This window comes from Priestia sp. 179-F W1.4 NHS, from assembly GCF_045369295.1.
GTDB classification, from domain to species: Bacteria; Bacillota; Bacilli; order Bacillales; family Bacillaceae_H; genus Priestia; species Priestia zanthoxyli.
Window position 1 is genome coordinate 1 of record NZ_JBIQFF010000010.1, and the last position, 50,806, is coordinate 50,806.

A 50,806-nucleotide genomic window follows, 5' to 3' on the forward strand; every position below is an offset into this window, starting at 1 on the left:
GGCTCCACAGGTAGGACTCGAACCTACGACCGATCGGTTAACAGCCGATAGCTCTACCACTGAGCTACTGTGGAATAATATTTATCAGACTTCTTACATTGTAATCGACATTATATGTAATGTCAATAAGTTTTTGTAATTTCTTTGCCGTTTATTTGAGACGGCTTTATTAATTTACCATAATGAATCTATTTTAGTCAAGCATCTTCTACATTTTTTTTAATTTACCTTTACACTTCCCACAAACATATTTAACTGTGTTCACTTTTCTTTTTCGAACATATTTTTGATCACACTGCATACATACATATATGTGCTCTTTTTTCTTTCCATCACTTTCTTTTTTCAATGCCTGACAAAATCGAGGTGCATCTACTTCTTTCATTAACCTTTTAAAGTCTTGATCTCCATGCTTATACCCTTTCCCCTCAATATGCAAATGATAGTGACAGAGCTCATGTTTAATAATTTCTACTATTTCTTGTGTGCCATATTGTTCAAAGTATTTGTAGTTTACTTCTATATTAGATGTACGTAACAAATACCTTCCGCCTGTCGTACGTAACCGAGAATTAAAAGTGGCTTCATGACGAAATGGTTTGTGAAACAGCTTCAATGAAATTTCTTCTACAAGTATTTGTAAATCCTTATCATTCATCTTATATACTCCTCTACTGTATGAAATCACCTGACTAGCTCTTTGAGCATACACTTCATTACATACTCACTATTCACCTTATCATAAATGAAAAGGAGTGATTGTCCTTATGCCAATGTGGCTACAAAAACAAATGAGGCGCGCTTATTCTGAAAAAGACCGTGCACAAATAAAATTGCTCAACCAATGTTGGTTTTTTTATCAAAAAAATAATTCCGCTTCTTAAATCACTTCTTTTTACAAATAAAATTGCCTTTTCAGAAAATCTGAAAAGGCAATTTTATTATTGATGGGGTGGAATCATCGTCAGTGCAACTCTTCCTTTTTTCATATCTACGTCTTCTACCCACACATTCACCAAATCTCCTACTGAAACGACATCGAGGGGATGCTTAACGTACCGATTCGTTAATTTAGAAATATGGACTAGACCGTCTTGCTTAACTCCTATATCGATGAACGCTCCGAAGTCTACGACGTTTCGCACCGTTCCTTCAAGCTGAATACCTTTTGCTAGATCCTCTAGCTTCAAAATATCCTGACGGAGCAAAGGTTTTGGCAGTTCATCACGAGGATCTCTTTCCGGTCTTACGAGCGCTTCTATAATGTCTTTTAAAGTAAGCTCCCCTATACTTAGTTCTTCTGATATTTCGGATAAAGAAATATGTTTTAATGCTTCTTTTACTTTCTCCGTTCCAAGTTCAGTCTCTTTCACTTCCGCTTTCTTTAAAAGCTTTTTAACGTCTCCATATGTTTCAGGATGGATACCCGTTCTGTCTAAAGGTTCTTCACCTTCTATAATACGTAAAAACCCAATACACTGCTCATATGTTTTAGCCCCTAGACGCGGAATTTTCTTCAACTGTTTTCGGTTAGAGAATTTTCCGTTTTCATCCCGATATTTTACAATGTTTTGAGCAACTGTCTTATTTAGACCAGCAACGTATTGTAGAAGCGAAGCAGAAGCCGTGTTTGCATTCACTCCTACTTGGTTTACTACTGTCTCTACAATAAAAGTCAGTGAATCATTTAATTGCTTTTGAGACACATCATGCTGATATTGCCCTACTCCTACCGACTTAGGATCGATTTTCACAAGCTCAGCCAGCGGATCTTGCAGCCTTCTGGCAATCGATACAGCGCTTCGCTCTTCTACTTGAAAATCAGGGAATTCTTCTCTAGCAACATCAGAAGCCGAATATACGCTTGCTCCCGCTTCATTCACAATCAAATAATAAACTGGGTTTTCAATTTCTTTAAGAACATCCGCTACAAATTGCTCCGTTTCGCGAGATGCCGTTCCATTTCCAATTGCCACTACTTCAATAGGGTATTCAGCGAACATTTTCTTTAATTTATTTTGTGCTTCAGCTGCTTTTCTCACAGGAGGATGTGGATAAATAACATCAATTTTTAATACCTTGCCTGTTTCATCTACTACAGCTAATTTGCAGCCTGTTCGAAAAGCTGGATCTACTCCTAATACCACTTTCCCTTTCAATGGAGGTTGGAGAAGAAGTTTTCGTAAGTTTTCAGAAAAGATGTGAATGGCTCTTTCTTCCGCTTTTTCTGATAGGTCTTTACGAATTTCGCGTTCAATAGATGGTTCTATTAAGCGTTTATAAGCATCTTCTATAGCTGAGATGATATAACCTTCAACTGAAGAATCCCTTTTCTTGATTACTTCTTTATGTAAATATGAAAGAATACGATCTGTAGGCGCATCAATACTCACTTTTAAAATACCGTCTTTTTCTCCTCTATTCATAGCTAAAATACGATGAGGAACGATTCGCTTTACCGCTTCTGTATATTCATAGTACATTTCATAGATATTTTTTTCATCTTTTTCCGGATCTTTGACTGAAGTAACAATTATGCCATCTTTTACAGTGGTCGTACGAATCCATTGACGGTAAGATGCTTCGTCAGAAATTTGTTCCGCTACAATGTCTAGGGCTCCCTGAATAGCTTCGTCAGAAGATTGAACTCCTGCTTCTTCATTTATGTATGTTTGCGCTTCAATGTTTACGTCAGAATTCGGGAAACTTAGTAGCCACTGTGCTAATGGTTCAAGACCTTTTTCTTTTGCTACAGTTGCTTTTGTACGTCGTTTTTGCTTAAAAGGGCGGTATAAATCTTCTACTTGCTGCAATTTCTTCGCTTGATGAATTTGAGCAGCCAGTTCCTCAGTTAATTTCCCTTGCTCTTCAATTAATCGGTGAACTTCCTCTTTACGCTCCTCTAAATTCATTAAGTAGTTCCAGGAATCTAAAATATTCCGGATTTGGACTTCATCCAAAGCACCAGTTTGTTCTTTTCTATATCGAGCAATAAAGGGAACTGTATTACCATCTTCTACTAAAGCAATTACGTTTTGTACTTGCTTGTGTGAAATCTCTACCTCTTTACTTACACGTTGAACAATTTGATTATCTAATTTCGTTGCAACAGACACAGCTTATCCTCCTACCTAAATGAAACTTTGTCTCTATTGTAACAAAACTCACATGCAATAACACATGTGAGCTAAAAAGAAAGGCTATGCAGTTGGAAGATGACCAGCGATATACGTAATATCGTCATTATGAGATCGAATTGCTGCCTGTAGGCGTGTCGACAATTGATCGACATTCATCGAGTTAGCAAAAACAGATTTAATCTCTTTTAATTCTAAGCCATCTGTATGAATCAAAAATTTAGAACCGGAGTCATATGGGAAGGTTTGTGTGCGGAACTTTTGAATTTTCCCTGATAAAAAACCTTGAATTGGCAGAGGGTACGTTAATTTCCCCTCCGGAGAATACAGATAAAAGCGGATATTACCTACATTTGTGTAATGAAATTCGTTATGTTTTTTATCAATTTTCAAAATAGCTACTGCTGCGCCTCTTGTATGTCGAGTAGCCTTGTTGCACTTAGAAATGATCTCATCTACATCTAGATGATGATGAGCTTTCGCTACATCCGTAACAGCTACAGAAGCGGCTCTGGCTTGTTCACCGCTTCCTAATCCATCTGCCACTGCACATAGAAAATAATCATCCGTTTCTTTGACATAGTAACTATCTCCACAACACACGTTCCCTTGCTTTGGCTCTTGATATATATGAGTTTGAATCGACTTTGTATTCGGGTCTACTGTCATCACGACATATACTCCGAATCGTTAGAATCTGAGCGAGCTGCAGTCCTTAGCTTATCAAGAGCTCTTCTTTGCAGTCGAGATACATGCATTTGAGAAATCCCTAATTTCTCACCGGCATCTTTTTGACTCAGATTTTCAATAAATGTATAGCGAATTACTTCTTTTTCTCTATCGCTTAATACATGAAGAATCTTTTCTAACACTAAGCGCTGATCAGTTTTCTCATAACCCGACTCTTGTTCACCTACTAAATCAAGGATTGTAACAGTACTTCCATCAGAGTCTGCTTCAATAGAATGATCAACAGACAACGCTTGATAACTTTGCCCCATCTCCATCGTTTCTAAAATTTCTTCCTCTGTCACTCCGATATGATCAGCAATTTCTTTTACTTGAGGAGATCGCTGTAAACGGGTTGTTAGCTCTTCGACAGCTGCTTTAATTTTAGGACCTAATTCTTTGATGCGGCGCGGTACGTGAACACTCCACGTTTTATCGCGTAAAAATCGCTTAATCTCTCCAATGATTGTAGGAACAGCAAACGATTCAAAACTTCTTCCAAATGAAGCATCATACCTTCTAATAGCTCCTAACAGTCCTAGCATCCCTACCTGCACAATATCTTCATGTAAGCTTCTGCCTTTTGAATAACGACGTGCAATAGATTCAACAAGGTTCTTGTAATGTACTACTAGATCACTTTGTGCTTCTTCATCCTGCGTTTTTTGAAAGCGCTCAATTCGTTCCTGAACCTGTTCTTTAGTTAATTTCATAGGTTGAGACTGTGTTTTCATCACTCTCCACCTGCTCTCTTTGCACATACTTAGTCATCATTAGCGTTACACCTTTTGAATTGACCATTTTCACTTCGTCCATTAGTGTTTCAATTAAATATAAACCAAGTCCACCTTCAGGAAGAAATTCAACTTCTTTTGATGTTTCATAAGGTCCTATATGTTCCTTAAGCTCTTCAAAATTAAAGCTTTCGCCTTTATCGACCACCATGATTTCTAAACGGTCATCAAATAAACCAAAACCTACTCTCACTTCACCATTTTCTTCACTCTTGTAAGCATGCTGTACGGCATTTGTACATGCCTCACTCACAGCAATTTTCATATCTTCAATTTCATCATAAGAAAAACCCATCCGGTTCGCTACACCAGACAGCGTCAGTCGAATAATCGCTACATAGTCTGGCTTAGCAGGAATCTTCATCTCAACAAAGTCATAAGGCTGTTTCATTTTACGCCACCTTCTACTTGTGAATTCACGTTTAAAATGTCTGTGAGGCCCGTAATATCAAATAAGCGCTTGATGCGCTCTGATACACCAACAAATTTCAAAGAGCCGTTATTTTTCTTATTGGCTTTTAACAATGCAATAAATACACCTAGTCCTGTACTATCCATGTATGATACATCGGTTAAATCGACTATAATTTCCGGTTCAGTATGTTCAGTAATTTCCATGAACTTTTCTTTTAGCTTAGGTGCTGTATATGCGTCAATCTCTCCAGCCAGCTTAATACGATATGCTTGACCGTCCTTTTGTATATCTATTTTTAAATTCATCGTATTAGTAGACCCCCTCTAATTTTGTGCTATCTTTTCTGTACCCTTATTTAGAATACTTAAACTAAACTCTTCAAAATAATTAATGTAAAATCATCTCTCAATTGAAAATGCTGTAATTTTTCCAGCTCTTTATATACAGATTCTACAATTTCTTGAGGAGACAAATGCATGTATTTTCGAATTAATTTTATGATGTCCAATCTTTCGATAAATCCTTCTTCAGTTCTGCATTCTGTTACACCATCTGTTAACAGAACAATCATATCGCCTTTTGAAAGCTGCTGCTCGTACTGAAGATATTTCACATGGCGATCGACTCCTAGCACGAGTCCTTTTGCTTCCAAATCTTCAAATGAATCAGCTTTGGCATCATAATAAAAGCCTGGCTCATGCCCTGCAGATGCATAATCAAATAAGTTTGTCTCGGGATTATAACTTCCGTAGAACATCGTAATAAACATACTTGGATCTACGTTTCTCTCTACAATATTATTCAAGTTCTCCAATACGTAACTTGGATTTTTTCTTGAGTCCGGTAAGCTGTCCATTGCATACTTGATCATAGACATACACATTGCAGCTGGAATTCCTTTTCCGATCACATCGGCAATGGCAATACTTAACCCACCGTGCTCTTCTTCTACAAAGTGAAAATAATCTCCGTTCATCTGTTTAGCAGGTACGCTAATCGCGCCAATTTCTAAAGTTGAACTAGCCGGAACCTTTGTCCCTAACAGCGTCTGCTGGACGTTAGCGGCAACTTCGATTTCAGAACGAAGTTCCCGCTGCTTATTTTTTAATGTTTGATGCTCACGAAGAGCAAGGCCGTAGCTAATCATTACCTCAAGTAAAAAGTCTAGAGAATGCAGCACTTTTTCTGGAATATCAGAATAAATTTCTTCAATCACTTCTTTATGAATGCTCACAATATCTTCTGGCGATATTTCATTCTCTAAAGATTTTCTACTTAGTTTTTGTCCTTGATACAAAATTTGTTCATTTTGTGTTTGGATATAGTTCCCCAAAATATCTTTGTATAAATCTCTCATCTCTTTATCAAAAGACATTATCTATTTCCTCCTACCGGAGCCACTTAACTGCTTTAATCTCAGTACCTTCTCCGACATTTGTTTCGATGTCAAACTCATCCATCAATCGTTTTACCCCAGGAAGCCCAGCTCCTAGTCCACCCGATGTTGAGTATCCATCTTCCATTACTTTGCGAACGTCGGGGATACCTGGCCCTTCATCTGTTGCTACGACAAGAAGACCGTTTTTTCCTCCACGATTTAATTTCTCAATATAGATTTGACCCTTACCCGCATATAGGTAAATATTACGAGCTAATTCAGAAATGGCGGTTGTAATACGAGCTTGGTCAACTGTTCCAAACCCTAGCTCTTTCGACACATTTCTACCTAATTGGCGTGCCGCTACGATGTCCCATTCTGTTACGATTTTTACGCTGGATTGGAATTCCATATACTAATCCCCCAATTCCGATTGGAGTTTCTCAAGACCTTTTTCTAAATCGAGTGCAGTAAGAACATCGTTTAGGCCAATCCCTAACTCAACAAGTGTAATAGCTACTGCAGGCTGGATACCTGTTAATACTACTCTGGCCCCCATCAAATTAGACATGCTAACCACGTCACCTAACACTTTTGCGATGAATGAATCGATCATATCAATTGAAGTTAAATCGATTACCACTCCTTTTGCTCCAGTTTGATGAATTTTACTTAGCAAATCTTCTTGGAATTGAATAGCCGTTTGATCATCCAGCTCCCATTGAATGGATACCAATAAGTAGTCGTACAATTTCAAAATGGGTATTCTCACGTTTATTCCTCCGATTCTATATCAACTATTTTCCGCTCAGTCATTTCTAACGCAAACTCTACACCTTTTTTTAATGAGTTTTTCGTAATAATTTCATTTAAGTTAATACCTAAGTTCACAATAGTCTGAGCAATTTCCGGACGAATTCCTACTAACAAACACTTGGCTCCAACCAAACGTACGGCTTCAGCAGCTTGAATGATATGATGGGCAACCATCGTATCCACTACTGGTACTCCGGTAATATCTATTAATACGACCTCTGATCGGTGCTTTACGACACCTTGCAGTAAGTTTTCCATAATTTTCTTCGCGCGATCAGTGTCAATTGTTCCCACAAGCGGCATTACCGTAATTTTATCAAATACCGGTATTAATGGAGCAGACAATTCTTGAAGTGCAACTTTTTGCAACATAACTGTATTTTCCCACGAGTTGGAGTATTGTTCTACTATTTTGTTATAAATAGGGCTTAACCACTTGTCAAACCGATAGAATAATTCAGAATGAGTTTGATCAGCCTTTACATGTTCACTGTTTACATACCCTTCAACCACTACATGACCCAAGTTACGTACACCCTGTGTCAAATAAGCAAGAGGCCATCCTAAACTCACAACTCGTCCTACTACTTCCTCTAGTTCCTCTGCAAAATTTTCCTGATCACGGAATGCTTTTGCCAAAAGTAAATTTACAAAATCAGAGCTTACATTTACGTACACTTGCTCGGATACAATGTTTTTAATCCGCTCTGTTTCCACATCATTCATTAACACTAGCCATCGATCAAAAATTTCTGATTTATGATTTTGTATATAATTGAATAAATCTTGATTCATGAGGTCCTCCTTGTGAGTCAATACACTCATTTATATCTATATATATTATCATTTTTAAAACGTTTCTTATTACAATATACGTTTACTGATTATTCCTAGTCAAATTAAAAAAGTTGCTCATAAAGGAGCAACTTAGCATAAATGGAAGTATAATTCTAAAAGTCGATAAGTCCTACACTGATTTGCAAGGCTTCATCCACTCTGTCCATCATTTCATCATCTAAATGGGTAATCTTGTCTGTTAGCCTCTGTTTATCAATAGTACGAATTTGTTCTAGTAAAATAACTGAATCTCGCTCAAATCCATAGCGCTTTGCATCAATTTCAACATGCGTAGGTAACTTTGCCTTTTGAATTTGAGCAGTGATCGCAGCTACAATAACAGTTGGGCTAAAACGATTGCCTATATCATTTTGAATGACAAGTACAGGGCGAACGCCTCCTTGTTCTGAGCCAACAACAGGAGATAGGTCAGCAAAATAAACGTCGCCACGTTTGACTACCAAGTCATTACCCCCCGCTTACTAAACGATCCACAGTATGATCAGCTTCATACTCTGCTAGAAAAGCCTCGGAAGCAATATTTAAGTTTATCTTTGCCATCTCCATATATCCACGTCTCATTGATTCGCGAATATGGCGTTTTTTTCGCTCACGAAGGTACAATTTTGTTGCTTGGTGAATAAAATCACTTCGGTTGCCATTTTCTTGTTTAACCATAAGATCGAGCTCCGATACTAAATTTTTCGGTAATCTTACTAGGATTTCTGTAGTTGCGCTCGCTTCAGACACAAACATACACCTCCAACATCAATACACACACCAATAGTCTCATCTTTCCTTATCATAACATTGATTAGCTTTAATGGAAAGTTAATTCTGTCAATTTCTACACTATTATCGTCAATTGATACCCTCTTTTATGCATGGAAGTTATTATTTTATTGTCTTTTGTTCGCAGGCTTTTTATGTTGACTCAGGAAGATGTATATTCAGCGCAAGATATAATTATTAACATGAATGTGCTGAGAATCTCTTGTATAAACCCTCGGAACCCTTGCTGCAATCATGCAAGGGATTTCATAATTAATTGTTTCAAGATGCTTTGCTACTTCATCAATTGTAATTTCAGCACCTTGTTGTTTTCCAATAAATGTTACTTTTGTACCCGTTTTATACATTTTAGGCAATTTAATCATCAATTGATCCATGCATATCCTACCAATAATTGGCACTTTAACTCCATCTACTAACACTTCAAAATTACTTAATTTACGAATCCAGCCGTCTGCGTATCCTACTGGAATAGTAGCAATCCATTCATCTTCTTTAGCTTCATAAGTAGCTCCGTAACTGATATGACTCCCTTTTTTGACTTTTTTAACATGCACAATACGGCTGTGCAGCGAAAAAGCTTGTTTTAACGGAATTGGCAAGACTTCTTTTAATTCCTCTGAAGGACTCAAGCCATACATAGAGATACCTAAGCGTACGCCATTAAAGATATCGCTCGGACGACGAAGCAAAGCTGCGCTATTTGCACAGTGAATCATCGGAGGTGTAAAATTATGTTCTTTCACAATTCGAACCATTTCTTCAAAGAATGTGTATTGTTCTTCAAAATAAGACGAATTTAGCTCGTCTGCTGTTGCAAAGTGCGTAAACACTCCATCCAGCGCGAACCCTGAATGAGAAGTGATGATATTCATCGTTTCGTGTAATTCTTCTTTTGTTCTAATTCCTAAGCGACCCATGCCTGTATCTATTTTTAAATGCATATGCAACTGACTGTTTGCACCTAGAATGGACGCCGCTTCTTCAATCCAAGCTTTGCTATAAGCAGTGACCGTTACATCCCACTTCAATGCAGTTTGAATGTGTAAGGGAGGCACGGCTCCTAATACTAAAATGGATTCCTTTATTCCTTTTTTTCGAAGAGCAATAGCTTCATCCAAAAAAGCTACAGCTAGCATATCAGCGCCAGCTTGAAGCGCAATCTCTGCTACTTCTTTATCTCCATGCCCGTACGCATTCGCTTTTACTACGGCCATTAACGTTTTATGCCCCGGTATAAGTTCTCTTACATGATTCACATTTTGAAAAATGGCTTCTACATCAATTTCTGCCCATGTTTCTCTATAAAATGCATCCATTACTACGACACTTCCTTTTTTCAGAACCATTCTAAACGTACTTTCCTCTGTTAGTATAATACATCTATAGCCAAACTTCATCTCGATCTTTATTCAAATTAAGCAAGAACAAGCCTACATATATGCAGGCTTGTAAGCTTCTCTTATTTTCCCATCTGACTTTGCACAGATCTAGCAACTGTACTCAATTCATCTGGTGTCAGCTGATCAGAAGCCAGCATAAAGTCTACTCCATTATATGTCCAAGATAGACTTTTATCCGTTAAAGCTCCCACAGTAAAACCTAAATCAAATGGCTCTCCGGCAGTAACTGTAGATGTTGCTGTTTTAGCTACTTGCGCTTTTTCTTGTACAAGCGTAAACGGCTTTTCTCCTTTGTACATTAAAACGACTCTCTCACCATTTTCCGTCTCGATTTTCTTTTCCTTGGACAGCTTTGTACCTTTTGGAACGTCCTTAGGATAAAGAACGCTAAATGATTTGTGCTGAGCTAATGTCGGAATGTCAATCTTTGCACTTGTCATGTTTCTTTTTGTATCAAAAGCCCCTTTATCAAACTTAGAATCGAATTTCACCTTAGAGAAATCAACTTTTATTAACACTTTATTATCCGTATCCATAATTTTAACCGACACAGGCGCTAAGTCACTTTTGTTCAGCGTAATTTCTTGTTTAGGAAGCATTGTGCTATTTTGATAGTTCGTTTTTGTTTCAAAAATATAATGTTTATCCGTTGATTTAAAACTTGCCTTTTCATCCTTCACAATATCTTGGACAAGGGATTCATACAAATAAGCTTGACTGCTATTTTGCGGCCAGTCACTTTGAAAACGAAAGCTTTTATTTAAGGCAGGCGTTAAAACAAAAACCCCTTCATCATTACGCAAAATCATTTGGCTTTGATCTTTCTTTGTATTTTTCAAATTCACTCGATAGTACATAGGCTTACTATGCCAAATCTCTACATCGTATACTTGAGCATCTTTCCCTGTATTCAATGTCATCTTAGCATCTGATTTATACCCCGCCATTTCTTGTACCTTGGCATCCAATGCATCTGTTACATCCTGCTGACTTTTTTCACCGCATGCTGATAAGGCTAAGAGAAAAAAGGCGCAAACAAATAAGCCAACCCATTTTTTATGCATTTCCCCAACTCCTTTGTTTCGTATATTCACAGCTAAACGGAGAAGCAAGAACATATCTTGTCTCCCCTATCCACACTATGAATATATGAACAAGAAATAGTGAATATGCAGACTAGCTTGACAAGCGTTCAATAATTACTTGAGCAATCGCATAGTGCGCACTGTGGGAAATAGATACGTGTACAGACGCTTCCAGTGGTTGTTTTGTAACAATGTGGGGTTTCCCTCTTTCATCATTCACGATTTCGATATCTTGGAAGCTGAAATCTTTCCCTATTCCTGTTCCAAGAGCTTTCGAATATGCTTCCTTCACAGCAAATCTTCCTGCTAAAAATTCGACCTTACGTCGGCTTGATAGCTTTTCATAGCGTTCTCTTTCATTTTTTGTTAAAATCCGAGTAATAAAAGCGCTTTGACGCTGCACCATTTTTTCAATCCGCTCTAACTCTGTAATATCAATTCCAGTTCCTATAATCATTTTCATTTAATCCTCTCTTACAGAATAGTATATAAAAATGCCTTTATAAAAAGGAGTGACAAATATGTTCGTACGCACAGAAAATGCAGCTGAATTTAAACGTTTTTATCCTGTTACCTTCACGCTTATCTGCATCCACATTGCGCTATGGTTACTTGCCGCTCTTCCCTCACACCTTGCAGAATCTTTTATACATCAGCTTATTGGTGTGAATAGTTTAATTTCCCAAGGAGACTACTGGCGGCTTTTCACACCTATCTTTTTACATCTAAGCTTTTCACATCTTCTTTTTAACTCATTTTCATTGTTCTTGTTAGGACCAGGCGCTGAGCGTATTCTTTCTTCTTATAAGTTTCTTCTATTCTACCTTACGTGTGGATTGCTTGGAAATATCGTTACATTTCTAATCCAATCTTCTTTTTACAGCCATGTGGGTGCATCCGGTGCCATTTTCGGACTGCTCGGATATTACCTCTATCTTGTCATAAAACAAAAGCATATGCTTTCTAAAAGCAACCAGCAAATCATTGTCGTCTTTTTAATTATTGGATTACTTTCAGGTCTGCTAACGCCAGGAACCAACAATACAGCTCATTTCGCTGGAGGTATTGCTGGATTTCTTCTCGCTTTTCTTACGTTCAAACCGAAAAACAAGCCACAGATATGAGGCCTGCTTTAGGATTTAATATAAAAAGTGGATGAGTTAATAAATTCCACATCTTCATAAGTTTTTAAATCTCTTACTAACTGAAAGAGCGCTTCATCTTTTTTCTTAGCTTCAATCATGCAATCAATTTGCGGTATCGTTCCATTTACTTCTTTTAAAAAGCTGTAAAACCCATTAACATCGATATAATCTGCATGGGCTCTAAATTCTTTATCACTTTTAGGACTAGATATATGCATTTTTAGAGGGAGTGTTTCATGTTCCCATGTTCTAATGATACGGTCCCAATGCTCTTGCCATGAAGTTTCATCATTGTTCGCCTGATGATGATGAAGATCAAAAATGATTGGGACATTTAGTTTTTCACATAAATACAAGACGTCTTTTATATGAAAGGTTGTATCGTCGTTTTCCAACATAATCATTTGCTGAAGGGATTGAGGTACAAGCCCCCAATTATGAATAAACTGCTCCAGTGCTTTTTCTTTATCATTATAAGCTCCTCCAACATGTAAAACACAGCGATTTTGAAGCGGAATATCCATTCCTTTCAGCAACTTTTGATGCATGCGAAGAGTTTGGATAGAATGCTTAAAAACCTCTTTATCCGTTGAGTTTAAAACAACAAAATGATCCGGGTGAAAATCTACTCGCATTGGATGTTCCTTCAAAAATACAGAAATACGCTGAAGAGCATCTTTTAAAGGAGCTATGTAATTCCACTCTTTTAGTGCCTCATGGTTAGCTAATGGAATTAACTTAGAACTGAATCGAAAAAACTCAATTTCACTCCACGCATTATGTTTTAATAACCGTAAGCAGTTTTCTAAGTTGGATATTGCAATACGTTCGAGCTTGCGAATGGCCGCTTCATGGTCTTTCACACGCTGAAATTGTGCAAAAGTCATTGTTTGAGAAGGAGAACTATTTTCCAAATGAACGCTCATCGCCACATAACCTAACCGAACAATGGTCGACATTAGTGAACACCCCATTTTATTTTACTCATAGTGTGCACCAATAAAATAGCAATTAACACATAAAAAAACGAGCCTGTTAAGGCTCGTTTTTATTTTACGCTTTGCTGCGAGAATCTTTACGATTACTGCTGCTATTGCGATTTCTATTATCACTGCCGTTGCTTCCACCGCGACGCTTGTCACCAAAACGCTTTGAGTTTCCACGACGATTTTGCTGTGAGTAGTTTTTAGAGTTAGAACGTGAACGACCTCCGCCATTTCCACGTTTGTTTTTATCACCTTTTGCAATTACCGGTGGTTCAGCAGTTAATTGAATTGGTGATTCATTTGGTTCTTTTGTAAATAATTTGATTGCCGCTGCCACTAATGAAACTGAATCGTGCTCTTCAAGTAACTCTTCTGCCAACTGTTTGTAGTAAGATAAGTTGCCTTGTGTCACAGATTCCGTTAATTTGTCAGCTGCAATACGCTGTTGACCTTCCATTGCTTCATCAAGCGTTGGAGCAGTCATACGCTCCATTTTACGTTTTGTTGTACGCTCAATATTGTGTAACTGTCCAGTTTCTCTTGGCGTTACAAATGTCATAGCAGCACCCATTTTACCAGCACGGCCTGTACGTCCGATACGGTGTACATAGCTCTCCGGATCTTGAGGGATATCAAAGTTGTATACATGAGTAACACCAGAAATATCAAGTCCGCGTGCAGCTACGTCTGTCGCAACTAATACATCAATAGAACCTTCTTTAAATTGACGTAGTACAGATAGACGTTTCGATTGTGTCAAGTCACCATGGATACCTTGTGCAGAATAACCACGCATATTTAATGCTTCTGATAACTCATCAACACGGCGCTTTGTACGACCAAAGATGATAGCTAATTCAGGTGATTGCATATCTAAAAGACGAGTAAGGATATCAAATTTACGCTTTTCTTGTACTTCTAAATAATACTGCGTAATGTTTGGCATCGTTACTTCTTTTGCTTTTACTTTTACCACTTTTGGTTCGTTCATGAATTTTTCAGCAATGCGACGGATTGGAGTAGGCATTGTTGCTGAGAATAAAAGTGTTTGGTGGTTCTCAGGTACGTTTGATAAGATTTTTTCAATGTCTTCGATGAATCCCATGTTTAACATTTCATCTGCTTCATCTAAAATAACTGTATGAACGTCTTGTAGACGAAGTGTACGACGATTAATATGATCTAGCATACGTCCTGGTGTCCCTACGATGATATGAGGGTGCTTTTTCAATGCACGAATTTGACGACTGATATCTTGACCACCATAAATTGATAGCACGCGTACGCGCTTTGTTTGACCAATTTTGTAAAGTTCTTCAGATACCTGTACAGCAAGTTCACGAGTAGGAGCAATAATTAACCCTTGAATTGCATCTACGTTTACATCAACTTTTTCAATAAGAGGAATACCAAATGCCGCTGTTTTCCCTGTTCCTGTTTGTGCTTGTCCGATCAAATCGTGACCTTCTAGTGCTAATGGGATAGTTTCTGATTGAATTGGTGTTGCTTCTTCAAAACCCATTTTACTCACAGCTTTGTTAAGCTGTTGACTTAATCCTAAATCTTGAAATAATGCCAAGTTTTTCAAACTCCTTTTATATTTAGACTATCTATATTTTACAAAAAAAAGCATTCTCCGAGGAAACGGAAAATGCTCTAAACGACTACTTCAATAAATTCAACGTTTAGAGTATAAGCGCCTCAAGACACTCAGACTACATCATAACACTATGGCTTTCCGTTTGCAATAGAGCTTACTTATACTCTTTTTAATATCACGGTAATTTATGCATCATTTTTGAGATAACTTCCTCAAGCTTCATCCCTCGAGATGCTTTCACTAAAACCACATCTTCTCTTGTTGTAATCGCTGTTAATTTTTCAACAAGCTCATCTTTCTCCTCAAAGTGTATTACCTTATCTTCTGCAAAATTATTTTTTGCTCCTTGCTCAATTTCAACAGATAAAGGACCGTATGTTAGAACATAATCAATTTTTTCTGCTTGAATAAACTCTCCCACTTCTTTGTGGAACTCTTTTTCCTGATCGCCTAATTCAAGCATATCCCCAAGAACAAGAATTTTTTGCTTATAGCCTTCTAAATCATGCATCAACGTGATAGCAGCTTTAACGGACGTTGGACTTGCGTTATATGCGTCGTTAATGAAGGTCAGGCCATCTGTTCGTTTTACAAGCTCCATACGCATATTTGTTAGCTTTAATTCTTTTAATCCCTTAGCGATTGTTTCGTTGTCTAGTCCAAAATAATGACCTACCGCAATAGCAGAAAGCGCATTGTGAACATTATGTTTACCTAATACCGGGATAAAGAATGAATATGTTGTTTCACGTGAAACAGTGAATGTTGTTCCTAACTCTTCGGCTGAAATAGCACTTGGATACAAATCGTTTTGTTCTGAGCTGCCAAATGTCACCGTTTCAAATGCTGGATTAACTACGCGCGACGTTAAAAGTGGCTCATCACCATTATAGACAAGCTGGCCTGTTGGTGCTAAGCCGCTTGTAATTTCTAATTTTGCCTCCGCAATTCCATCACGACTTCCTAAGTCTTGAAGGTGCGATTCTCCGATATTTGTAATAATGGCCACATCAGGCTCCGCTAAATTAGAAAGAAACTCAATCTCTCCTCGGCTGCTCATGCCCATTTCTAAAACGGCAATATCATGAGTTTCATCTAAACGCAAAATAGTAAGCGGCATGCCAATATGATTATTAAAGTTTCCATCTGTTTTCAGAACACGGTAAGTTGTATCAAGCACAGCTTTCACCATGTCTTTTGCCGTTGTTTTTCCGTTACTTCCTGTAATGCCCACTACTTTAATATCTAACTCGTGACGATAGGATTTCGCTAATTGCTGAAGAGCTTCTAGCGTATCATCGACTAAAATAACGCTAATGTCTGTCGGTGGGTTTTCTTCATCTTTGTTCCACAGAGTAGCGACCGCTCCGTTTTCAATTGCTTTATCGACAAATACATGCCCGTTAAAACGTTCCCCTTTAATTGGGATATATAAATTGCCTTGCTGAATAGTTCTCGTATCAATTGAGACTCCCTCAATTACAGTTGCTTCGTTCCCGCTATGAAATACACTTCCTGGAATCATTGCAGCTAGCTGTTTAAGCGTACGTTTAATCATTGTTGGTTTGCTCCTCTCGATATAAAGTAAACTATGGATACTATTTAATTGAAACTAAACACAGAAACACTATTCATGATGAATAGTGTTGTGTGAGTTACATTGTGTGTTTAATTTGCTGCTTTTCGGTATGACGTTCAATTGCTAGTGATACAAGTTTTTCAATTAAATCTGGATATTCAACACCTGCGTGTTTCCACAATAACGGGAACATACTGAAAGGTGTAAAACCAGGCATCGTATTCACTTCATTAATAATGAATTTACCTTCTGATGTTAAGAAGAAATCTGCACGTACAAGACCAGATCCATCAATTGCTTTAAATGCTTTGATTGCTAGTGCTGACATTTCTTGATGCTGTTCTTCTGTAATTTCAGCTGGAATAATAAGACCTGTATCGCCGTCTTCATATTTTGCTTTGTAATCGTAAAACGCTTTTTTAGGTAAGATTTCTCCAACTACTGAACAAGCTGCTTCATCATTCCCTAACACACCAATTTCAACTTCACGACCAACTGCTGCTGCTTCTACAATGATTTTTCGATCAAATAAGAAGGCTTCAACAAATGCCGCTTCTAACTCTTCGCGGTTATCACATTTGCTGATCCCAACACTTGAACCTAAGTTTGCTGGTTTAACAAAGCAAGGGTATCCAAGTGTTTCTACTTTTTCATAAGCAGCCGTTCGATCTGCTTCCCACTCGCGGCGGATAAATGATACGTACTCCACTTGAGGCAGACCTGCCTGTGCAAACAGCTGCTTCATTACAACTTTATCCATACCAGCTGCTGAAGCTAATACGCCGTTTCCAACATAAGGAATATTCAATAATTCTAATAATCCTTGTACCGTACCATCTTCTCCATTTGGACCATGAAGAAGTGGGAAAATAACATCTAGTTGATCATCTGTTTTTGAATCTGTTAATGCAAACATTTCTGTATTCAATGAAACTGGTGAAATAGCTGTTCCGTTATCTTGAATTTCTAATTGAGCAACTGTTTCAAGCGGACCAGTCAGCTGTGTGCCGCGAATCCATTTTCCTGTTTCTGTAATGTAAATTGGATGCACTTCATATTTATCGTGATTAATTGCTTTTGAAACTGCTAGAGCTGTTTGTAAAGATACTTTATGTTCAGCGGATTTTCCTCCGTATAAAAGGCCAAGCTTAATTTTCACTGATGTTCCTCCTAACACATATTCATCTTTTCTATTTTATCATGCACGTTTAGATAGTAAACAGAAATATTAACTATTATTACGTATGTCAAAATAGCTAGGCTTGTGAAAGAAATTCCAGCTTCTCCTTTCATTATTTAAAATGACCTTTTCACTTGAATCATTTATTTTTGAAAAAACTTTTTTGATTTTAAATCTTTTTTAAAAGTTTATTTATAAAGTTTATTTATGCTAAAGATCATCATCAATAATCGAAACTATAGTTCTGGTATAAATCAGGAGGTTCAACAAATATGAGTAAAATGGGAAAAACGATGATTGCTGCATGCAGCGTAGCCATTGGAAGTATTTATGCAACTGGTTATATAAACACTCTATCTGACGCGCAAGCTGTTCAAGTCACACCGGCTCATCATCAGAAAAAAACGAGAGATCAGACAGACAATCAAACGATTGTTAATGATAACTGGGGAGAAGATATCGCTTCTTCTAATAAGCACCCTTCATCAGCGAGTACCGAAAGTTCTGCTCCTAAAACAAAATACAAAGATGGAACGTATTCTGGTCAAGGAAGCAACCGTATCGGAACTGTTTACGTATCTGTGACCATTAAAAACGACCGAATTGATACAGTTGAAATTACAGAAGCGGATACTCACTATTCTGAGAGTTACATTGAGGATCTTCCGTCTCAAGTCGTACAAAGACAAAACTCAGATGTCGACGTCGTGAGCGGAGCAACGCTTAGCACAGAAGATTTTCAAAATGCCGTGGATGACGCCCTTCAGCAAGCAATGAATGCATAAAGGAGAAACGAATGATGTCCATAAAAACGTATAGCCGCTCTGTCTTATGTATGGGAACAACCGTGTCCATTCAAGTAATTGCTCCCCAATCGGAGGAAGCAAATGTCCTTCACCATATCTCAAAGGCATTTACTATTTTTAAGACCGTCGAAACGACATGCAGTCGATTTGATGCCAAAAGCGAAGTTATGAAGCTAATTAGACATATCAAAGAACCGGTTGCTGTTAGCCCCCTATTATTTGAAGCCCTTCATTTCGCTATCTTAGTAGCAGATGAAACGCATGGAATCTTTGACCCAACGGTAGGAAAACAATTAGAAAAACGTGGTTTTAACGAACATTATTTAGATGGAAAGCCCGTACAAGTGAACGAAGCAGTCGATTCTGGAAGTTATAAAGACATCGTATTGAATACACATAAAAAAACGGTTCTCTTACAAAAACCGATGATTATAGATCTTGGAGCGGTCGCCAAAGGATTAGCTATTGATTTGGCTGCCCGCTCCCTTCCTTATCAGCATTTTATGATTAATGCCGGAGGAGACATCCTAGTTAAAGGACTCAATCAACACGGAGATTTGTGGAAAGTCGGGATTCAGCACCCTCAGATTCAAACGCAGTCATTACTGACCTTGCGTGTAACAGATAGGGCTGTCTGCACATCAGGAAATTATGCTAGAAAAAATAAGACGCAACCATTCATGCATCATTTGGTTAATCCCTTATCTCCATCTACTAGAAGCAGTCTAATGAGTTGTACAGCTATTGCTCCTTCTGCCATGCTGGCCGATGCATTATCTACATCAGCTTTTATTTTAGGAGCGGAAAAAGGAGTAAATTTATTGAATGATGCCGACGTACGCGGCGTACTCTTCGATTCTAGTTTCACTCCTTTTTTCACATCAGATATGGAGGAATTAATGAATGATGACCACACGTTCTGAACGAAGAAGCGGTGTTAAATATATTAGTACACCACAAGGTTATATTATTGTAGATGAAAACAAACCAAAAGAAATAAGTCGGTGGGGGCAGCTAGTTAAAACACCTAAAAGATACGTGATGGCTATGCTGCTGCTTTTAACCTTATTAGGTGAATTCAACTCTTCTGCCTTTCAAGAATTAGGACACCTACTACTCGCCGTATGCTCGGCGGCCGCCTTAGATTTAGGATTTTCTTTTGCTTATAAAAAGAAAATTCAGCTTCCTGACGGCGGAATTATTACTGGATTAATTATTGCCTTAGTGCTCAGCACCTCTACACCTGCTTGGGTCACATTTTGCACTGTAGCTGTTGCTATTTTATCGAAGCACTTAGTAAAAGTAAAAAAGAAGCCTATTTTTAACCCTGCCGCTTTTGGTCTTCTCTTTTCACTTATTGTCTTTTCAAGCGGCCAAAGCTGGTGGGGAAGCTTATCTTTACTACCCGTCTGGCTCATTGTATTCGTGTTTGTGACAGGGTACCTTGTGACGAGCAAAGTAAATAAATTCCCTCAAGTATTTGCGTTTTTAGGCGTGTATTTTGCTATTTTTACGATTATGTCATTAATAGGAGTAGGTGATGTAGCGGATGCTTTACGAGCTCCTTTTGTTAATTCCGCTTTATTTTTAGCCTTCTTTATGGTGACGGATCCGCCAACTTCTCCTGCGAAGTATAAAGACCAAATAAAATTTGGGATGCTTGCAGGGGCGATTAGCGCCGTAGATTACTTAGTTTTTGGCGGCCTTGCCTATTTATTAATCGGCCTGTTACTTGCTAATGCATGGAAAGCATGGAAGACTGCAAACAAAAAAGTGACAAAAAAAGCTGCCTAATGACAGGCAGCTTTTTTCATAGCGGAATTTTCACATAAAATTCCGTACCCACGTTTTTTTGACTAAAAACCTTAATTTCTCCGTCATGAGCTTGTACAATCCATTTGGCAATCGCGAGCCCTAAACCTGATCCTCCTTCGGCACGCGCCCGACTCTTATCACTTCGATAAAAGCGATCAAACACATACGGAAGATCTTTCGCTTCAATTCCAATGCCTGTGTCTTTGACAATTAGCGTCATAGAGTGATGATGTTTCTTTAGACTAATATGAATGCTTTCTCCAGGTGGGGTGTACTTAAAAGCGTTGTCTAACAAAATCATACATAGCTGATGAAGTCGTTCTTGATCTCCTCCGAACATTAACGATTCAATTTCCCTTGTGAAATGCAGCTCCTTTAGTTCAAATATAGGCTCAAACTGATTAGCTACTTTATCAACTAGCTCACCCATATTAAAGACCGTTTTGTTTAGCAGCTGTGCACTTGAATCAGATCTAGCGAGTGTTAGTAAGTTGCCCACCAGCTTCGTCATCCGCTTTACTTCGTTTAAGCTTTGATAAATGTTTTCGCTTTCTTGCTCAATCGTATGATTTGGTCGTCTAAACAATAGCTCGAGATGCGTTTGCATCACGGAAAGAGGCGTCCTTAACTCATGGGAAGCATCTGCAATAAATTCGACTTGTTTGTTCCAAGATTTTTGAATAGGTACAAGCGCTCGATTGGCTAAAAACAAGCCAGCTACAAGGGAAAGAAGCAGTCCAATAAAAGCTGAAATGACAAGAAGAAAAGCAAGGTGCTCTAAGGTTTGAGTTTCTGGATCTACGTTTAAGACAAGTTGAATTGTTGAAACGTCTTGATCTTTTATATATCCTTCATTTTTCACATTCATCACTCGATAAGCATGACCGTTTACCTCTTGCGACGTTTTGATTTTCCCTTCTGAGAGCGCAGGCTTAAAGTCGTCAATATCGTTTGTATATAACCCTTTTTTAGGTGTAATTTTGATTAATTTTTTATCACTGCTCCAAAGTAAAAACGCAACGCGACGTTCTGTTTCTCTCTCATTGTTTTCCTGAATTTCATGTAAATTTCTTTTTTTAACCTGCTCGCTCATCTCACTTAGCCGATTGTCCGGGTTTAAAAAAATAAGATGCTGCATGTAAAAATATAAAACCACACTAAAAATGCTCAAGATAACCATCAGCACCATTGTGTTAAATAACACAAGCCTGATTCTCGTCTTTTTAAACATGCTCTTCCCCTTTTAACATAAAGCCTACGCCTCTGACTGTACGTACATAATTGTCACAATTAAAAGGCTGAAGCTTCTTTCTTAAATGGTGAACATAAACATCAACTACGCCCACTCCTACATCGGATGTAAAACCCCATACCCGATTAAAAATTTGATCTCGAATAAGGATTTGTTCTTTATTTCGAATAAAATATTCCAAAAGCTGAAATTCTTTAATCGTTAACGTGAGGACACTTCCATTAATCACTACTTCATGATTGGCTTCTCGTATAGAAATGGGACCATATGAAATCATACCTTCTTCTGCCTGCAAGTCCCTAAGCATTACCCTTAACCTCGCAAAAAGTTCAGCCATGGCAAAAGGCTTAACCAAATAATCATCGGCTCCATAGTCGAGTCCTTTCACTCGATCTTCTACACTATCTTTTGCAGTAAGAAAAATAACTTTGGTCAACACCTTTTGTTTTCTTAGTTTTTTTAGTATGTCAAGCCCTGTCATACCCGGCAGCATAATATCTAAAATTAAGGCATCATAAATATTCTGCTCTGCTAAAAACAAACCTTCATCTCCATCAGACGCACAATCAACTTCATATCCTTCTTCTTTTAAGCCTTCTACGATACCGTGTAATAATGAAGCATCATCTTCTACCACAAGTACACGCATATCAAATTCCCCCTTTTGTGATTACCTAAATAATCATTATCTTAGCATGTCACTTTTAAAAATATTTTAAAACTAGCGCGTTATCATCTCTTATACTTTATAAAAAAAGTTATGCCTGCAAGCAGGCATAACTTTTAACTAAACGCTATTTATGATCAGGACGTCGGTAAATGAACACCGCTTCTTTTGGCAGTTTACCAAACAAAAAGCTAGCAAACGGTAAAAGACGATGACATCCCCAAATAATGAGGTAACAGCCCGCTAATGTCAAAATATAACGTGCCAAGATTTCTACGTGAAACATATAGTTGCCTTGTATTGGTACTGCTTTTGCCACAAAGTTTAAAACCATTGGATGAATCAAGTAAAATCCAAACGAGTACATGGCAATATTTTTAACGACCGTCACGGACTTCACAGAAAGCTTTTCAGCTAATATCTCTGCAATTCGGAAGAAGAAATAACTTCCCACGACCAAATAAAGCGTATTAACAGCCTCATACGTAAAGCCTGAAATGTGAATTGTCTTCATTGTGTATAAGTGATAATTTAACAGTGAAATAGCTATTCCCGATCCGAGCGTCACCAGAAATAATACAATATTTGAACGACTGTACTTTTTATCCACTTGTTCGCGATAATAAATACCAATCCAACCGCCGAGTAAAAACGTAGCCATTGTATTTAAAAATAAATTAAATGAAGTGATATGATACGTATTGTTAAGCATTAAATAACCAAGCTGAATGATAATACCAAACAGCCACATGTATTTTTTAAAAATGGTTACTTTTTGTGCTAGCCATACAAAAACCGGCAGCACGAGATACACTTGTACAATTAAAAAGATAAAATGAAGCTGATAGTAGGACTCTCCGCGTAAAATACGTTTCACAATATTAGCTGCATTTAATTCTGTTGCTCCTACATAGTACGAATAAAATTCATAAATAAGTGCCCAAATAACATAGGGAACTAAAATATATGTCACTCTTCGAGCATAATACGTTTTCCATAAAGTCTTTGTTAACGGCTTGTTAATGTAACTGTAAAAGAAAACTAAACCTGTGATCACAATGAAGATCCCTGCTTCAATTCGAACAATTCGGTTAAGGAAATGATATTTCTGATAAGCTTCACTTGCAAATGGCAGTACCGTTGCATACGCTGCTGTTACATGTACGAGCACAACCATCATCATAGCGAATAATCGTAAAAAATAAATGGATTGAATATGCTGCTTTTGTTTTTGCTTCACTTTTTCTCTCCTATATAATGTGAAATATACATTCTAGATGAATAATAGAACATTCAATTTTTTCTTATCTTTCCCGTTTTACAAATAAAAAAGCTAATAACATAAAATAAATGTTATTAGCTTTACTCGTTTGTATTTTATCTTTCCTCTTGCTATCACGCAACTGAATTTACAAAAACAATAAAGAACTTGAGTATAAAGGCCTAACTAAGTACCTTTTATTTACGGTGCATTTTGAATTCTAAAAATAATTCATTGTAATAAGCAAGCATTCGTTTGCCTAAGTTATTATATACTTCAAGCTTATTGGTTAGTTCTTCATCCGGATAAAAACGTTCATCTTTCGCTACTTCTTTCGGCAAATAATCTAACGCTTTTTTATTAGGCGTAGAATACCCTACATATTCTGCATTTTGAGCAGCGTGTTTAGGATCTAGCATAAAATTCATGAATTTATGTGCACCTTCTACGTTTTTAGCCGTTTTTGGAATAACCATGTTATCGAACCATAAATTCGAACCTTCTTCTGGAACAACGTAATTCAGCTTATCGTTTTCACTCATAATTTCAGAAGCATCACCTGACCAAACAACGCCAACTGCCGCTTCTTCATTTGCTAGGAGCATCTTAATCTCGTCTCCTACAATGGCTTTTACGTTTGGTGTTAATGTATCAAGCTTTCTTTTTGCTTCTTGAAGATGAGCTTTATTCGTATCATTTAATGAATAATTTAAGCTGTTTAGCCCCATTCCCATCACTTCTCTAGCGCCATCTGCAAGTAAAATTTGATTTTTTAGCTTAGGATCCCATAAATCATTCCAACTCTTTATCTTCTTACCATGAATCATATCAGAGTTATAAACAATACCCACAGTTCCCCAAAAATAAGGAATAGAGTACTTATTGCCAGGATCAAAAGATAGGTCTAAAAAACGCGGATTAATGTATTTTAAATTAGGCAGCTTCGAATGATCAATTGGCAATAGTAAATTTTCTTCACGCATCTTGCTAATCGCGTATTCAGAAGGAACAGCAATATCAAATGTCGTACCGCCTTGTTCAATTTTTGTCATCATTGCTTCATTCGAATCAAAGGTCTGATAAATGACTTTAATTCCGGTTTCTTTTTCAAACTGATTCACTAAATCAGGATCAATATAATCTCCCCAATTATAGACGGTCAGCGTATCTCCTCCAGAGTATCCTTCGGCATTGTTCAAATGATGAACCACATACATAAGAACGAAAGAAAGGATGACGATGAAGATAAACGGCTTTGCTAATTGCTTCATTTTCCAGTCGCCACCCCTTTCGCTTTATTGCTATATCGCTGACTGATAAAGTAATAACCAATTACAATCAGCACGGTAAACATGAAAATAAGAGTAGAAAGAGCATTGATTTTCAGCGAGACCCCTCTTCTTGCTAACGAGTAAATTTCTACTGAAAGCGTGGAAAAACCATTCCCGGTCACAAAGAACGTAACCGCAAAGTCATCCAAAGAGTAAGTTAAAGCCATAAAAAAGCCTGCAAAGATACCCGGACGAATAAATGGCAATACCACTTTCGAAAGTACTTCAAAGCGACTTGCTCCCAAATCACGGGCTGCATCGAGCAGTGTCGGACTCATTTCCTGCAGCTTAGGCAGAACCATGATGACCACAATCGGTACACTGAATGCAATATGCGCTAATAATACCGATATAAACCCGAGCTTTACACCGATAATGGTAAATAGAATTAAAAAAGATGCGCCAATAATAACATCTGGACTCACAATTAACACATTATTAAATGTTAACAGTGTATTTTGAACACGTCTGCGCTTCACGTATACGATAGCAAGTGCTCCTATCACGCCAATAATCGTTGAAATAACCGAAGACAATAGAGCAATAATTAAGGTATTCAAGACAATAATGAGCAAACGTGTGTCTTGAAACACTTCTTTGTACCAATCTAACGTAAACCCTTCAAACTCTCGCATGTTTCCTCCGCTGTTAAAAGAGTAATACATTAAATAAAAAATGGGCGCGTATAAAATGAAAAAGACAAAAAATAAATAAAGGTGGCTGAACTTCCACTTTCTCTTCATTTTACACACCTCTCTTTCCAGTGCCTGTTATGAGCATCATAACGGCCATCGCAATAATTAAAAAGACAGCAATTGTGGCTCCCATGCCCCAATCCTGCGTCACTAAAAAATGTTGTTCAATCGCCGTTCCCAGTGTAATGACGCGGTTTCCAGCAATTAAACGCGTAATCATAAAGAGTGACAGTGCTGGAATAAAAACAGCCTGACAACCTGATTTAACCCCTTCTAGCGTTAGCGGAAATACCACGCGCTTAAATGTCACCCATGAAGATGCCCCCAAGTCTCGCGAAGCGTAGATAAGCGAGGGATTAAGTTCTTCTAAAGAGTTAAAGATCGGCAAAATCATAAAGGGGATAAAAATATACACTGATACAAATACAAAACTAAAGTCAGTAAATAAAATTTGATGAGTACCAAATCCCAGAAATTCAGTAAATTTATTAACCGTACCGTACGTGCCGAATATGCCTAAAAAAGCATACGCTTTTAATAATAGGTTAATCCACGTCGGTAAAATAATCAGTAGAAGCCAAAGCTGCTTATGCTTAAGCTTCGTTAGTAAATAAGCTGTTGGATAAGAAAAAACCAAGGAAAATAACGTAATTAAAAAGGCATACCAAAATGAGCTCAGCGTCATCTGTAAATAAACAGGGGTAAAAAATTTCTTATAGTTTTCAAGCGTCAGCTCATTATCAATGCTGAAAAAAGAATAATAGACAACTAATACAATGGGAGCAACTACAAAAAGCAAAATCCATAACACATACGGGACTAAATAAATATTTCTTGATTTAGTTTGCATGGTAATCCTCTTCATAACCTTCGAGTCGCTTATCGAATTCTTCTTCCGTTTCATTAAATCGCATAACGTGAATAGCTTCAGGTTCAAAATATAAACCAATTTCTTCGCCAACCGTTGCCTTTTTTGTAGAGTGGACGAGCCACTCATTCCCTGCATGGTCATAGCCTAAAATTTCATAATGGACTCCTCTAAACAGCTGTGAATCTACACGAACCTGCAGCTTTCCTTGATCGGAGCTTGTAATGGCTAAATCTTCAGGGCGAATCACAATTTCAACCTGCTCATTTCGGTTTAACCCTTGATCGACACATTCAAATTGCTGGCCGCCAAACTCCACTAAAAAGTCAGCAATCATTTTACCTGGTACAATATTTGATTCACCAATAAAATCGGCAACAAAACGATTAATTGGCTCATCATAAATATCTGTAGGTTCCCCGCTCTGCTGAATTCTTCCTTTATTCAAAACAAAGATTTCATCGGACATCGCAAGCGCTTCTTCTTGATCGTGCGTAACAAAAATGAACGTAATACCTAGACGGCGCTGTAATTCTCTTAACTCGTATTGCATTTCCGTACGCAATTTTAGATCAAGAGCTGAAAGCGGCTCGTCCAGCAGAATGACTTCGGGCTGATTTACAATTGCTCGTGCAATGGCTACGCGCTGTCTTTGACCGCCCGACATTTCCTTTATTTCTCTCTTTTCATATCCTTCTAGGTTAACAAAGCGAAGGGCTTCTTTAACTTTTATCCCAATATCAGCATTTTTCATCTTCTTGATTCGAAGACCAAATGCTACATTTTCAAATACATTCAAATGCGGGAAAAGCGCGTAGTCTTGAAAAACCGTATTAACCTGACGTTTGTTAGCCGGGACATCATTAATTCTTTTTCCATTAAAATAAATCGTTCCGCTCGAGGCCTCCGTAAAGCCTGCAATTAATCGTAAAATCGTTGTCTTTCCACATCCCGATGGACCTAAAAGGGTATAAAACTTCCCTTTTTCAATTTCAAAGCTTACATGATCCAATACAACTGAATCATTATCATATTGCTTGGTCACATTTTCAAATTGAATAATTGTATTCGTAGATGTCATTTCACTTCACCTCTTTTGTTCTATAAATAAGACTCTGTCGCCACGATAATTAACTCTGTTATTCCGTCATGAGCATTTAAAATCTGATGTTCTTCAGAAGCTTGAAAATAGATGGTTTCCCCTTGTTTAGCCTCATATATTCTGCCTCCAAGCTTCACCTTCACACACCCGCGCAAAATGTAGCCAAACGTTTCTGAAAGAGAAGGTTCAAATCTCTTAAATGCACCTTTTTCATGAAGAATAAGACGAATTGGCTCCATTTCTTTTTCATTTGATTCATGTACAAGCCACTGAATATGGTAACCTTTTTCATCTTCGCAATAACTCGTGTAGTCTTCCTCTTTATATACAACCTTTTGAACATGCGTATCAATTTCGAAGAATTCTTTCGGTTCGCACCCCAGCACTTCCAAAATACTAAAAAATGTTTCTAAAGACGGCGAACTTAAATCGCGCTCTAGCTGCGAAATATAGCCTTTGCTTAAATCAGTACGTTCTCCTAGCTCTTCTTGTGTTAAGCCTTTTTTTAATCGTAAATTCTTAATTTTCTTTCCTATTTCCATACTCTCGATCCTCAACTGTATTTAAAATTAGCAAACAGCATGAATAATTGTTCATGCTGTTCCAAACTCAAGTTTTGTTTTACTTAACTTAAAGTTTACTTTTAACCTTAAAATATTATACATGAATTATTTTTTAGTACAACCTTAAACACTTAAAAAATAAAAACTCCTTTTATTTAAAAGGAGTTTTTATTTTTATTTATACAACTTATGCGTTTCGTACTGTTTCCCCGATAATGTATCAAACTCAACTTCATGGTAATCTTGAAGGTCTTTTGCAGCTTTATTAGAGAGCGCTGCCGGCTCATCCACTAGCTTTCCTTTTGAGTTTATATACATATTTGAACGAAAAGCCGGCACTTCTGTTTTCATTTGATTCAGCTGATCGTAGAACAGATTACTTTTGTAACCAAGAGATTGAACAAGTGTCGGAGCAATATAAATAGGACTCATCGTACCAAGATTTTTATCTATTTTTGTATCATAATTAGATAAAAATAAGAGCGGCGTCTCATAAAATTTTTGAGATGTTTGCTGCGTTTTCTCGTTTCCAAAACCCGTTTCTTTGTAAGCTTGAAGGTTTTGTCCAAGTGCTGGCAAATGATCTCCCCAAAATACTACAATGGTCGGCTCATCCAACTTTTGAATTTCATCGTTCAATCGTTTTAAAGCAGCATCTGAACGTTTGATTCCTTCAGCATAAATTTCAATTTCCTTTTGCATTTCTGGTGATAACCCTTTACCGGTTACTTTAATTGTTTCCTGACCATTATACTTATCCGCAGAATAAGGAAGATGATTTGCAATCGTTACAGCATGCACAAATGCAGGCTTTTTCGACTGACGAAGCGTATCGAGTACTTCATCAACTACAGCTTCATCAGAAACAAATTCTTTGTTATCTTTTTGCGTATGCTTCATTTGATCAATAAACTTCACTTGATCAAATCCCAAATTTGGATACACATTTTGTCTCATATAAAGCATGCCGCTGTTTGGATGCATAGCTGTTGTAGCATAGCCTTGTTTTTCTAAATAAGAAACAAAAGACGGATATTCTTTTTTACTCAATACATGCTGATAAGGAAGACCTCCAGGGTTAAAGAAAGACAAAGAGTAGCTCGTCAATGCTTCAAACTCTACATTAGCTGTCTCCCCGCCAAATGAAGGACTTAAAGACCACCCAGAAGGATATTTCTTTTGAAGTTCCCTTGTATTTTTCATTGGATCTTCAGAGAACGTCACGTTAAGCTTTGTTGGGTCCCAAAACGTTTCATTCATTACAAACACAACGTTTGGCTTGACTTCAGTCCTGCTTTCTTGTGTTTTCTCTTCCTTTGACTGAATGCGTTTTGCCACTTTGGCCATTACTTCCTGTGAGTAGTCATCCGGCTCTTGCAGCACATCTGTTTTAACATTTGAAATCATGCCAATAACAGGTCCATTATAGTAATAATTATTTTGCTGATTCCAAGGCATCAGCGCAGCATATTGATCATAATATTTTTGAGCAAACGAGTGTTCAAAGAATAAAAATGATTTCATTAAAAAGATAAGCGGCAGAATCATAATAATTCGAAGAAACCATCGAATTTTAATTTTCGGCAAGAAAAACCAAAGAGCGATCAGTACGACAATAGATCCAATAACTCCTATGACAATAGGAATTGAAATCGAATCTTTAATCATCGGAATAACTTCTTTTAACTGACTTGCCTGAATAAAATCGTTCGGGAACAATGGTTCATTTCGAAAGATTTTTTTATAATAGTTTACAAGAGCTAAAATAAAATACAGAACAAAGGTAATTCCAGCCCCTAAATAAGCTTCCCCTACTAGCATAATGATCGCTAGTGTTAACAGCGAAAGTAAAAAGACCGTAAAAAGATAGCGTTCAGGGTATGCTTGCACCCACTCTATTGTTTTGCCTGGATTATGTATATCAATATGATAGATAACAAAAACCATAGCAGAAACGGCTGCTACCGCAATTGAAAACACAATTGCCGTAAAAATGGCGTACCACTGCGAACCTTGTATTCTCTCTATCTGATTAAATCGAAGCAGCAAATAGAAAGTGAGCGCCCATAAAACAAGTGAGCATCCCCCTATTAATACGACGAACCCAGCTGTATGGATTTGGGCCCAGTCAAACAATATCTTTGTGTCATTTGATATATTAAGCATAACAACACTGTATAAAAAAACGCTAAGCAGCCCATACGCCACCAGCATTGGCAAAGAACGATACAAATGTTTAAACATAACCTTAAGCCTCCTATTTACAATATCTTAACACTTTTAATATGATTTTAACATTCCTATCTCTCTCGCCTTCACGCCTAATTTTCCCATGATCATACCACTAACATTTCCCGAGAAATTTCACACAAAAAAAGCCCGCTTTTCTGATGAAAAGACGGGCCTCTTAGCCGTTTTATACATATGTAAAAATTGCTGTTATGAACGCTCTTTCACTGCTTCTGCTTTTAGCAGATCACGAATTTCTGTTAAGATCTCTTCTTCTTTTGACAGAACAGCCACTTCTTCCTCTACTTTCTCTTCTTCTTTTCTCTTAAAACGATTAAAGAAACGAATAAATAAGAAAATCGAGAATGCAACAATTAAGAAATCAACAATTGTTTGAATAAAAGATCCATATAATACCGTAGCATCTCCAACCGTAAAGGATAAATCTTTAAAGTCTATCCCTGCTAACAACAAACCAATCAGCGGCATAATAATATCATTTACAAGGGACGTGACAATTTTTCCAAATGCAGCTCCAATAATAACACCGACAGCTAAATCTAATACATTTCCTCGCAAAGCAAACTCTTTAAATTCTTTAAGCATCTGTTTATTCCACCTCCTGCCCTTCATTTCAAACTTTCATGATAATACATCCTAAATTAAACAGACAAGGTGCATTTTCATTTTTCTCTTTTTCATGAGATATGTACCAGACCTTTAGTTGTATTTCTGCCCAGATTTTCACTTTATATTCGCATGTAAAAACGCACTTTCAGTTTTCATTCAGGTAAGGTTCATGTTCAGTCCATTTTTCTTTTATACACTAATAGCATGTAATTCATCAAATATGTAATCGAACAATAGAGGAGATGGCTAGAACGTGAGAAAAATTCTACTGCGAGCAGCGGCTTTGTGTCTCGCAGCTATTATCAGTATTTCTTATACAGCAAGCACGGCGGACGCAAGTAAAAACACAGCAAGTGAAGATTTAATTATTATTAATAAAAAAACAAATCAGCTTGCTTATTTTCATAACGGAAAGTTAGAAAAGACGTATTCAGTAGCTACGGGAAAAACAAGGAGCGATACGCCGGTAGGCTTTTTCAAGATTGTTAACAAAATTAAAAATCGCCCTTACTATACAGGGCACATTGCAGGAGGCGCTCCTAATAATCCTCTTGGCTCTCGCTGGCTAGGGCTTAATGCAAACGGAACAACCGGCGACAAATACGGTATTCATGGGAATAACTCAGAAGCTAGCATTGGCAAATATGTAAGCCACGGCTGCGTACGGATGCACAATGCGGATGTGGAAGAACTATTCGATAAAGTAGCAGTAGGAACATCTGTAACTATTACGTATTCATCAAAAACCTTCGAAGAGCTGGCAAAGGTATATGGCTACGGACAGCTGTGAAAAATAAAAGCTTATCCAAAAAATGTGGATAAGCTTTTATTCTTCTTTATTCCCATACATGAGCTCCGTACTATGTGAATATAGCTCAATAATATTCCCAAACGGATCTTCGCAATAAATTAAGTAATAAGGTTTTCCAGGTCTTGTATTCCATACTTGGCTACGCTTTTTACCGCCTGATTGTTCGATTTTATCCGCTAATTTTTCCACGTCATCGGCTATTAAACACATGTGAAAATAACTTTGATACTGCTCATCGCTGTCTTTTAATACGAGAGGCATTTGCGGCTTATTAAATTCAAACAGTTCAATGCCTACCTGGTTATCAGCTGTCATGTGAGCATTTTTCATTTTTTTAATATGAGACCCTAGTAAATCTTGAGTCATATCTTCAGCTTTTTCTTCCTCCGCATTAAACGTATAAGGACCGGCAATCAGCTTAAAACCTAAAACCTTCCTATACCACTGGACGGCTTCTTCTACATCAGGTACAGCTAATCCAACGTGAGTAATAGCTACCATTTTATCATCCTCCTATACACAAACATTCCCTTTCTACAAAAAGAAAAACAGCCCATTTAAAATGGACCGTTTACACGTATTAGAGTCATTTACGATTTTAAAGCATTATATTGAGCAATGATTTCTTTTGTTAAATTATTACTTGCCTCTAACCCACTGACCTCTTTTAACACATACTCAATACCATACTCATGAATATTCGCTTGAAGCTTCATAGCCTCTTTATCTTCTTGCGGGTCAAATAGAAGCGCAGCAGCGATGGCCTTCGCTAAGTGGGTATAAGAAAGGCCCGCTTTTTTTGCTTCTAGCGCTGGACGAATCAAACGATCCTGAGGTCCAAGCTTGCGAATTGGCGCTCTTCCTACCCGTTTAACTGAATCATTTAAATGAGGATTCTTAAAGCGCTCAATAATTTTTACGATGTAGGCTTCGTGTTCCTCTCTATCTAAGTCATATCTTTTAATTAGATAGTCTCCTGTTTCTCGTAGCGTTTGCTGTACTTGTTGGTAAATATCTGAATCTCTTAACGTTTGATCAATCGTTTCTTTTCCTTTTAAATAACCAAAATATGCAATCACCGCATGTCCTGTATTTACTGTAAATAGCTTTCTTTCAATAAAAGGAGCAAGGTCAGGCACAATCGTCATTCCTTCTACAAAAGGAATATTTTCAGGTGCCTCTACTACCCATTCATAATAGGATTCTACTAAAACATCAAGCGAACCTTGGTTGTGTTGAAGAGGTACGATACGATCTACAGCTGAATTGAAGAAAAAGACCTTATTTACCATATGAGCTTTTGTCTCTTCATCCAGCGCATCAAAAATATAGCCTTTTAATAAATCTGTCGCAGAGATTTGATTTTCACATGCAATAATATATACCTTTTCGTCGCTTGTTTTCACACGCTCAGCCAAACCTTTAGCAATTAAAGGAGCAATGCGAGGCAGAACGTTCGGTCCAATGGCTGTCGTAATGTACGTTGCTTCTTTAATCGCTTTAATGACTGCTTGTTCTTGCGTCAGATTATTTAAACCAGATACGTTTTGAACAGCTAATGTCTCTGGGTGCTCTGCGGCTGTTATTACGTTATACCCTTCATCTGTGTTTAACTGATTAATAATCTTTTCAGCAATATCTACGAATGTAACGTGATAGTTGCTTTGAGAAAATAATGCCCCAATAAATCCTCGCCCAATATTACCTGCTCCAAAATGAACTGCTTGTTTCACAAAAATCATTCCTTTATCAAATTATTTCGAAGGTACTCATGAAACGTATCCTCTAGCCTTTTGCGAATTATCTCTTCGTTCGAAGACGAAAAAACCATCATTGCTTCATGATCTTCAATTAAACTTGTACTAATTAAACTTAAGATTTCTTGCTGTACTTCACTTAACTCCTCAGGTGCTAGCATTAATAGAAGGTTACGCGCCTGCATGTTTGTTCCGTCCATACCTTTAACTGTGCAAGGCTGCTCTAAATGTGAAACTTGAAAAATCAGCTCTTTCACGTGGTGTTCACGGCAATGGAACAGTGCCATACTCGTTTGCGGAATACCTAAACCGCCTTTGTTTTCTCGTTCCTTAAGCTGATCAATAACGCAGCTGGCATTGGTTATTAAACGTTCTTTTTCAGCTGCTTTTACTACGTGCGAAATCACTTGATCATGACTCACTGCATCCGAAAATCGATACATTCTAAGGTTTTGAAGAATTGATTCGATACTTCCATGCACATCTTTAATTTGCTTCATCGTTTCCTCAAAAGACGGTTTTTGTGTAGAGACGGTCTTATTTTTATATTGGAACGAACGATAGCCCTTATCTTTGGTTAACTTTTGAATGTTTTTCTGTAAAAAATTCTGAACGGACTGAATATCCTCTTCGGTTAAGAGTGGATTGACTAAAATGTAATCGACATTTAAAAAAGGAAGTCTTACTGTTGAAATCACTACGTCATACCCTTCAAGCGCCGCTTCTTTGATTTCTTTTACCGACTTAATGACAACTGAATTAACCTCCGGAATCTCTTTACGAATACGGCTAGCTAACTTTTTCGAAGTGCCGATTCCAGTTGGACAGACAATCAGTGCCTGAATTTCCATGACTTCTTCTTTTAGCACTAGCGTTGAACCGAAATGCAAAACAAGATATGCCACTTCATCATCTGGAAAAACTAAATCCGGCAGCTCTTGATCGATACTGTTTCTCACAGCCATAAATAAAACAGGGTACTTTTTCTTAATCTCTTCCGTTAATGGATTAAAAAGCTCCATTTTTTGCTTAAGGCGAAAAATTGCCGGTTCCATATGAGCAAGCAGCCCTTGGTAAAGGGAAAAATCACCGGTCAAGTCGGTGTTAAGCTGAACAGAAACATGAGAAATCATATTCTTAATAATCTGCCCAACCACTACGCTGTCGTAATATACGTCTCTAGTAGTTTGGAACTTAGCTGCACGCAGCCGTACTGCTAAGAAATGAATATCTTTTTCCGTGAAAGAAAGAGAAAATACCCGTTCAATTTCGCGGCAAATATCCTTCATTAAGAACAGTTCACTCGCCAGCTCTTCCGTTTGGCCGCCGTCGTCTTCTAGATACATTTGCTTTTTCGTTCGCTGTATCATAATGCAAATATGAACAATGAGCCCTATATAATCGCTGTCAGCCAGCTTAGAATGATGCTGATTAATCGCTTGATGTACAATTCGGTCTACTTCTGCTAAATCATTCGGATAAAAATAATGCAAAATCGTTTCATCCGTATGCTGGTGATTTTCTACTAGAAACAAACATTCAATTAACTCTTCATTAAAGTGGACAAGAAAATAATTGGCTAATGCGTTCCGTTTATTGGCTTCAGTAGCTTGAACCTCTACTCCGACCCCTCTCTTTCGATGAAGGAAAACGTCAAATGTGGTTAACCACTCTGTTAATTCATCTAGATAAGCAGTTAGTGTAGTAATACTTACTTCTAAGTCTTTAGCCAGCGTTTGTAATTTAAATGAATCCCCTTCTTCTAGAAGAAGAATTAAAAGAATTAATTTTCTTTCCTGTGGAGACTGATCCGTCGTTTTAATCTTCATCAGCTCTTGGATAAGACGAAAAATTTGTTCATTTTTACCTTCAATCATTAGTCCTTCATCTTGTGTACGAATCAGCTTTAAATCAAATTTTTCAAGTATTGATTCAATTGCCTTCAAATCTCGGTGAACGGTTCTTACACTTACATTCAAAAAAGTAGCAAGTGTAAGTGCTGTATGCTTTCCTGCCGTTTTAATAATTAACTCAATGATTGATTTTTCTCTTGAAGTAATAAACAAGAACATCAACTCTTTTCTTATTTATAAACAAAGGATAAAAAGGCATCTTCATGCCTTTCTATCCCGTTAGTTACTTTGAATAATAGCCATTAATTCTTTAGCTGATTTGGCATGAACCATCTTTTCAATATTGTCCATATCAGAACATGTAATCGCGATACCAGATAAAATTTCTAAATGGGTGCCGTCTTTTCCGGCAATTCCGAAAATCAAACGAACTTTCTCACCATCAAAATCAACGCCTTCTGGAACTTGAATCACTGTAAAACCTGATCTTAAAACGTTCTTTTTCGCTTCTTCCGTACCGTGCGGAATCGCTACGTCATTTCCCATATAAGTAGAAGTCATATTGTCTCGCTCAATCATCGCTTCAACATAGTTTTCTTCTACATATCCGCCTTTTACTAACACACTTCCTGCAAATCGAATTGCTTCTTCCTTAGAAGAAAAGTGCTGATTCAAGAAAACGTTTTCTTCTTTTAATAAACCGTCATTACTATCTGTATTATTTTCTGCAGATACGTTCTTTTCTTCTTCCGCCTTAGAAGTAGTATGATCATTTTTTAGTTGATCAATTAGTTTGTCATATTCAGGGCTAGATAGAAAGTTATCCACCGAGATATGATACGCATCTGGAACTTTGTTTTGAGCTCTTGGCGTTAGCTCTTCCTGTGTAATAACGATTTGAGCGTCACTTGGAATATTACTGATAGCTGTATTTGTTACCGAAATATTTAAATCTGCTTGTTTAACTTTCTTGCGAAGAAGAGAGGCGCCCATTGCACTCGATCCCATACCTGCGTCACAGGCAAAAACAATTTTTTGAACGCTTGCTGGTACGTCGCCTTGCTGTTTTGTAAAGCTTCCTGCTACAGAGCTCTTCTTGCCCTTCATCTCTTGCATTTTGCGAGCTGCTTCGTCCAAATCTTCTGTTTGCTTGCCCGTTTTTAAAATTAACGAACCTACAATAAACGATACGACGGCTGCAACAAGAACACCTGAGATATTTGCAACATAGCTGCCTGCATTACCTGGTGTAGCAGCTAAAATAGCCAAAATACTTCCTGGTGAAGCAACGGCTTGTAAGCCTCCTCCTAAAAGAACAAATGTAAATACTCCGCTCATTCCTCCTAAAATAGCCGCAATGATTAGAAGAGGACGCATTAAAACGTAAGGGAAGTAAATTTCGTGAATTCCGCCAATAAAATGAATGATGGCCGCTCCCGGTGCTGACTGTTTTGCTGTTCCTTTTCCAAAGAAGCAATACGCTAACAGAATTCCTAATCCCGGACCAGGATTTGTTTCTAATAACAATAGAATGGACTGTCCGTTTGTTCGAATTTGTTCTGCTCCAATCGGAGATAAAATGCCGTGATTAATGGCATTGTTTAAGAATAAAATTTTAGCTGGTTCAATTAAAATACTTGTAAGAGGAAGAAGGCCATGTGCAACCATCCAATCTACACCCACTACAAGTGCGCCTGTAAATCCGTCCACAGCTGGGCTAACTCCTAAAAAGGCTAGAATCGCTAGAATTCCTCCAAGAATACCTGCTGAGAAATTATTAATTAACATCTCAAATCCTGTTTTGACTTTACCTTCAATAAACTGGTCAAACTTCTTGATGATATAACCGCCCAGCGGCCCCATAATCATAGCGCCTAGAAACATCGGAATATCAGATCCAACAATGACGCCCATGGTCGCGATAGCACCTACAACGCCTCCGCGCTGATCGTGTACAAGCTTTCCTCCTGTGTAGCCGATTAGCAGCGGAAGCAAATACTTGACCATTGGATCCACTAGTTTGGTAAGGCTTTCATTTGGAAAAAAGCCTGTTGGAATAAATAAAGCAGTAATAAGTCCCCATGCAATAAATGCTCCGATATTTGGCATAACCATTGAACTTAGAAAGTTCCCAAATTTTTGTACAGCTACTTTTATATTAGATTGAGCCATTTGCTCTCTTCCTTTCTCTACGTGATGATACTTTAATCGTAAGAGATTAAACGCTTTCATTCAATGAATAGGAAAACTAACTTTGTCGTACCACAGACGGACAAAGCTTTTAATTACATAAAAAAGCAGCTGAATTACACGAATTCAGCTGCTTTCTAACTTAATATTTATCTAATTCACTTACAGGAGATTGAATAATAACTGGATTTTTCTCTGGATTTAACCATTTTAAAATAGAGACAACTTGTTCTTTAGAAGTGGCCGTACATCCTGCTGTATAATTTGTTCCTACATGAAAGAAGATTGCACTTCCCTTTCCTGGGGTTCTAGATTCATTATAATTAATGACAAACCCATAATCATAAGCCGGGATATCCATGTTCTCAGCGCTCGTCCAGCGGCCATTCGCTGGCTTTTGCTGCCACGTATTATACAGAGAGCTTTTTGAATCGTCTACCCACACATCATTTGATGTAATCTTTCGATATGGAAGCTTAGTTCCAGGATTTGCATAGCGTCCGAATGCTGTGCCAATTGTATATTTCCCTGTCGGAGACTCCATATCTCCTTCTTTTTTCGCTAAAGCGAATCCTTTTTGTCCAAGTACACCGTTCGCAGTTAAAACTTGCTTCCATTTCCCATCAACTTTTTCAAATGTTTGAATTTTAGCAGACTTCGTATCGTAGTTATCTGCTGTAACCAAGATGACTTGCTGAGCGTTGTCTAACGTTTTAAAAGAATCGACTACGAGCTTTGGAGACGCTGTAGCTGAAGCCTGTACATAGTCACTGCTTACATAGCCTGTGCGGCCGTTATAGTTAATTTTGTACCAGCTTCCGCTTTTGCTCACCACAGACAGCTTCTGGCCTTTTGTCACACTTCCTATAGATGCATAGTTGGTGCCTGCTCCGCTTCTTACGTTCAGCGTGCTCGCCGTTACTGTGTACGTTGTGCTTTCTGCTGGTGGCGTTGTTGGGGCCGTTGTTGTTCCCGATGCTTGTACATAATCGCTGCTTACGTAGCCCGTGCGGCCGTTGTAGTTAATTTTGTACCAGCTTCCGCTTTTGCTCATCACAGACAGCTTCTGGCCTTTTGTCACACTTCCTATGGATGCATAATTGGTGCCCGCTCCGCTTCTTACATTCAGCGTGCTTGCCGTTACTGTATACGTTGTGCTTTCTGCTGGTGGCGCTGTTGTTCCTGATGACTGTACATAATCGCTGCTTACATAGCCTGTGCGGCCGTTATAGTTAATTTTGTACCAGCTTCCGCTTTTGCTCACCACAGATAGTGTTTGATCTTTTACTACGCTGCCGATAATCCCGTAATTCGTTCCCGCTCCGCTTCTCACATTTAGCTTGCTTGCCGTTACTTTATATGTAACTGTTGCTGCATATGCCTTTTCTTGATTTCCCCCAATTGAGCCAAAGCCAGGCGTTACAGCCGTTGCAAGCGTAGCTGTTAACGCCATCCCCACCATTAATTTTTTCAACTGCTTTCCCTCCATTTATTCCTTATAAAATTCTACTATTTTCTATTCTTAATTCATTATCTTACCATATTCCAAACGAAGGGAAAGGGTCAATAGATGCTTTTCACACGGCCTATAAAAAAAGACAGACCTCTTTGATAGGTCTGCCTCTTTCACTATTATCCTAAATCAACGTTGTGATATACTTGCTGCACATCTTCTAAGTCCTCTAATGCATCAATCATTTTTTCAAACTGAGCTTGTGCATCTTCAGGAAGAGTTACATCATTTTGAGCAAGCATCGTTTGCTCAGCTACTGTAAATTCCGTAATACCAGCATCGTTGAACGCTTTTTGTACCGCATGGAATTGATCCGGATCAGCATAAACAATTACAGAATCTTCTTCTTCTAAAATGTCACGCACGTCTACATCTGCTTCCATTAACAGTTCTAGCGTCTCTTCTTCATCTTTACCTTCTACACCAATAACAGCTGTTGGATCAAACATATACGCTACTGATCCGCTTACTCCCATATTACCGCCATTTTTACCAAAGGCAGCACGCACGTCTGAAGCTGTTCTGTTTACGTTATTCGTAAGAGCATCTACGATAACCATTGAGCCATTTGGTCCAAAACCTTCGTAACGAAGATTATCGTAATTTTCTTCTGAACCGCCCTTTGCTTTTTCAATGGCACGGTCAATAATTGCTTTTGGCACATTGTATGTTTTCGCGCGTTCTAATACAACTTTTAACGCTTGGTTTGATTCTGGATCTGGCTCACCTTGTTTTGCAGCCACATAAATCTCACGGCCAAACTTGGCATATATACGACTTGTATTAGCATCTTTTGACGCTTTCTTTTCTTTAATATTGTTCCACTTACGGCCCATATTGTTTCACTCTCTTTCAAAATTGAATCTAATAAAATAAATAGGCAATGATATATCCGTTTTTATTATACATCAATTCCCTCTTATCTTTCGAGTTTAATACCTAAAAAAGACAAGCAATCTTTTGGTATATTTCGTTAACTAAATAAATGAGAAAACCATTTGATAACAGGCTGAATGATTTTTGTATATACTTTTTTCAGCGGTTTGTATATACATCTCACCCAAATCCACCGTAGGGGATAGTAGATCATATGAATTATGATCCACTTAACTCCTTTCCAAAAACAGAAGAATATACGCTGACAAAATGAAACCACGGGAATAACAATTTCATTGTAAAATGGCAGCACAACATATTTCCATAGAAGATAACAAGGGTAACAAACCATGTATAAAACAGGGTATAAAACATACTTCCATATAAATCTAGTTATAGGCAAAAAACATCGTTTCCAAACGAAGAGAATAAAAGGATAGATGAGGACACTCCATAGCCAAGAAATAGGATAAACGAATAAAAAACGTATAATGTATCTCCAAATGAAATCAATGACAGGTTGAATAATTCTTGTTCCTATCCATATGAGGGGCTTAGCGATAAAATATATCCATATCTTACACAAAATTTGAAATACAAAATAAAAGGGAAAATACAAGACAAAAAAGATGCCTCGCAACACGTACTTTATACTTTGAGCTACTCCACTAATACTTTTCACTTCCTTTTTTATAAATGAATTTCATTCATTTACCTACTCTATTATATAAAATAAATGAAGCAAGCAAATATATTTTTTAGCTCAATGAGAATTATATACAAAAACACCCTTCTATAATAGAAGGGTGTCTAGAACCTTATTATTCTACAGTAACTGATTTTGCTAAGTTACGTGGTTTATCTACATCGCAATCGCGGTGCAATGCAGCGTAGTAAGAGATTAATTGTAAAGGAATAACCGCTGCTAGTGGTGAAAGTGTTTCGTGAACTTTCGGAATCACGTAGCGATCTTCTTCTGTTTCTAATCCTTTCATTGAAATGATACAAGGATTAGCTCCACGTGCTACTACTTCTTTTACGTTACCACGGATGCTTAAGTTTACATGTTCTTGTGTTGCTAATGCAATAATTGGCGTATTGTTTTCAATTAAAGCGATTGTTCCGTGCTTAAGCTCTCCTCCAGCAAATCCTTCTGCTTGAATGTAAGAGATTTCTTTTAGTTTTAACGCGCCTTCTAAACCTACATAATAATCAACAGAACGTCCAATAAAGAATGCGTTGCGAGTTGTTGCTAAGAATTGAAGAGCAATGCTTTCCATTTCTTCTTTGTCGTCGCAAAGTACTTCCATTGTGTTTGCTACGATTGCTAACTCTTGAACTAAATCAAATTCTAATTCAATGCCGCGTGTTTTTGCTGTTACAGCCGCTAGAATTGATAGGACTGCTAATTGAGCTGTATAAGCCTTTGTTGATGCTACAGCAATTTCCGGACCTGCATGAAGTAATAACGTATAATCAGATTCACGAGATAATGTTGATCCCGGAACGTTTGTGATTGTTAACGCTTTGTAACCTAGTTCTTTAATTTGAACTAATACTGCACGGCTGTCAGCTGTTTCTCCACTTTGAGAAATAAAGATAAACAGTGGCTTTTCAGATAAAAGCGGCATGTTGTAAGAGAATTCACTCGCTACGTGCACTTCTACCGGAACCTTCGCCCACGTTTCAATGAATTGTTTACCTACTAGGCCTGCATGATAGCTTGTTCCACATGCTACGATATAGATGCGGTCTGCTTCATCCATTGCTCCTAAAATGTCTGCATCAATGTGCAGTTCATTGTTTTCATTTTGATACTCTTGAATGATTTTACGAACAACTAAAGGCTGCTCATCAATTTCTTTTAACATATAGTGAGGGTACGTACCTTTTTCAATATCACTTGCATCAAGCTCTGCTGTGTAAGGTGCTCTTTCTACCACTTCACCATCAAGCGTTTTAATTGTTACGCCTTCTTTTGTAACAATTACTGTTTCTTTATCCATTAATTCTACGTACTGATCTGTTACTTGAAGCATTGCCATAGCATCGCTTGCTACAACGTTAAATCCTTCGCCAACACCTACAAGAAGCGGACTTTTGTTTTTAGCTACGTAGATTGTATTTTTATCTTCGTTATCAACAAGAGCTAGTGCATAAGAACCGTGAAGCAAGCTTACTGTCTTGCGGAACGCTTCTTCTACATCTAAGCCTTCTGCTGCGATTTTTTCAATTAACTGAACGATTACTTCTGTATCCGTTTCGCTTTTGAACGTTACATCTTGTAAATATTCACGTTTTAAAATAGCGTAGTTTTCAATTACACCATTATGCACAAGCGTGAAGCGTCCAGATGTACTTTGATGCGGGTGAGCATTTTCTTGGCTTGGTACACCATGAGTTGCCCAACGCGTATGACCAATACCTGCTGGTGCTACAACACTGTTATCTACTGCCTGACGCAATTCTGCAATACGGCCTTTTTCTTTGAATACGTGTACGCCTTCATTGTTAACAACTGCAATACCTGCTGAGTCATAGCCACGATATTCTAACTTTTCAAGACCACGTAATAAAATTTCTTTCGAATCTTCTGTTCCAATATATCCTACAATTCCGCACATAGATAAAATCCTCCTTCATGTATGAAAAGAGAGTCTCTTTTCATCATCAATGATTATCATCTCAATGCTTTTGTCCAATAAGTCACCTCATTGTTTTTCACATCAAGTTTTCGGCCGTGATAATCAACAACCGGGAGGCATCCGCCGATACTTCGATAAACCTCCTCCTCGTCAACTAAGTCGTTTCCGTCCCTTTACTTAGTTCAGGCGCTTTGTATTCACTTTTAAAATAGATTGTTCACTCCTTTACATAAATTAAGAGACGAACAGATTTAATATTACAATAAGAAGTGAGAAAACGTCAATTATCTTCTTTACTATCTGTAAAAACAGCCTTTAGCATCAGATAATTTCCAAGAATTTTTCTCAACAATATAAAAATATGCATAAGCAGCTTGAAACGTCACCGCTTATGCATATAATTAATGAATTACTCTAAGCCCATTTCTTCTTTTACTACTTCTACGATACGCGTTACATAAGCTTCACATTCTTCTTGTGTTTGTGCTTCAACCATAACACGTACTAACGGCTCTGTTCCTGAAGGGCGTACAAGTACTCGGCCATTACCGTTCATTTCTTTTTCCACTTCTTCAATAACCACTTTTACCTTCTCGTTATCTGTAACATGATGCTTATCCGTTACTTTTACATTTACAAGAAGCTGAGGATACTTCTTCATTTCAGCTGCTAATTCTGATAAAGGCTTTTTCGTTGCTTGCATAATGTTTACAAGCTGAATAGCTGAAAGCATACCGTCACCTGTTGTGTTGTAATCTAAGAAAATAATATGACCTGACTGTTCTCCACCTAGGTTATATTGATTAGCTTTCATTTCTTCTACTACATAACGGTCGCCTACACCAGTTTGTGCACTTTCAATTCCGCTAGCTTCTAGTGCTTTATAGAAGCCTAAGTTACTCATAACGGTAGAAACAAGCGTATTTTTCTTTAAACGTCCTTGTTCATATAAGTACTTTGCACAAATGAACATGATTTGATCACCGTCTACAATCTCGCCTTTTTCATCGATTGCGATTAAACGATCTCCGTCTCCATCAAATGCTAACCCAACATCCGCTCCTTTTTCTTTTAAGAAGGCACTTAATGCTTCCGGATGTGTAGATCCTACACCGTCATTGATGTTTAATCCGTTTGGTGATGCCCCCATTGTAGAGATATCCGCATCTAAATCTGCAAATAAATGTGCTGCTAACGATGACGTTGCTCCGTGCGCACAGTCTAATGCAACATGAATACCTGAGAAGTCTTCATCAACCGTTTGTTTTAAGTATTGAAGATATTTTTGTCCACCTTCGAAGTAGTCATTTACCTGACCTAAATCTCCCCCAACAGGTCTTGGTAATTGATCTGTTTCACTATCCATTAACGCTTCAATTTCATTCTCTTGTGCATCTGACAGTTTAAATCCATCTGGACCAAAGAATTTAATTCCGTTATCTTGAACTGGGTTATGTGAAGCAGAGATCATGACTCCTGCTTGTGCGCCAAGTGCTTTTGTTAAATACGCTACCCCTGGAGTTGAAATAACGCCTAATCGCATAACTTCTGCACCAATTGAAAGCAAGCCTGCAACAAGCGCTCCTTCTAACATATGACCAGAAACGCGTGTATCGCGTCCGATTAATACCTTTGGTCGCTCTGCATCTTTTGTTAGAACGTAACCACCTAAGCGTCCAATTTTAAAAGCAAGCTCAGGAGTTAATTCACTATTGGCAACTCCTCGTACTCCGTCTGTTCCAAAATACTTACCCATTAATTTTCTCTCCTTCATGTCAAAACATTTAGTTTCCTGATGTATTATCTGTCTGTCCATCTACGGGTGTAGAATTTTCATCACTTTGATTACTACTATCGTCACCAGTTTCTGTATTATCTGTTGGTGTATCTGTATTGTCTTCAGGTGTATCAGTCTCTTCGCTTGGTTTATCAGTTGAATCACCTGAATTTCCCGTCCCAGGATTTGTTCCTGATCCAGTTCCCGTGTCTGGCTTTGTTTCTTTATCGCTCGTGCTTCCACTTGTTTCTTTATCCGTTTGCTCATCATTTGTCCCTGATTGTTTTTTCGCTGTTACACGAACTTTTGCCTGTTTAGTCGATAGTGTTGATGTAACAGAGTCAGGACTATTTATTATAATAGGAACCGTGTGCTCCCCAGCAGATAAATTCCCTACATTCGCTGACAAGCTAATGCCGCTTTTCGTTAACTTATCTAAATCAGATTTTGGTCCTTTTACATCCGCATCTACTGAAGTAGGAGAAAGCAGTTCATACGTGTACTTTGAGGATTGACCAGTTAAAGAAACCGGCAAATTCTTAAATGACTTAGTCTCAGCTGCACTTGCGTCCGTTTCTTCTGCGTCTTTCTCATCACCTTGTTTGTCTACTTCCACATGAACGGTAATTTGTTTAGGACTTACACTATCTATTCCGTCTGGAACAGGGACATTCACCTTAATATCTTTAGATTTCGTAATACCGGTAACATCGACTGGAATATTATCAATTTTATCGATTTTTTCTAAAGAATCAGATGGACCGATAATTTTCACGGTATCTGTTTTAGGCTCTAGCTTCGTAATGTTGACACCGTCGCCTGGCGTGCCTTCTTGAATCACATCGATCGGCACTTTTTTACTAATATTTTTCACCGGGATTGTTACATTGACCGTTTCTGGTTGAACTGTTACATTCAATTTATTTAAATTCTTGTCTAATGCGACAACAGTTGCTTGTTTCGTCACTGTTTTTGAAGCATTATCTAAATCAATAATAGCTTTTACATAAGCAACTTGGTCTAATTGACTTGATGCGCCCGTTACCGTGACGGCTCTTGGGCTAACGGTTGCTTCCCCTGCTTCATACCCATTTTTGACCTTATTTTTATCATAGCTTGCCTCTACTGAAAACTGTTTTGAATCGCGTTCTTCAATTGTTACATTTACAATATCAGGCTTAACCACTACGTTTAAATTATCAGAGATATTTCGATACTGAACCTTGACTCTATGCTGCCCTAAGCTTAAATTATCAAGGTCAATATAAGCTTGATAATCTTTTTGTAGCTTTGTTTGAGCCAAAATATTTTTAGGACCTTCCAGTGTCATAATGACCGTATCCGGAACACCTCTTACAATTCTGTTCTTCTCATTGTAGGATACTTGAACCGGAACATCTGTTAATGTTTCTACTCCAGTGTTGGCAGAACTGCTTCGGTTCAGAATTTTATTTGATGAACTGGCACCATCATCTAAATTAACAGATAAATATAACATGAAGGCTAACAGCAACGCGATAATTTTCATAACCCACGATCGATTCATCAATTTATCCATTCTTCTTCAACCTCCATTGCCAACGAGTGGAAGAAGTTGCTTTAGAAGTTGTGACTAATTCTTTTTCTAGCATTTCTCTTAATGTATCAATGGTCAATTCACGATACAATTCACCGTTTTTGGTAACGGAAATGCCTCCAGTTTCTTCAGATACAATGACAGTCACACTATCTGTTACTTCACTTATTCCTACAGCAGCACGATGGCGAGTACCTAATTCTTTTGAAATAAAAGGACTTTCAGATAAAGGTAAGTAACATGCTGCAGCGGCTACTTGATCCCGCTGTAAAATAACCGCTCCATCATGAAGTGGTGTATTCGGTATAAATAAGTTGATTAATAATTCAGAAGAAATATTAGAGTTGAGCGGTATACCTGTTTCAATATAATCACCCATACCCGTCTCTCTTTCAATTGAGATCAATGCACCTATGCGTCTTTTAGCCATATAATGCGTTGCTTTTATAATCGCCTCAATCGTAACGGTACGTTCATCTTCTTCAGGCAAATTACTGCGTGAAAACAGACGTCCTCTCCCAAGCTGTTCAAGCGCTCGGCGCAGCTCTGGCTGGAAGATAATAATAATAGCTAAAAATCCATACGTTAACGCTTGGTCCATTAACCATTGCAACGTATTTAGTCCAAGGAAGTTACTTATAAAGCGGACAACTAAAATTACCGTGATTCCTTTTAAAAGCTGTACTGCTTTTGTACCTCTTATGACCATAATTAATTTATATATGACGAACCATACCAGGAGAACATCAACAATTTTTCCTAAATATGAGAGGATTGGCAGGTCTCCAATAGGCATCTTCTCACTTCCTCTATATATGTAATAAAGATAACATAACCGTTTTATTATACCATAAAACAAAATTACACTGTAAATTACATCTTATTTTTAAATCCTTGTTCCTATATAATGTAGCCTTCTTTTTATATAAATAAAACCGTCCACTGTTCCTCTCTAACAAGATAAGCGGACGGTTTTATGTTTAACTATTAAAAGTCAACAGCTTGCTTGGCATGAGTTTTGACGTTATACCATACCCAGTCAAAAATCTTGTCTAACTCTTCAATATTGCCTGTCACTTCTCCTGCAGAAGCTAGATACTTATCACCATGTATAACAGTAACGTTTCCATCTACTTTTCCTTCAATTTTAATATCGCCATTTCTCACAGTAATATCACCTTTGACGGTCTCACCTTTTGGTACAACGACTGTTTTATCGTGAATGACCAGGTTCGGCTGCTTTGAAACAGAAAAGTCTTCATCCGTTTCCCAAGCTGAAAACACCGTGCCGGACATTAACAGCACAAATACAGCAGCTGCACTAAGAATCGGATGGTTTGTGAACCATCTATTCATTCGAATTCGATTCTTCTCACGTGGTAACCCGGCCATAACACCTGCTGTAAAGTTCATAGGTAATTCTATATGAGAAGTGCTTTGCACAAATGCAATCGTTCTTTTTAACTGATGCATATGCTGCTGACAACCTTTGCATTGGTGCAAATGCTCTTTTAATAACAGTTCATTTTCTTTTGTAATATCTCCATCTAAATGCTCATGAATGAGGTTTACATACATTTTTGGACATTTCATTCTTAGTTCACTCCTTACAAGTGGCGAAGTCGATTTCTTAAAGCTTCACGTCCTCTGTGAATTCTAGTCTTTACCGTACCAAGAGGCAGGTCTAAAATATCGCTGATTTCTTTTAACGACAGCTCATCTATATATTTTAGGACAATGACAGTTCGATATTTCTCAGGTAGCTTTAATATTTCCGACTGAATGAATTCTTGCAATTCTACTTGCTCTAGCTCTTCCTCTGGTAAGGCCTGATCGGCAGCTATTTGAGAGTACATATTTAACCCGTCGGTCCCGGCTACTTCTGCATCTAAATAATAGTCTGGCTTTTTTTTACGAATTCGATCAATACAAAGATTTGTAGCAATTCGATATAGCCAGGTGGAAAACTTTTTACTCGTGTCATAGCTATGAATATTTACATAGGCTCGAATAAACGCTTCTTGTGCAGCGTCTTGCGCTTCTTCCCGGTTTCCTAGCATTCGATAACATAGATGAAAAAGTTTATCCTTGTGATATTCTACTATGTCAGCAAACGCATCCTGGTCACCTTTTTTTACTTTTTTTATTTTTCTTTTTAATAATAAATCCATGTAACGGTTACCTCCGCCCATTGCGGGATAGTACATATACGTGTACTTTATCATAAAGTTTCACTTATGCTTAATTATTTTAACAAAAATTTGTCAAATACGTTTAAAAAGATCGTACGTAGGTTATGTAATTAGTATAGATGAAAAGAAGAGGAGTGGAAAGCTTGACTCATACAAAAGAAAACCTTTTGAATCAAATTGAAGAATGTAGAAATAACATGGTCACTCTTGCAGCAGAAAATCCTTTATCATCACTAACAGTGGTGAGAGTAAGCTCAGAGCTAGATGGTCTATTAAATGAATATGAAAAGTTTTTCTCTATATAAAGAAGCTCTAGAATCTGAACTAAGAGCTTCTTTTTTTTATCTTCACATATGTTTCATGTACCTTTTGGTAGGCAATAATGTTTTATAGTAATTTTTCTCCTAAAAGTGAGCCCATTAATGCAACAGCTACGGTAGCTGTTTTATTCCGCTCATCTAAAATAGGATTCACTTCCACAAACTCGGCAGAAGTGATTAGCTGAGATTCTGCCAACATCTCCATAGCTAAATGACTTTCTCTGTAGCTTATTCCACCGATAACTGGCGTTCCTACTCCAGGTGCATCATGTGGATCCAGTCCATCTAAATCGAGTGATAGATGAACGCCATCTGTTTTATCACGCAAATATAAAATTGTTTCTTCCATTACTTTTGTCATACCCATTCGATCTATCTCATGCATCGTATACACTTTAATTCCTTTTTCCTTTATTAGCTCTTTTTCTCCTTCATCTAAAGAACGGGCTCCGATAATCACAATATTCTCGGGCTTGACTTTAGGGGCATAGCCACCAATTCGAGTCAATGCTTCGTCTCCTATACCTATACTTGCCGCCAATGGCATACCGTGAATATTTCCGGAAGGAGACGTATCTGCTGTATTTAAATCTCCGTGTGCATCATACCAAATTACGCCTAAATTTTTATAATGACGACTTACTCCTGCTAGTGTTCCGATAGCGATGCTGTGATCTCCCCCTAGCACTAAAGGAAACCTTTTATTTGTAATAACATCACTTACGGTCTGAGCAAGTCTTTCGCTAGCATCCGCTACAGCTTTTAAATTCTTTAAGTTTGTATTTTCATCACTATGTACTCGTTCAGCTAAGGCAATTTCAATATTCCCTTTATCTTCTACACTATATCCAATATTCTCGATGCGTTCCATAACACCTGCATATCGTATCGCACTTGGCCCCATATCGACCCCTCGGCGAGTTTGACCTAAATCCATTGGTACTCCAATAATTGAAAGCTTATTCATAATATGTCCCCCCATCACAAATGTTGCTACTCTCTTATTGTAACGGCTAAATGAGCGATGGCTCAACTCGACACTTTTTTGAATATATATACAATTCTAATTTGTAGAAACTACACAAAAAAACCTTTAAGCAAATTGCTTAAAGGTTGTACGTTTATATGTATGGTGGAGCCTAGCGGGATCGAACCGCTGACCTCCTGCGTGCAAGGCAGGCGCTCTCCCAGCTGAGCTAAGGCCCCAATATGTTTTTTTATATAGAAATGGAGCGGAAGACGAGGTTCGAACTCGCGACCCCCACCTTGGCAAGGTGGTGTTCTACCACTGAACTACTTCCGCTTATTAAAATGAGCCATGAAGGACTCGAACCTTCGACCCTCTGATTAAAAGTCAGATGCTCTACCAACTGAGCTAATGGCTCTCTATGGCTGGGCTAGCTGGATTCGAACCAACGCATGACGGAATCAAAATCCGTTGCCTTACCGCTTGGCGATAGCCCAATAAAAATGGTGGAGGGGGGCAGATTCGAACTGCCGAACCCGAAGGAGCGGATTTACAGTCCGCCGCGTTTAGCCACTTCGCTACCCCTCCGATATAAATGGTGCCGGCAAGAGGACTTGAACCCCCAACCTACTGATTACAAGTCAGTTGCTCTACCAGTTGAGCTACACCGGCACGGTGGTGGAGGATGACGGGATCGAACCGCCGACCCCCTGCTTGTAAGGCAGGTGCTCTCCCAGCTGAGCTAATCCTCCACTATTATGTAGATAAAAATAAATGGTGACCCGTACGGGATTCGAACCCGTGTTACCGCCGTGAAAGGGCGGTGTCTTAACCGCTTGACCAACGGGCCAGTTGGCTCCACAGGTAGGACTCGAACCTACGACCGATCGGTTAACAGCCGATAGCTCTACCACTGAGCTACTGTGGAATAATAATAGCCTGGCAACGTCCTACTCTCACAGGGACAAAGTCCCAACTACCATCGGCGCTAAAGAGCTTAACTTCCGTGTTCGGTATGGGAACGGGTGTGACCTCTTCGCTATCGCCACCAGACAAATTATATTATACATGATTTGATAAAGAAAGCAAGACTTTTTTGAAAAAGTTTTGTTCTCTCAAAACTAGGTAACAGGTTGCTGAGTAAAGCTTACGCTTTTAAAGTTTGGTTAAGTCCTCGATCGATTAGTATCAGTCAGCTACACATGTCGCCACGCTTCCACCTCTGACCTATCAA

General features: G+C 38.0%; 49 protein-coding genes, 10 tRNA genes and 1 rRNA gene. 7 read left to right on the forward strand and 53 right to left on the reverse strand.

Going from position 1 to position 50,806, the window contains the following annotated elements:
* Nucleotides 1-2: 2 nt before the first annotated feature.
* Both ACH0CI_RS24775 and ACH0CI_RS24780 read right to left on the reverse strand, forming a co-directional pair.
* A tRNA-Asn gene (locus tag ACH0CI_RS24775) sits at nt 3-74 on the reverse strand.
* Between the two features lie 134 nt (nt 75-208).
* Nucleotides 209-658, reverse strand: coding sequence for a SprT family protein (locus ACH0CI_RS24780; protein ID WP_028411875.1), 450 nt, complete (start codon nt 656-658; stop codon nt 209-211).
* Nucleotides 659-767: 109 nt separating this feature from the next.
* Between ACH0CI_RS24780 and cmpA the strand changes: the two genes are divergently transcribed.
* On the forward strand, nt 768-884 hold the full coding sequence (gene cmpA, locus ACH0CI_RS24785; protein ID WP_013055014.1) for a cortex morphogenetic protein CmpA: 117 nt from the start codon (nt 768-770) through the stop codon (nt 882-884).
* A 57-nt stretch (nt 885-941) separates the two neighbouring features.
* Here the strand turns inward: cmpA and ACH0CI_RS24790 are convergent, their stop codons facing one another.
* The 14 genes from ACH0CI_RS24790 to acpS all read right to left on the reverse strand — a co-directional run bounded on the left by ACH0CI_RS24790 (nt 942) and on the right by acpS (nt 11,843).
* Nucleotides 942-3,116 (reverse strand): Tex family protein, encoded by a 2,175-nt coding sequence (locus tag ACH0CI_RS24790; RefSeq protein WP_406902394.1) that lies wholly within the window; start codon nt 3,114-3,116, stop codon nt 942-944.
* 84 nt (nt 3,117-3,200) lie between these two features.
* Entirely contained in the window at nt 3,201-3,806 is a 606-nt protein-coding gene (locus ACH0CI_RS24795; RefSeq protein WP_033580804.1) for a PP2C family serine/threonine-protein phosphatase, read from the reverse strand.
* Nucleotides 3,806-4,600, reverse strand: a complete 795-nt coding sequence (gene sigB / locus ACH0CI_RS24800; protein ID WP_013055011.1) for an RNA polymerase sigma factor SigB — start codon at nt 4,598-4,600, stop codon at nt 3,806-3,808. Before sigB ends, ACH0CI_RS24795 begins: the two co-directional genes overlap by 1 nt.
* Nucleotides 4,566-5,051, reverse strand: coding sequence for an anti-sigma B factor RsbW (rsbW, locus tag ACH0CI_RS24805; RefSeq protein ID WP_025753516.1), 486 nt, complete (start codon nt 5,049-5,051; stop codon nt 4,566-4,568). Before rsbW ends, sigB begins: the two co-directional genes overlap by 35 nt.
* On the reverse strand, nt 5,048-5,380 hold the full coding sequence (locus ACH0CI_RS24810; protein ID WP_013055009.1) for an anti-sigma factor antagonist: 333 nt from the start codon (nt 5,378-5,380) through the stop codon (nt 5,048-5,050). The genes rsbW and ACH0CI_RS24810 overlap by 4 nt, the downstream gene beginning before the upstream one ends.
* Before the next feature lie 59 nt (nt 5,381-5,439).
* Nucleotides 5,440-6,450 carry a PP2C family protein-serine/threonine phosphatase gene (locus ACH0CI_RS24815; RefSeq protein ID WP_013055008.1) on the reverse strand — a complete coding sequence of 337 codons (1,011 nt, stop codon included), beginning with the start codon at nt 6,448-6,450 and terminating at the stop codon, nt 5,440-5,442.
* Between the two features lie 13 nt (nt 6,451-6,463).
* Nucleotides 6,464-6,865 (reverse strand): anti-sigma regulatory factor, encoded by a 402-nt coding sequence (locus tag ACH0CI_RS24820; protein WP_013055007.1) that lies wholly within the window; start codon nt 6,863-6,865, stop codon nt 6,464-6,466.
* 3 nt (nt 6,866-6,868) lie between these two features.
* Nucleotides 6,869-7,225, reverse strand: a complete 357-nt coding sequence (locus tag ACH0CI_RS24825; RefSeq protein ID WP_013055006.1) for an STAS domain-containing protein — start codon at nt 7,223-7,225, stop codon at nt 6,869-6,871.
* Between the two features lie 2 nt (nt 7,226-7,227).
* Nucleotides 7,228-8,064 (reverse strand): RsbT co-antagonist protein RsbRA, encoded by an 837-nt coding sequence (locus tag ACH0CI_RS24830; RefSeq protein WP_013055005.1) that lies wholly within the window; start codon nt 8,062-8,064, stop codon nt 7,228-7,230.
* Nucleotides 8,065-8,219: 155 nt separating this feature from the next.
* Entirely contained in the window at nt 8,220-8,570 is a 351-nt protein-coding gene (ndoA, locus tag ACH0CI_RS24835; protein ID WP_013055004.1) for a type II toxin-antitoxin system endoribonuclease NdoA, read from the reverse strand.
* Between the two features lie 4 nt (nt 8,571-8,574).
* Nucleotides 8,575-8,856 (reverse strand): CopG family ribbon-helix-helix protein, encoded by a 282-nt coding sequence (locus tag ACH0CI_RS24840; protein WP_013055003.1) that lies wholly within the window; start codon nt 8,854-8,856, stop codon nt 8,575-8,577.
* Nucleotides 8,857-9,056: 200 nt separating this feature from the next.
* On the reverse strand, nt 9,057-10,247 hold the full coding sequence (gene alr / locus ACH0CI_RS24845) for an alanine racemase (RefSeq protein WP_335706846.1): 1,191 nt from the start codon (nt 10,245-10,247) through the stop codon (nt 9,057-9,059).
* A 113-nt stretch (nt 10,248-10,360) separates the two neighbouring features.
* A complete protein-coding gene (locus ACH0CI_RS24850; protein WP_048022353.1) occupies nt 10,361-11,419 on the reverse strand; it encodes a LolA family protein in 1,059 nt (352 codons plus the stop codon).
* Between the two features lie 58 nt (nt 11,420-11,477).
* Complete coding sequence (acpS, locus tag ACH0CI_RS24855) at nt 11,478-11,843, reverse strand: holo-ACP synthase (RefSeq protein ID WP_028411881.1); 366 nt, start codon at nt 11,841-11,843, stop codon at nt 11,478-11,480.
* A 64-nt stretch (nt 11,844-11,907) separates the two neighbouring features.
* Here acpS and ACH0CI_RS24860 point away from each other — a divergent pair, with 64 nt between their 5' ends.
* Nucleotides 11,908-12,510: a rhomboid family intramembrane serine protease gene (locus ACH0CI_RS24860; protein ID WP_335706845.1), complete on the forward strand. Its 603-nt coding sequence runs from the start codon at nt 11,908-11,910 to the stop codon at nt 12,508-12,510.
* Between the two features lie 8 nt (nt 12,511-12,518).
* Here ACH0CI_RS24860 and uvsE read toward each other — a convergent pair whose 3' ends face one another.
* The 4 genes from uvsE to ACH0CI_RS24880 form a co-directional block, all read right to left on the reverse strand.
* Nucleotides 12,519-13,490: a UV DNA damage repair endonuclease UvsE gene (uvsE, locus tag ACH0CI_RS24865; protein WP_033580801.1), complete on the reverse strand. Its 972-nt coding sequence runs from the start codon at nt 13,488-13,490 to the stop codon at nt 12,519-12,521.
* Between the two features lie 94 nt (nt 13,491-13,584).
* On the reverse strand, nt 13,585-15,096 hold the full coding sequence (gene cshA, locus ACH0CI_RS24870) for a degradosome RNA helicase CshA (RefSeq protein WP_028411884.1): 1,512 nt from the start codon (nt 15,094-15,096) through the stop codon (nt 13,585-13,587).
* A gap of 196 nt (nt 15,097-15,292) precedes the next feature.
* Nucleotides 15,293-16,675: a UDP-N-acetylmuramoyl-tripeptide--D-alanyl-D-alanine ligase gene (locus ACH0CI_RS24875; protein WP_033580800.1), complete on the reverse strand. Its 1,383-nt coding sequence runs from the start codon at nt 16,673-16,675 to the stop codon at nt 15,293-15,295.
* 97 nt (nt 16,676-16,772) lie between these two features.
* Nucleotides 16,773-17,855 (reverse strand): D-alanine--D-alanine ligase, encoded by a 1,083-nt coding sequence (locus ACH0CI_RS24880; protein WP_013054995.1) that lies wholly within the window; start codon nt 17,853-17,855, stop codon nt 16,773-16,775.
* 293 nt (nt 17,856-18,148) lie between these two features.
* On the opposite strand from ACH0CI_RS24880, the gene ACH0CI_RS24885 reads away from it, so the two are divergent.
* Genes ACH0CI_RS24885 through ACH0CI_RS24895 form a run of 3 tightly spaced genes read left to right on the forward strand, consistent with a single transcriptional unit; the run spans nt 18,149 to nt 20,476 of the window.
* The gene (locus ACH0CI_RS24885; protein WP_047751774.1) at nt 18,149-18,661 is read left to right on the forward strand and encodes an FMN-binding protein; all 513 of its coding nucleotides are present in this window, start codon (nt 18,149-18,151) and stop codon (nt 18,659-18,661) included.
* A 14-nt stretch (nt 18,662-18,675) separates the two neighbouring features.
* A complete protein-coding gene (locus tag ACH0CI_RS24890; protein ID WP_406902395.1) occupies nt 18,676-19,605 on the forward strand; it encodes an FAD:protein FMN transferase in 930 nt (309 codons plus the stop codon).
* Nucleotides 19,586-20,476 (forward strand): RnfABCDGE type electron transport complex subunit D, encoded by an 891-nt coding sequence (locus ACH0CI_RS24895; protein ID WP_406902396.1) that lies wholly within the window; start codon nt 19,586-19,588, stop codon nt 20,474-20,476. The genes ACH0CI_RS24890 and ACH0CI_RS24895 overlap by 20 nt, the downstream gene beginning before the upstream one ends.
* Nucleotides 20,477-20,492: 16 nt before the next feature.
* Here ACH0CI_RS24895 and ACH0CI_RS24900 read toward each other — a convergent pair whose 3' ends face one another.
* From ACH0CI_RS24900 to mscL, 10 genes are all read right to left on the reverse strand, one after another.
* Nucleotides 20,493-21,728 (reverse strand): sensor histidine kinase, encoded by a 1,236-nt coding sequence (locus ACH0CI_RS24900; protein ID WP_033580797.1) that lies wholly within the window; start codon nt 21,726-21,728, stop codon nt 20,493-20,495.
* Entirely contained in the window at nt 21,721-22,398 is a 678-nt protein-coding gene (locus tag ACH0CI_RS24905; protein WP_028411890.1) for a response regulator transcription factor, read from the reverse strand. Before ACH0CI_RS24905 ends, ACH0CI_RS24900 begins: the two co-directional genes overlap by 8 nt.
* 145 nt (nt 22,399-22,543) lie before the next feature.
* Complete coding sequence (locus ACH0CI_RS24910) at nt 22,544-23,656, reverse strand: acyltransferase (RefSeq protein ID WP_406902397.1); 1,113 nt, start codon at nt 23,654-23,656, stop codon at nt 22,544-22,546.
* Between the two features lie 218 nt (nt 23,657-23,874).
* On the reverse strand, nt 23,875-24,948 hold the full coding sequence (locus ACH0CI_RS24915) for an ABC transporter substrate-binding protein (RefSeq protein WP_028411892.1): 1,074 nt from the start codon (nt 24,946-24,948) through the stop codon (nt 23,875-23,877).
* Complete coding sequence (locus ACH0CI_RS24920; RefSeq protein WP_028411893.1) at nt 24,945-25,751, reverse strand: ABC transporter permease; 807 nt, start codon at nt 25,749-25,751, stop codon at nt 24,945-24,947. The genes ACH0CI_RS24915 and ACH0CI_RS24920 overlap by 4 nt, the downstream gene beginning before the upstream one ends.
* 1 nt (nt 25,752) lies before the next feature.
* Nucleotides 25,753-26,553 (reverse strand): ABC transporter permease, encoded by an 801-nt coding sequence (locus ACH0CI_RS24925; RefSeq protein WP_028411894.1) that lies wholly within the window; start codon nt 26,551-26,553, stop codon nt 25,753-25,755.
* Complete coding sequence (locus tag ACH0CI_RS24930) at nt 26,543-27,652, reverse strand: ABC transporter ATP-binding protein (RefSeq protein WP_028411895.1); 1,110 nt, start codon at nt 27,650-27,652, stop codon at nt 26,543-26,545. The genes ACH0CI_RS24925 and ACH0CI_RS24930 overlap by 11 nt, the downstream gene beginning before the upstream one ends.
* A 20-nt stretch (nt 27,653-27,672) precedes the next feature.
* A complete protein-coding gene (locus tag ACH0CI_RS24935) occupies nt 27,673-28,215 on the reverse strand; it encodes a helix-turn-helix domain-containing protein (protein ID WP_028411896.1) in 543 nt (180 codons plus the stop codon).
* 195 nt (nt 28,216-28,410) lie between these two features.
* Entirely contained in the window at nt 28,411-30,480 is a 2,070-nt protein-coding gene (locus tag ACH0CI_RS24940; RefSeq protein ID WP_154990941.1) for an LTA synthase family protein, read from the reverse strand.
* Between the two features lie 195 nt (nt 30,481-30,675).
* Nucleotides 30,676-31,071: a large conductance mechanosensitive channel protein MscL gene (gene mscL / locus ACH0CI_RS24945; protein ID WP_028411898.1), complete on the reverse strand. Its 396-nt coding sequence runs from the start codon at nt 31,069-31,071 to the stop codon at nt 30,676-30,678.
* A gap of 277 nt (nt 31,072-31,348) precedes the next feature.
* On the opposite strand from mscL, the gene ACH0CI_RS24950 reads away from it, so the two are divergent.
* Nucleotides 31,349-31,885 carry a L,D-transpeptidase gene (locus ACH0CI_RS24950; protein WP_406902398.1) on the forward strand — a complete coding sequence of 179 codons (537 nt, stop codon included), beginning with the start codon at nt 31,349-31,351 and terminating at the stop codon, nt 31,883-31,885.
* 36 nt (nt 31,886-31,921) lie between these two features.
* Here ACH0CI_RS24950 and ACH0CI_RS24955 read toward each other — a convergent pair whose 3' ends face one another.
* The 12 genes from ACH0CI_RS24955 to sigW form a co-directional block, all read right to left on the reverse strand.
* Nucleotides 31,922-32,407, reverse strand: a complete 486-nt coding sequence (locus tag ACH0CI_RS24955) for a VOC family protein (RefSeq protein ID WP_335387996.1) — start codon at nt 32,405-32,407, stop codon at nt 31,922-31,924.
* 89 nt (nt 32,408-32,496) lie between these two features.
* Nucleotides 32,497-33,639 (reverse strand): mannitol-1-phosphate 5-dehydrogenase, encoded by a 1,143-nt coding sequence (locus ACH0CI_RS24960; RefSeq protein ID WP_028411901.1) that lies wholly within the window; start codon nt 33,637-33,639, stop codon nt 32,497-32,499.
* A gap of 5 nt (nt 33,640-33,644) precedes the next feature.
* Nucleotides 33,645-35,735, reverse strand: a complete 2,091-nt coding sequence (locus ACH0CI_RS24965; RefSeq protein WP_406902399.1) for a BglG family transcription antiterminator — start codon at nt 35,733-35,735, stop codon at nt 33,645-33,647.
* A 60-nt stretch (nt 35,736-35,795) separates the two neighbouring features.
* The gene (locus ACH0CI_RS24970) at nt 35,796-37,688 is read right to left on the reverse strand and encodes a PTS mannitol transporter subunit IICBA (protein ID WP_406902400.1); all 1,893 of its coding nucleotides are present in this window, start codon (nt 37,686-37,688) and stop codon (nt 35,796-35,798) included.
* Nucleotides 37,689-37,848: 160 nt separating this feature from the next.
* A complete protein-coding gene (locus ACH0CI_RS24975; RefSeq protein WP_406902401.1) occupies nt 37,849-39,180 on the reverse strand; it encodes an SH3 domain-containing protein in 1,332 nt (443 codons plus the stop codon).
* A 158-nt stretch (nt 39,181-39,338) separates the two neighbouring features.
* Complete coding sequence (locus ACH0CI_RS24980; protein WP_013054976.1) at nt 39,339-40,055, reverse strand: YebC/PmpR family DNA-binding transcriptional regulator; 717 nt, start codon at nt 40,053-40,055, stop codon at nt 39,339-39,341.
* Nucleotides 40,056-40,916: 861 nt separating this feature from the next.
* On the reverse strand, nt 40,917-42,719 hold the full coding sequence (gene glmS, locus ACH0CI_RS24985) for a glutamine--fructose-6-phosphate transaminase (isomerizing) (protein WP_014461996.1): 1,803 nt from the start codon (nt 42,717-42,719) through the stop codon (nt 40,917-40,919).
* Between the two features lie 430 nt (nt 42,720-43,149).
* Nucleotides 43,150-44,496: a phosphoglucosamine mutase gene (glmM, locus tag ACH0CI_RS24990; protein ID WP_335387875.1), complete on the reverse strand. Its 1,347-nt coding sequence runs from the start codon at nt 44,494-44,496 to the stop codon at nt 43,150-43,152.
* A 28-nt stretch (nt 44,497-44,524) separates the two neighbouring features.
* On the reverse strand, nt 44,525-46,075 hold the full coding sequence (locus tag ACH0CI_RS24995) for a CdaR family protein (protein WP_328180173.1): 1,551 nt from the start codon (nt 46,073-46,075) through the stop codon (nt 44,525-44,527).
* A complete protein-coding gene (gene cdaA / locus ACH0CI_RS25000; RefSeq protein ID WP_013054971.1) occupies nt 46,068-46,889 on the reverse strand; it encodes a diadenylate cyclase CdaA in 822 nt (273 codons plus the stop codon). Before cdaA ends, ACH0CI_RS24995 begins: the two co-directional genes overlap by 8 nt.
* A gap of 191 nt (nt 46,890-47,080) precedes the next feature.
* Nucleotides 47,081-47,686, reverse strand: a complete 606-nt coding sequence (locus tag ACH0CI_RS25005; protein WP_013081391.1) for an anti-sigma factor family protein — start codon at nt 47,684-47,686, stop codon at nt 47,081-47,083.
* A 14-nt stretch (nt 47,687-47,700) separates the two neighbouring features.
* On the reverse strand, nt 47,701-48,264 hold the full coding sequence (gene sigW / locus ACH0CI_RS25010) for an RNA polymerase sigma factor SigW (RefSeq protein WP_013054969.1): 564 nt from the start codon (nt 48,262-48,264) through the stop codon (nt 47,701-47,703).
* Between the two features lie 155 nt (nt 48,265-48,419).
* On the opposite strand from sigW, the gene ACH0CI_RS25015 reads away from it, so the two are divergent.
* Nucleotides 48,420-48,590: an aspartyl-phosphate phosphatase Spo0E family protein gene (locus tag ACH0CI_RS25015; RefSeq protein WP_223260213.1), complete on the forward strand. Its 171-nt coding sequence runs from the start codon at nt 48,420-48,422 to the stop codon at nt 48,588-48,590.
* Nucleotides 48,591-48,672: 82 nt separating this feature from the next.
* Here ACH0CI_RS25015 and rocF read toward each other — a convergent pair whose 3' ends face one another.
* From rocF to rrf, 11 genes are all read right to left on the reverse strand, one after another.
* Complete coding sequence (gene rocF, locus ACH0CI_RS25020) at nt 48,673-49,572, reverse strand: arginase (RefSeq protein WP_406902402.1); 900 nt, start codon at nt 49,570-49,572, stop codon at nt 48,673-48,675.
* Nucleotides 49,573-49,735: 163 nt separating this feature from the next.
* A tRNA-Ala gene (locus tag ACH0CI_RS25025) sits at nt 49,736-49,811 on the reverse strand.
* A gap of 22 nt (nt 49,812-49,833) precedes the next feature.
* Nucleotides 49,834-49,908, reverse strand: a tRNA-Gly gene (locus ACH0CI_RS25030).
* A 9-nt stretch (nt 49,909-49,917) separates the two neighbouring features.
* Nucleotides 49,918-49,990 (reverse strand) — tRNA-Lys (locus ACH0CI_RS25035).
* 4 nt (nt 49,991-49,994) lie between these two features.
* Nucleotides 49,995-50,069, reverse strand: a tRNA-Gln gene (locus ACH0CI_RS25040).
* A 7-nt stretch (nt 50,070-50,076) separates the two neighbouring features.
* Nucleotides 50,077-50,160, reverse strand: a tRNA-Tyr gene (locus ACH0CI_RS25045).
* Nucleotides 50,161-50,168: 8 nt separating this feature from the next.
* Nucleotides 50,169-50,244 (reverse strand) — tRNA-Thr (locus ACH0CI_RS25050).
* Nucleotides 50,245-50,248: 4 nt separating this feature from the next.
* Nucleotides 50,249-50,324, reverse strand: a tRNA-Val gene (locus ACH0CI_RS25055).
* Nucleotides 50,325-50,347: 23 nt separating this feature from the next.
* A tRNA-Glu gene (locus ACH0CI_RS25060) sits at nt 50,348-50,422 on the reverse strand.
* A 3-nt stretch (nt 50,423-50,425) separates the two neighbouring features.
* Nucleotides 50,426-50,500: transfer RNA gene (locus ACH0CI_RS25065), tRNA-Asn, on the reverse strand.
* A 9-nt stretch (nt 50,501-50,509) separates the two neighbouring features.
* Nucleotides 50,510-50,625, reverse strand: a 5S ribosomal RNA gene (gene rrf / locus ACH0CI_RS25070).
* Between the last annotated feature and the right edge of the window lie 181 nt (nt 50,626-50,806).

What these genes read in the sequence shown, in the direction of transcription:
- ACH0CI_RS24920 (WP_028411893.1), bottom strand. Translation starts at nt 25,751, where the DNA reads ATGAAGAGAAAGTGGAAGTTCAGCCACCTTTATTTATTTTTTGTCTTT.
- ACH0CI_RS24875 (WP_033580800.1), bottom strand. Translation starts at nt 16,675, where the DNA reads ATGATTAAACGTACGCTTAAACAGCTAGCTGCAATGATTCCAGGAAGT.
- cmpA (WP_013055014.1), top strand. Translation starts at nt 768, where the DNA reads ATGCCAATGTGGCTACAAAAACAAATGAGGCGCGCTTATTCTGAAAAA.
- ACH0CI_RS24930 (WP_028411895.1), bottom strand. Translation starts at nt 27,652, where the DNA reads ATGACATCTACGAATACAATTATTCAATTTGAAAATGTGACCAAGCAA.
- cdaA (WP_013054971.1), bottom strand. Translation starts at nt 46,889, where the DNA reads ATGCCTATTGGAGACCTGCCAATCCTCTCATATTTAGGAAAAATTGTT.
- ACH0CI_RS24940 (WP_154990941.1), bottom strand. Translation starts at nt 30,480, where the DNA reads ATGTTTAAACATTTGTATCGTTCTTTGCCAATGCTGGTGGCGTATGGG.
- ACH0CI_RS25005 (WP_013081391.1), bottom strand. Translation starts at nt 47,686, where the DNA reads ATGAAATGTCCAAAAATGTATGTAAACCTCATTCATGAGCATTTAGAT.
- rsbW (WP_025753516.1), bottom strand. Translation starts at nt 5,051, where the DNA reads ATGAAACAGCCTTATGACTTTGTTGAGATGAAGATTCCTGCTAAGCCA.
- ACH0CI_RS24995 (WP_328180173.1), bottom strand. Translation starts at nt 46,075, where the DNA reads ATGGATAAATTGATGAATCGATCGTGGGTTATGAAAATTATCGCGTTG.
- ACH0CI_RS24820 (WP_013055007.1), bottom strand. Translation starts at nt 6,865, where the DNA reads ATGGAATTCCAATCCAGCGTAAAAATCGTAACAGAATGGGACATCGTA.
- ACH0CI_RS24895 (WP_406902396.1), top strand. Translation starts at nt 19,586, where the DNA reads ATGATGACCACACGTTCTGAACGAAGAAGCGGTGTTAAATATATTAGT.
- ACH0CI_RS24965 (WP_406902399.1), bottom strand. Translation starts at nt 35,735, where the DNA reads ATGTTCTTGTTTATTACTTCAAGAGAAAAATCAATCATTGAGTTAATT.
- ACH0CI_RS24795 (WP_033580804.1), bottom strand. Translation starts at nt 3,806, where the DNA reads ATGACAGTAGACCCGAATACAAAGTCGATTCAAACTCATATATATCAA.
- ACH0CI_RS24900 (WP_033580797.1), bottom strand. Translation starts at nt 21,728, where the DNA reads ATGTTTAAAAAGACGAGAATCAGGCTTGTGTTATTTAACACAATGGTG.
- ACH0CI_RS24980 (WP_013054976.1), bottom strand. Translation starts at nt 40,055, where the DNA reads ATGGGCCGTAAGTGGAACAATATTAAAGAAAAGAAAGCGTCAAAAGAT.
- sigW (WP_013054969.1), bottom strand. Translation starts at nt 48,264, where the DNA reads ATGGATTTATTATTAAAAAGAAAAATAAAAAAAGTAAAAAAAGGTGAC.
- ACH0CI_RS24915 (WP_028411892.1), bottom strand. Translation starts at nt 24,948, where the DNA reads ATGAAGCAATTAGCAAAGCCGTTTATCTTCATCGTCATCCTTTCTTTC.
- ACH0CI_RS24860 (WP_335706845.1), top strand. Translation starts at nt 11,908, where the DNA reads ATGTTCGTACGCACAGAAAATGCAGCTGAATTTAAACGTTTTTATCCT.
- ACH0CI_RS24885 (WP_047751774.1), top strand. Translation starts at nt 18,149, where the DNA reads ATGAGTAAAATGGGAAAAACGATGATTGCTGCATGCAGCGTAGCCATT.
- acpS (WP_028411881.1), bottom strand. Translation starts at nt 11,843, where the DNA reads ATGATTATAGGAACTGGAATTGATATTACAGAGTTAGAGCGGATTGAA.
- alr (WP_335706846.1), bottom strand. Translation starts at nt 10,247, where the DNA reads ATGGTTCTGAAAAAAGGAAGTGTCGTAGTAATGGATGCATTTTATAGA.
- ACH0CI_RS24925 (WP_028411894.1), bottom strand. Translation starts at nt 26,553, where the DNA reads ATGCAAACTAAATCAAGAAATATTTATTTAGTCCCGTATGTGTTATGG.
- sigB (WP_013055011.1), bottom strand. Translation starts at nt 4,600, where the DNA reads ATGAAAACACAGTCTCAACCTATGAAATTAACTAAAGAACAGGTTCAG.
- ACH0CI_RS24905 (WP_028411890.1), bottom strand. Translation starts at nt 22,398, where the DNA reads ATGCGTGTACTTGTGGTAGAAGATGATGCTTCATTATTACACGGTATC.
- uvsE (WP_033580801.1), bottom strand. Translation starts at nt 13,490, where the DNA reads ATGTCGACCATTGTTCGGTTAGGTTATGTGGCGATGAGCGTTCATTTG.
- ACH0CI_RS24890 (WP_406902395.1), top strand. Translation starts at nt 18,676, where the DNA reads ATGTCCATAAAAACGTATAGCCGCTCTGTCTTATGTATGGGAACAACC.
- rocF (WP_406902402.1), bottom strand. Translation starts at nt 49,572, where the DNA reads ATGAATAAGCTTTCAATTATTGGAGTACCAATGGATTTAGGTCAAACT.
- ACH0CI_RS24830 (WP_013055005.1), bottom strand. Translation starts at nt 8,064, where the DNA reads ATGAATCAAGATTTATTCAATTATATACAAAATCATAAATCAGAAATT.
- ACH0CI_RS24815 (WP_013055008.1), bottom strand. Translation starts at nt 6,450, where the DNA reads ATGTCTTTTGATAAAGAGATGAGAGATTTATACAAAGATATTTTGGGG.
- ACH0CI_RS24780 (WP_028411875.1), bottom strand. Translation starts at nt 658, where the DNA reads ATGAATGATAAGGATTTACAAATACTTGTAGAAGAAATTTCATTGAAG.
- glmM (WP_335387875.1), bottom strand. Translation starts at nt 44,496, where the DNA reads ATGGGTAAGTATTTTGGAACAGACGGAGTACGAGGAGTTGCCAATAGT.
- glmS (WP_014461996.1), bottom strand. Translation starts at nt 42,719, where the DNA reads ATGTGCGGAATTGTAGGATATATTGGAACAGAAGATTCGAAAGAAATT.
- mscL (WP_028411898.1), bottom strand. Translation starts at nt 31,071, where the DNA reads ATGCTTAAAGAATTTAAAGAGTTTGCTTTGCGAGGAAATGTATTAGAT.
- ACH0CI_RS24850 (WP_048022353.1), bottom strand. Translation starts at nt 11,419, where the DNA reads ATGTTCTTGCTTCTCCGTTTAGCTGTGAATATACGAAACAAAGGAGTT.
- ACH0CI_RS24955 (WP_335387996.1), bottom strand. Translation starts at nt 32,407, where the DNA reads ATGGTAGCTATTACTCACGTTGGATTAGCTGTACCTGATGTAGAAGAA.
- ACH0CI_RS24810 (WP_013055009.1), bottom strand. Translation starts at nt 5,380, where the DNA reads ATGAATTTAAAAATAGATATACAAAAGGACGGTCAAGCATATCGTATT.
- ACH0CI_RS24935 (WP_028411896.1), bottom strand. Translation starts at nt 28,215, where the DNA reads ATGGAAATAGGAAAGAAAATTAAGAATTTACGATTAAAAAAAGGCTTA.
- ACH0CI_RS24970 (WP_406902400.1), bottom strand. Translation starts at nt 37,688, where the DNA reads ATGGCTCAATCTAATATAAAAGTAGCTGTACAAAAATTTGGGAACTTT.